This window comes from Maledivibacter sp. (genome assembly GCA_025210375.1).
Taxonomy (GTDB): domain Bacteria; phylum Bacillota; class Clostridia; order Peptostreptococcales; family Caminicellaceae; genus JAOASB01.
Genome location: JAOASB010000029.1, coordinates 288,357 through 346,027 on the forward strand (window position 1 = coordinate 288,357; position 57,671 = coordinate 346,027).

52 protein-coding genes and 1 riboswitch (2 of these 53 cut by a window edge) are annotated in these 57,671 nt (G+C 33.0%); of the genes, 14 read left to right on the forward strand and 38 right to left on the reverse strand.

Going from position 1 to position 57,671, the window contains the following annotated elements; genetic code table 11:
* The 5 genes from N4A68_10835 to N4A68_10855 all read right to left on the reverse strand — a co-directional run.
* Positions 1-110 carry the start of a MerR family transcriptional regulator gene (locus tag N4A68_10835; protein MCT4564789.1) on the reverse strand. 1,126 nt of this gene lie to the left of the window's left edge, so the window shows 110 of its 1,236 coding nt (coding positions 1-110); the start codon lies at positions 108-110; its stop codon lies off the left edge, out of view.
* 251 nt (positions 111-361) lie between these two features.
* Positions 362-1,564: an oligosaccharide flippase family protein gene (locus N4A68_10840; GenBank protein ID MCT4564790.1), complete on the reverse strand. Its 1,203-nt coding sequence runs from the start codon at positions 1,562-1,564 to the stop codon at positions 362-364.
* Between the two features lie 291 nt (positions 1,565-1,855).
* Positions 1,856-3,418 carry a hydantoinase/oxoprolinase family protein gene (locus N4A68_10845; protein MCT4564791.1) on the reverse strand — a complete coding sequence of 521 codons (1,563 nt, stop codon included), beginning with the start codon at positions 3,416-3,418 and terminating at the stop codon, positions 1,856-1,858.
* A gap of 1 nt (position 3,419) precedes the next feature.
* Positions 3,420-4,508, reverse strand: coding sequence for a DUF917 domain-containing protein (locus tag N4A68_10850; GenBank protein ID MCT4564792.1), 1,089 nt, complete (start codon positions 4,506-4,508; stop codon positions 3,420-3,422).
* Between the two features lie 27 nt (positions 4,509-4,535).
* Positions 4,536-5,801, reverse strand: coding sequence for a cytosine permease (locus N4A68_10855; GenBank protein MCT4564793.1), 1,266 nt, complete (start codon positions 5,799-5,801; stop codon positions 4,536-4,538).
* A 317-nt stretch (positions 5,802-6,118) separates the two neighbouring features.
* Between N4A68_10855 and N4A68_10860 the strand changes: the two genes are divergently transcribed.
* Genes N4A68_10860 through N4A68_10870 form a run of 3 tightly spaced genes read left to right on the forward strand, consistent with a single transcriptional unit; the run spans position 6,119 to position 10,210 of the window.
* Entirely contained in the window at positions 6,119-7,765 is a 1,647-nt protein-coding gene (locus tag N4A68_10860) for a sigma 54-interacting transcriptional regulator (protein MCT4564794.1), read from the forward strand.
* Between the two features lie 31 nt (positions 7,766-7,796).
* Complete coding sequence (locus tag N4A68_10865) at positions 7,797-8,897, forward strand: DUF917 domain-containing protein (GenBank protein MCT4564795.1); 1,101 nt, start codon at positions 7,797-7,799, stop codon at positions 8,895-8,897.
* Positions 8,898-8,911: 14 nt separating this feature from the next.
* Positions 8,912-10,210 carry a hypothetical protein gene (locus tag N4A68_10870; protein ID MCT4564796.1) on the forward strand — a complete coding sequence of 433 codons (1,299 nt, stop codon included), beginning with the start codon at positions 8,912-8,914 and terminating at the stop codon, positions 10,208-10,210.
* A 284-nt stretch (positions 10,211-10,494) separates the two neighbouring features.
* Here N4A68_10870 and ybaK read toward each other — a convergent pair whose 3' ends face one another.
* The 3 genes from ybaK to N4A68_10885 form a co-directional block, all read right to left on the reverse strand.
* Positions 10,495-10,974 carry a Cys-tRNA(Pro) deacylase gene (gene ybaK / locus N4A68_10875; protein MCT4564797.1) on the reverse strand — a complete coding sequence of 160 codons (480 nt, stop codon included), beginning with the start codon at positions 10,972-10,974 and terminating at the stop codon, positions 10,495-10,497.
* 78 nt (positions 10,975-11,052) lie between these two features.
* Positions 11,053-12,084 (reverse strand): ATP-grasp domain-containing protein, encoded by a 1,032-nt coding sequence (locus tag N4A68_10880; protein ID MCT4564798.1) that lies wholly within the window; start codon positions 12,082-12,084, stop codon positions 11,053-11,055.
* Positions 12,085-12,428: 344 nt separating this feature from the next.
* Positions 12,429-13,148 (reverse strand): RDD family protein, encoded by a 720-nt coding sequence (locus N4A68_10885; GenBank protein ID MCT4564799.1) that lies wholly within the window; start codon positions 13,146-13,148, stop codon positions 12,429-12,431.
* A gap of 90 nt (positions 13,149-13,238) precedes the next feature.
* Here N4A68_10885 and N4A68_10890 point away from each other — a divergent pair, with 90 nt between their 5' ends.
* Positions 13,239-14,183, forward strand: a complete 945-nt coding sequence (locus N4A68_10890; protein ID MCT4564800.1) for a stage II sporulation protein M — start codon at positions 13,239-13,241, stop codon at positions 14,181-14,183.
* 173 nt (positions 14,184-14,356) lie between these two features.
* On the opposite strand, the gene N4A68_10895 is transcribed toward N4A68_10890, so the two are convergent.
* The 9 genes from N4A68_10895 to N4A68_10935 form a co-directional block, all read right to left on the reverse strand.
* Positions 14,357-15,670 carry a DUF58 domain-containing protein gene (locus N4A68_10895; GenBank protein MCT4564801.1) on the reverse strand — a complete coding sequence of 438 codons (1,314 nt, stop codon included), beginning with the start codon at positions 15,668-15,670 and terminating at the stop codon, positions 14,357-14,359.
* Between the two features lie 17 nt (positions 15,671-15,687).
* On the reverse strand, positions 15,688-16,653 hold the full coding sequence (locus N4A68_10900; GenBank protein ID MCT4564802.1) for a MoxR family ATPase: 966 nt from the start codon (positions 16,651-16,653) through the stop codon (positions 15,688-15,690).
* Positions 16,617-17,687 (reverse strand): hypothetical protein, encoded by a 1,071-nt coding sequence (locus tag N4A68_10905; GenBank protein ID MCT4564803.1) that lies wholly within the window; start codon positions 17,685-17,687, stop codon positions 16,617-16,619. Before N4A68_10905 ends, N4A68_10900 begins: the two co-directional genes overlap by 37 nt.
* The gene (locus N4A68_10910) at positions 17,671-18,345 is read right to left on the reverse strand and encodes a hypothetical protein (GenBank protein MCT4564804.1); all 675 of its coding nucleotides are present in this window, start codon (positions 18,343-18,345) and stop codon (positions 17,671-17,673) included. Before N4A68_10910 ends, N4A68_10905 begins: the two co-directional genes overlap by 17 nt.
* Positions 18,299-19,336 (reverse strand): glycerophosphoryl diester phosphodiesterase membrane domain-containing protein, encoded by a 1,038-nt coding sequence (locus tag N4A68_10915; GenBank protein MCT4564805.1) that lies wholly within the window; start codon positions 19,334-19,336, stop codon positions 18,299-18,301. The genes N4A68_10910 and N4A68_10915 overlap by 47 nt, the downstream gene beginning before the upstream one ends.
* 258 nt (positions 19,337-19,594) lie before the next feature.
* Positions 19,595-20,998 carry an FAD-dependent oxidoreductase gene (locus N4A68_10920; GenBank protein MCT4564806.1) on the reverse strand — a complete coding sequence of 468 codons (1,404 nt, stop codon included), beginning with the start codon at positions 20,996-20,998 and terminating at the stop codon, positions 19,595-19,597.
* Between the two features lie 185 nt (positions 20,999-21,183).
* Positions 21,184-21,287: riboswitch (purine riboswitch) on the reverse strand.
* Positions 21,288-21,528: 241 nt separating this feature from the next.
* Positions 21,529-22,515, reverse strand: a complete 987-nt coding sequence (locus N4A68_10925; protein ID MCT4564807.1) for an LCP family protein — start codon at positions 22,513-22,515, stop codon at positions 21,529-21,531.
* A 275-nt stretch (positions 22,516-22,790) separates the two neighbouring features.
* Positions 22,791-23,354 (reverse strand): DUF3841 domain-containing protein, encoded by a 564-nt coding sequence (locus tag N4A68_10930; protein MCT4564808.1) that lies wholly within the window; start codon positions 23,352-23,354, stop codon positions 22,791-22,793.
* 78 nt (positions 23,355-23,432) lie between these two features.
* Positions 23,433-24,029, reverse strand: a complete 597-nt coding sequence (locus N4A68_10935) for a DUF3841 domain-containing protein (GenBank protein MCT4564809.1) — start codon at positions 24,027-24,029, stop codon at positions 23,433-23,435.
* A 454-nt stretch (positions 24,030-24,483) separates the two neighbouring features.
* On the opposite strand from N4A68_10935, the gene N4A68_10940 reads away from it, so the two are divergent.
* Positions 24,484-25,395 carry a YafY family transcriptional regulator gene (locus N4A68_10940; GenBank protein ID MCT4564810.1) on the forward strand — a complete coding sequence of 304 codons (912 nt, stop codon included), beginning with the start codon at positions 24,484-24,486 and terminating at the stop codon, positions 25,393-25,395.
* Between the two features lie 77 nt (positions 25,396-25,472).
* Entirely contained in the window at positions 25,473-25,727 is a 255-nt protein-coding gene (locus N4A68_10945) for a zinc ribbon domain-containing protein (protein MCT4564811.1), read from the forward strand.
* Positions 25,728-25,916: 189 nt separating this feature from the next.
* On the opposite strand, the gene rbsK is transcribed toward N4A68_10945, so the two are convergent.
* The 14 genes from rbsK to N4A68_11015 all read right to left on the reverse strand — a co-directional run bounded on the left by rbsK (position 25,917) and on the right by N4A68_11015 (position 41,279).
* The gene (gene rbsK, locus N4A68_10950; protein ID MCT4564812.1) at positions 25,917-26,825 is read right to left on the reverse strand and encodes a ribokinase; all 909 of its coding nucleotides are present in this window, start codon (positions 26,823-26,825) and stop codon (positions 25,917-25,919) included.
* 9 nt (positions 26,826-26,834) lie between these two features.
* Complete coding sequence (locus N4A68_10955) at positions 26,835-28,223, reverse strand: ADP-ribosylglycohydrolase family protein (GenBank protein ID MCT4564813.1); 1,389 nt, start codon at positions 28,221-28,223, stop codon at positions 26,835-26,837.
* Positions 28,224-28,274: 51 nt separating this feature from the next.
* Positions 28,275-29,210, reverse strand: a complete 936-nt coding sequence (locus N4A68_10960) for a nucleoside hydrolase (protein MCT4564814.1) — start codon at positions 29,208-29,210, stop codon at positions 28,275-28,277.
* A gap of 3 nt (positions 29,211-29,213) precedes the next feature.
* Entirely contained in the window at positions 29,214-30,137 is a 924-nt protein-coding gene (locus N4A68_10965; GenBank protein ID MCT4564815.1) for an ABC transporter permease, read from the reverse strand.
* The gene (locus tag N4A68_10970) at positions 30,130-31,179 is read right to left on the reverse strand and encodes an ABC transporter permease (GenBank protein ID MCT4564816.1); all 1,050 of its coding nucleotides are present in this window, start codon (positions 31,177-31,179) and stop codon (positions 30,130-30,132) included. Before N4A68_10970 ends, N4A68_10965 begins: the two co-directional genes overlap by 8 nt.
* Positions 31,172-32,725 (reverse strand): ABC transporter ATP-binding protein, encoded by a 1,554-nt coding sequence (locus tag N4A68_10975; GenBank protein ID MCT4564817.1) that lies wholly within the window; start codon positions 32,723-32,725, stop codon positions 31,172-31,174. The genes N4A68_10970 and N4A68_10975 overlap by 8 nt, the downstream gene beginning before the upstream one ends.
* Positions 32,726-32,795: 70 nt before the next feature.
* Positions 32,796-33,929 carry a BMP family ABC transporter substrate-binding protein gene (locus tag N4A68_10980; GenBank protein ID MCT4564818.1) on the reverse strand — a complete coding sequence of 378 codons (1,134 nt, stop codon included), beginning with the start codon at positions 33,927-33,929 and terminating at the stop codon, positions 32,796-32,798.
* 122 nt (positions 33,930-34,051) lie between these two features.
* On the reverse strand, positions 34,052-35,083 hold the full coding sequence (locus N4A68_10985; GenBank protein ID MCT4564819.1) for a LacI family transcriptional regulator: 1,032 nt from the start codon (positions 35,081-35,083) through the stop codon (positions 34,052-34,054).
* Positions 35,084-35,340: 257 nt separating this feature from the next.
* Positions 35,341-36,384, reverse strand: a complete 1,044-nt coding sequence (locus N4A68_10990; protein MCT4564820.1) for a M42 family metallopeptidase — start codon at positions 36,382-36,384, stop codon at positions 35,341-35,343.
* A 268-nt stretch (positions 36,385-36,652) separates the two neighbouring features.
* Complete coding sequence (locus tag N4A68_10995) at positions 36,653-37,747, reverse strand: hypothetical protein (protein MCT4564821.1); 1,095 nt, start codon at positions 37,745-37,747, stop codon at positions 36,653-36,655.
* A gap of 131 nt (positions 37,748-37,878) precedes the next feature.
* Positions 37,879-38,589: a purine-nucleoside phosphorylase gene (gene deoD, locus N4A68_11000; GenBank protein ID MCT4564822.1), complete on the reverse strand. Its 711-nt coding sequence runs from the start codon at positions 38,587-38,589 to the stop codon at positions 37,879-37,881.
* Positions 38,590-38,991: 402 nt separating this feature from the next.
* On the reverse strand, positions 38,992-39,123 hold the full coding sequence (locus N4A68_11005) for a hypothetical protein (GenBank protein ID MCT4564823.1): 132 nt from the start codon (positions 39,121-39,123) through the stop codon (positions 38,992-38,994).
* 96 nt (positions 39,124-39,219) lie between these two features.
* Positions 39,220-40,479, reverse strand: coding sequence for an acyl-CoA thioesterase/BAAT N-terminal domain-containing protein (locus N4A68_11010; GenBank protein ID MCT4564824.1), 1,260 nt, complete (start codon positions 40,477-40,479; stop codon positions 39,220-39,222).
* Positions 40,480-40,709: 230 nt separating this feature from the next.
* On the reverse strand, positions 40,710-41,279 hold the full coding sequence (locus N4A68_11015) for a PadR family transcriptional regulator (protein MCT4564825.1): 570 nt from the start codon (positions 41,277-41,279) through the stop codon (positions 40,710-40,712).
* Positions 41,280-41,544: 265 nt separating this feature from the next.
* On the opposite strand from N4A68_11015, the gene N4A68_11020 reads away from it, so the two are divergent.
* A complete protein-coding gene (locus N4A68_11020) occupies positions 41,545-43,101 on the forward strand; it encodes an ATP-binding cassette domain-containing protein (GenBank protein ID MCT4564826.1) in 1,557 nt (518 codons plus the stop codon).
* A gap of 149 nt (positions 43,102-43,250) precedes the next feature.
* Here the strand turns inward: N4A68_11020 and N4A68_11025 are convergent, their stop codons facing one another.
* Positions 43,251-45,383: an LTA synthase family protein gene (locus N4A68_11025; GenBank protein MCT4564827.1), complete on the reverse strand. Its 2,133-nt coding sequence runs from the start codon at positions 45,381-45,383 to the stop codon at positions 43,251-43,253.
* Between the two features lie 231 nt (positions 45,384-45,614).
* Here N4A68_11025 and N4A68_11030 point away from each other — a divergent pair, with 231 nt between their 5' ends.
* The 7 genes from N4A68_11030 (at position 45,615) to N4A68_11060 (ending at position 52,283) form a co-directional block, all read left to right on the forward strand.
* Complete coding sequence (locus N4A68_11030) at positions 45,615-46,556, forward strand: stalk domain-containing protein (GenBank protein MCT4564828.1); 942 nt, start codon at positions 45,615-45,617, stop codon at positions 46,554-46,556.
* 199 nt (positions 46,557-46,755) lie between these two features.
* Positions 46,756-48,756: a methyl-accepting chemotaxis protein gene (locus N4A68_11035; GenBank protein MCT4564829.1), complete on the forward strand. Its 2,001-nt coding sequence runs from the start codon at positions 46,756-46,758 to the stop codon at positions 48,754-48,756.
* Positions 48,757-48,995: 239 nt separating this feature from the next.
* On the forward strand, positions 48,996-49,517 hold the full coding sequence (locus N4A68_11040; protein ID MCT4564830.1) for a DUF4178 domain-containing protein: 522 nt from the start codon (positions 48,996-48,998) through the stop codon (positions 49,515-49,517).
* 41 nt (positions 49,518-49,558) lie between these two features.
* A complete protein-coding gene (locus N4A68_11045) occupies positions 49,559-50,239 on the forward strand; it encodes a hypothetical protein (GenBank protein ID MCT4564831.1) in 681 nt (226 codons plus the stop codon).
* Positions 50,240-50,269: 30 nt separating this feature from the next.
* Positions 50,270-50,476 (forward strand): DUF350 domain-containing protein, encoded by a 207-nt coding sequence (locus N4A68_11050; GenBank protein MCT4564832.1) that lies wholly within the window; start codon positions 50,270-50,272, stop codon positions 50,474-50,476.
* 25 nt (positions 50,477-50,501) lie between these two features.
* Positions 50,502-50,696: a DUF350 domain-containing protein gene (locus N4A68_11055; protein ID MCT4564833.1), complete on the forward strand. Its 195-nt coding sequence runs from the start codon at positions 50,502-50,504 to the stop codon at positions 50,694-50,696.
* A 36-nt stretch (positions 50,697-50,732) separates the two neighbouring features.
* Complete coding sequence (locus tag N4A68_11060; protein MCT4564834.1) at positions 50,733-52,283, forward strand: polyamine aminopropyltransferase; 1,551 nt, start codon at positions 50,733-50,735, stop codon at positions 52,281-52,283.
* Between the two features lie 139 nt (positions 52,284-52,422).
* On the opposite strand, the gene N4A68_11065 is transcribed toward N4A68_11060, so the two are convergent.
* The 6 genes from N4A68_11065 to N4A68_11090 form a co-directional block, all read right to left on the reverse strand.
* Positions 52,423-53,097 (reverse strand): PspA/IM30 family protein, encoded by a 675-nt coding sequence (locus N4A68_11065; GenBank protein MCT4564835.1) that lies wholly within the window; start codon positions 53,095-53,097, stop codon positions 52,423-52,425.
* Between the two features lie 97 nt (positions 53,098-53,194).
* Positions 53,195-53,578 (reverse strand): YbjN domain-containing protein, encoded by a 384-nt coding sequence (locus N4A68_11070; protein MCT4564836.1) that lies wholly within the window; start codon positions 53,576-53,578, stop codon positions 53,195-53,197.
* A gap of 171 nt (positions 53,579-53,749) precedes the next feature.
* Positions 53,750-55,372, reverse strand: a complete 1,623-nt coding sequence (locus N4A68_11075) for an amidohydrolase (protein MCT4564837.1) — start codon at positions 55,370-55,372, stop codon at positions 53,750-53,752.
* Positions 55,373-55,531: 159 nt separating this feature from the next.
* Complete coding sequence (locus N4A68_11080; protein MCT4564838.1) at positions 55,532-56,833, reverse strand: DUF4179 domain-containing protein; 1,302 nt, start codon at positions 56,831-56,833, stop codon at positions 55,532-55,534.
* Positions 56,820-57,347 (reverse strand): sigma-70 family RNA polymerase sigma factor, encoded by a 528-nt coding sequence (locus N4A68_11085; protein MCT4564839.1) that lies wholly within the window; start codon positions 57,345-57,347, stop codon positions 56,820-56,822. Before N4A68_11085 ends, N4A68_11080 begins: the two co-directional genes overlap by 14 nt.
* Before the next feature lie 190 nt (positions 57,348-57,537).
* Positions 57,538-57,671, reverse strand: the 3' portion of a protein-coding gene (locus N4A68_11090) for a threonine/serine exporter family protein (GenBank protein ID MCT4564840.1). It continues 298 nt past the right edge of the window; 134 of the gene's 432 nt are visible here — the last part of the coding sequence; its start codon lies beyond the right edge, outside the window — the gene reads right to left on this strand; the stop codon is at positions 57,538-57,540.

Below are 57,671 nucleotides of genomic sequence, written 5' to 3' on the forward strand. Positions count from 1 at the left end.
AAGTCATAATGCCCACCGGATTTTTCTGGCGTAATCAAACCTAAATGCATATAGTGTCGTATTGTATCTATGCTAATATCATTTTCATTTGAAAACCGTCCTATTTTCATTCTATCACCCGAATTCACAATAATATGTATCTATTGTATCAATTGAGGAAATTGCATAACTCCTACTTGTCACAATTGCATATGCGAATATCATCCTTAATTTGATTACTTAAGATATAAGCATATTTGATGGTATAGCTTTGAAGATTTTTAAACTACATGTAGTAGATGGTTTTTATAGAAAGTAATTATGCAATTTGCTCAATTTATTTCATAATAAATAGCTTTAATTCATCTATATTTGTTTTTAACTATACAATTCCAAAAACCTTTACATTTAAGATTCTTTTAACTATAGAATATCCCAATATGTTTACAAATCCTACTGCAATCATACTGGCGAGTGCGGCCCCCGAAATTCCCCAAATAGGTATAAGTATTAGATTCAATACCGTGTTGATTGACGCGGCTAAAATCTTACCCACCATATTTACTTTTGGACGGCCAGTCATACATACTATATACCATACACTACCGACGGATGCATTTATTAGCTGACCTATACCTCTAAATACTATAACATATTGGCCTCTAATGAAATCTGGCCCAAAATAAGCTAATATATTTTGTCTAAATATAATCATTAGTAAAATGATTGCACTTGATATAGCTGCAAGTGTTCTAGCCGATCCTTTGTACATGCTTCTAAGTTTATCCAATTCTCCATCGTGATAAAGCTTGGCAACAATAGGTGGAAATACTGTATTAAACACAGTTAGTAATATAGAAGGAAATGTGGCAAATTTAGCTGCTACATCATAAATGGCAACTTCCTGTTTATTTAATATATTTCCTATCATTATCATATCTATATTATTAATTATAACTGACATCATTGACCCAACCACCAGTGGAAGAGAATATCCTATTACTTCCTTAGTTATTAAAAATTCCCCAAACATTTTCTTTTGCTTGATAAAATAGAAAAGTAGGGATATACCAGTAGATATATATGTAGCTATAATTATATTTAATGAATTTACTCCATATAAATAAAAGAATATACAAGTAAAAATTATTTTCAGTCCCAGGCTTGATAAAATTTTTACCCAAAAGAACTCTTGAATATTCTGCTTTGCCCTATACAAAGCAAAAAACATTTGCTCTGCAGATAAAAACCAGATTAAGGGTAACATGGCTCTAACAGTATTGTCTCTATTAAAGATAAGTAAAACTAGAATAATGAACGAACTGGATATGAAATTCAATATGAATGATGCTGTAATATATTTATTTCCCTCTCTAGGTATAAAATAAAGCATCCCCATATCCAGTCCTAATGATGCCAAGAAAATCGTCATCATAACTACAGAATACCCATAGGTATATTTTCCTAGTATATCAGCACCATATAGTTTTGTAACCACAAATGGGAATAGCATATTTAATAGAAATGTAGCGACGTTCCCTAAAAAAGATTCCATAAGCTTTCGAGTAAAATTTTCAGTTTCCATATATATATATATCCCTCATTCATCAATTATATTTTACAGTATTGGATATCATAGAGAGAGTTCCAAGTAAATCTTAATTTATACATATCAAAATATCCGATGTTTCTAGGGAGTTTTGATATGTATAAATTAAAGTTTTGACTGGAATCTCTATATAGAGAGTTCCATACTAATTCCTTTTTTCCTCCTTTAAATCGAGAAATACACGTATATATACTTTAAATCTTTATTTTAAAAAATCTAGCACACAAAATGTATGCTAGATCTTTCTATAGAACTTGGTTATATTATTTAACCAGCATTAATATCTAGATTTCCTGCTGCTTTCACCTTCATTCTAGCCGCATTTCCAGGGTGATAGGCTAAAGGAACATCTTCTACCTCAACTATCTCAATAGTATCAGCATCGGCCCCTGCTTTTATTGCTATGCTAATAGCTTCATCCTTTGCTTTTTGTAAAGCTTCATCCCTAGTAATTGTATCAAGGGTAAACAGCTTTTCAAAGGTTCCACTCACCTGGGCTATAGCTGAACCTATTGCATTTGCAACGGGGAAGCTTTCTGGTCTTATTAGCTCTGACACTCCTTTGAGGGTATCTTTAACTATTATTCCCCCTCCCCCTACCAGTACAACGGGTACGGGCTCCGACGACAACTTCATCTTATCTATGCCAGCTTCAATCATTCCCATCATAATATCCATAGTTTCCTCTGCAAACTCTTTATCAATATGCTCTAGCTTTGATGCATCCCCTATATCCGCCATACCTAGCTTAACCGCAATATCCGTAGCCGTTAAGGTATCACCACCAAAAACTAGTGCCTTTTCAGTCAATTTATAACCAACGCTGTCAGGGCCTACCTTAATAGTTCCATCCTTCTTTCTTATGATTGTTCCGCCCCCAAGGCCAATGGCAATAATATCAGGCATCCTAAAATTAGTTCTGGCCCCACCTACATCGGTAGCCAGGGAAGATTCCCTTGGAAAAGAGTTAACTATAACTCCTATGTCGCTAGTAGTTCCACCAACATCTAGAACTATAGCATTCTTCATTTTGCTTAAAAATGAAGCCCCTCTAATACTGTTTGTTGGGCCACAGGCCACAGTCAGAATTGGAAATCTTTTAGTGTATTCTGCACTCATTAATGTACCATCATTTTGGCATAGGAAAATCTTCGCATCATTAATTCCTTCTTTTTTTAACCCTTCTCTAAATCCTTCAGTAACTATTTCTGCAACACTCATAAGGGCTGAATTAAGTATAGTGGCATTCTCTCTTTCTAAAAGCCCCATGCTTGCAACTTCGTGGGACATGGAAATAGATATATCCCCTAATTCTTCCCTAATAATTTTTGCTGTCATTATTTCATGATCGGCCTTGATGGGAGAAAAAACACAGGATATAGCTATTGCTTCTACCTTACCCTTCATTTTCCTAGCAATATCTCTTATCTCATTTTCATCTAAAGAAGTTAATTCTCTACCATCAAATTCATATCCGCCCTTAACTATATTAAAGTTTTCACTAACCGCTTTTCTCAAATCCTCGGGCCAGTCCGCCATAGGTTCTATGGAGCATGTTGCTGGAGAACCTAATCTGATGATACCAACTTTACTTAATTTCTTCCTCTCAACAATTGCATTTGTACATTGGGTGGTTCCAAGCATGGCATATTTTATCTTATCCTTTTCTATTCTCGATTTTTCTAAAACTCCGTGAATTGCTTCAAATATTCCTGTGCTTACATCCTCAGTAGTCGGCATCTTTACACTACAAATAAGCTTGAGATTTTCATCAATTATAACTGCATCGGTATTAGTTCCCCCTACATCTACGCCTAATCTATAAATCATTCTACCAAGCTCCTTTCATACGTTCCTCTATAGGGACATAATCAATATCATAACCAAAATATTTAGGCCCAACAGTTTCTATGCCTTTGTCGGTTCTCCATTGCTTATCACATTTTAATCCTATAACAAGAACACGTCTTCCATATCTCAATGCATCGGTAGTTATTGGAGTAATATTTTCTAAATCAACTAAACAAATTAAATCCGGCGTCGTAGCTAAAACTTCATCACCTTTCTTAGCCACAAGATTCTCATTCTGGAAATTCACCTCGCATTTTTCTCCCCTATATTCTTCTAAACCCTCTAGTTTCACAGTACCAAAATTAAAGCCACCCTTAGTTTCTCTCAGTACATCCGTGATTTTACCCTTAAAAAGCTCGAAGCCATCTATTTTATCCATAAGCTGCTTAATAGGAGGTATATCATGTTTATTTGACTCCCTTATGGATTTTCCTATATCTTCAGAATAGGTCATGATTTTTCTAATACCACATTGTTTTATATCCTTACCTGTCATAGGGTATATGCATATCATTACAGAACCCCCCTGAGCAACGGTCATGGCTCTGGCTATATTTTCAGACCAACTGTTGCTAATGGTATCAAGTACTGATACATTCCCCTTTTCATCTGTAATAACCATAGGTGATGAGGTTATCCCATGTAGATGATATGTCACCATTTGTAGCTCTGGAAATGCTCTACCCATCCCATCAACATCGATAATCGGTACTTTCATTTGTGCCGCCACAGCTAAAGGTACCATGGAATTAACTCCTCCTGCTTCAATGGGCATAGTAGCATATATCTTTTTTCCATAATATTTTTCCATTGCTTCAAAGGCTCTTTTGAATTCCGATCCATTGGCTATCTTCTCTATGAGTACAGTAGGTGCCCCCATCATTGCCGTTGGAACAATAAAAGCATCATCTGGGACTTCATCTACATCTATCATAGTAACAGGTCCATATTTTTTGATTGCTTGTAGGGCCATTAATTTCCCTATATAGGGGTCCCCTCCACCACCGGTTCCTAAAAGTGCAGCTCCTAAAGCTATATCCTCGATAGCTTGAGCATCTAATTTTCTCATATTATAACCTCCTCATATAGATGATCTTTAATCATTTTTTGATGCGAATTTATATATTAAATAGTAAATAACCATTGAGACAATGATCCCATTAATTGGTTGTATACCTTTTTTAATACCTATAGCTACTACACTCCCAATAAACCATGAAGCAACACCAATTACATTAATACCAGCCTTGGCTTTAAAGTCCTCCGACTTGCCCCCCTTAACCAGCCAATAATCGGCAATCATAACTCCAGCTACTGGAGGAATGGCGGAGGTTAGAATCATTAAAAAGTTTACAAAATAATTTATAATTCCTGCCACTGCAAGGACAGTTCCAAGGATTCCTGCTATTGCCGTTGCCATACTTCTTTTAGAATCATCTAGATTAAATAGGTTTGTTATAGCTAAGCCTCCAGAATAAGCGTTAACGGTATTGGTTGTCCATGTGGCCAAAATCAAAGCAATAAGCCCCAAAGAAGGAACTCCTAGCTCTGTGAGTACCATAGTTATGTCATAGGTTCCTGAAACTAAGCTCATTAACCCTCCCATTGTAATCATTGCTATACCCGCTGGCACTACTCCAAAAACAGAGGATTTAATAACATCACCTCTACCCTTTGCATACCTTGAATAATCACCAGCAATAACTCCTCCTAAGGCAAAGGACCCAACTGTTAAAGCTATACCTGCCAAAAAGCTCATTGGCTGAGCTGGCTGATGACTGGATAATATTTCAGTCCCATGCTTGGCAAAGGAAGCATACACTCCATATATGGATACTAAAACTAATGCAGGAACTGCTATATAATTTAAGTATTTCAAAGCATTAAAACCATAAATTGCAGTTATAAGCATTATAAATCCCCAAATCAACGATGACATCCAAATAGGAATATTTATACCCACCGAAGATGCCAAGATTCCACTAAAGGCAGATCCACATACATTGGCTTGAAAACCAAACCACCCTAGACATGCAATACCTAAAGCAAGTGAAATAATTAGTCTTGAACCATTTTCTCCAAAGGCACTGGATGCTGCCCCTACGGTGGGAAGTCCTGTATCTGAGGCTTGCATACCTTGGAAGCACATATAAAGTACAACTATACTATAGCCTATAGCACCTGCCCAAAAAGCTTGTGCCACGGTTAAGCCCGATACCAAAAGACCACCTATCATTAATGATGGGACACATATCATTGAACCAATCCATATGAGTGCAATACTACCCCATGATTGCCTTTGTTCCATAGGTACACTTTTTAATCTTTTTTGTTTTGATGATGTTTGGTTATTTTCTGTCAATTTTTTCATCTCCCTTCAAAATAACTAAATTAGAATTTTATAGAATGCAATTACTATGCCAAGAATAATTATTGATTTTGACCAAATTTTATATATTTTCTTTAATTTTCATAATTTTTTCTCATTATTTTTTATAAAAACATCTTCTAATATATATACTTTTCTCGTATTTTCTCATAAAAAATATATTTTTCTCTCTATTTCTTATCTTTTTAAAAAACATTTTACTTATGATAAAATGAGAACAAAACTGAGAAACATAGATTTTTTCACCCCTATAATTTATTTTTGAGAATTTTCATGAAAGGAATGTATTTATGAAAACAATATCACCTTCTATTTTTCTCACCAGCTTAGCCAAGGGATTGGATTGTACTATTTATTACTTTGATGAAGAAAAAACCTTAATGAAGGCAAGAAGTAGGCATTCAATGACCTTTAAATCCCTTTATACTCTGAGTAAAGGGCAAAGAAAAGAATTTATCGCTAGCACGCATCCTATTATCAAAACATGGGAGACTACTTTTGAAGGCAGCAATATCAATATCCAAGGGATTTACACTCCTATTCTCGATGAAAAAAAAGGTCTATTATGGTTATTTTTTAAGGAGTATAAAGATTTCAGCTTAACCAAGGACTCATATTTAGATTTTGATGATAATTTAGTAAATATGCTTAACACATTATGCGAAACAATTACTTTACTAATATCTTTAGATGATATAAAGGAAAAAAATTCCCTCTACAGTCAATCAGCCGCTTTTATTGGAAACCTAATATCCAATGGACTTATGCTTTATGATAAGGAAGATAAACTTTTATTTTATAACAAATCAGCGGAAAGAATGGGTATAACAAATATCGATTCCACTAAATTATCGAACAATAAAATCTTCAATATGAATACTAATGAGTTGTATTTAGGAAACAAATTAGTGGGGAAACTAAAATACACTTCAAATCAAGCTAATTTTAAAAACAACTTAGAATATGAAAAAAACTCAATTAAAAGCTTTAATAAAATCATTGGAAAAGATCCTAGAATCAACAGAGTATTATCCATTGTTAATCAAGTGGCACCAACCGATGGCACCGTACTTTTGAGGGGTGAAAGTGGTACAGGCAAAGAGGAATATGCAAAATTAATACACACCCTAAGTAATAGAAGGAATAGACCATTTATAGCTTTAAACTGTGCGGCAATACCCGAAAATCTTCTTGAAAGCGAACTCTTCGGATATGAGGGTGGTTCCTTCACAGGAGCAAAAAAAGAAGGAAAAATAGGTAAATTCCAAATGGCTGATACGGGAACTCTATTTTTAGATGAAATAGGAGATATGCCTACTTCTATACAAGTCAAATTATTGAGGGTATTGCAGGAAAGATATATCGAACCCGTGGGAAGCAATAAAGAAATCCCCATAGATGTAAGGATAATTTGTGCTACACATCAAAACTTAGAAGATAAAATAGCTATGAATGAATTTAGAGAGGATCTTTATTATCGCATAAATGTAATTCCAATAGATATTCCTTCATTAAACAATAGACATGATGATATAGAGCTTTTATTGACATACTACGTTAAAAAATACTGCATTTCCCAAAGGAAGGGCTTCATGGCATTCTCCTATGCTGCAATGAAGATTTTAAAAAACTATCACTGGCAAGGAAATATAAGAGAATTAATGAATGTTATTGAGTATTGTGTTACTATGTCAAATAAAAGCATTATAGATGTATCGGATTTACCTGCATATATTAAAAACGATAAGCCTACTGGTACTCAAAATCTCTCAACAAGTAGAAATCAAAGACCTAACAGACCCACAGCGGAAGAATTATATGAGCTTGTAAGGCAATTCGGGAAAGACACAGAGGGTAAAAAGAATTTAGCTAAGCACCTAGATATAAGCCTAGCAACATTATATAGATGGCTTTCTAAATATAATATAAAAAACTAATTTCATTTTCAATACTTTTAGGAGGATACTTATGAAGCATATAGATTTAAACTGGATAAAGCCCTTGTTTTTAGGCAGTATTTTTTTAGGTGTTGGTGGAGGGGGAAAAGCTAACAATATATTGTCTTTCTGTGAGGAGATTTTTTCAAAGGGATTAACTATTCCACTGCTAGACATTGAGGATTTAGAGGAAACCAATAATTATGCTGCGGTGGGTTTAATAGGATCTCCAGAGGTAATTGATGATTTTTATTGTACGGGTAAGGAAGGAATAAAAGCCTTGGAAACATTACAATCCATTACCAAGGCTGAGGTTAAGGGCATTTTCACCCTTGAATGTGCAGGTGTTAATGTACTATACCCCATTCTTGTTGCTAGCTTATTAGAACTTCCCTTTATTGATGGTGATAGTATGGGTAGAGCATTTCCAGAGCTTCAAATGACGACATTCCATTTAAACAAGCAGCCTTTGATGCCCTTTATACTTTGCAATACTGGGCTAAGAATATACGAATACTATGATGTTGATAATTTTTTACTTGATTTAAATATACGTCATGTTCTAAGTGAGTATAATAATATTGGTTTCTTTGCTTCCTGTGCTTCAAAGGGCAGCAGCTTAAGAAAAATGTTGATTCCAAGAACTCTATCTTTTACCTATGAAATAGGTAAAGTTTTCATGGATATTTCATCCTATGAGGATATTATAAATAATTTAATAAAGTCCACTAAAAATTCAATTTACGGAGCTAGTATTGAATTATTTCTAGGAGAAATTGATAATATAGAAAATGTTGACCATAAAAACTGGCAATCAATTTATATGAAGGGTATAAAGCATTATAAAGGAGAAGCGTTTCAAATTTTGACCCAGAACGAAAATCTAATAGCCTATAAAAACAATGCCCTAGCAGCAATGGCACCGGATTTGATTAGCTTAATAAGCTTGGATACATTAACACCTATTAGCAATAACGATTTATCCAAAGGGATGAAAGTAGCTGTTATAGGGACACCAGCTCCCCTTGTATGGAAAACCATAGATGGATTGAATATTGTTGGCCCTAAATGCTTTGGCTATAAATCCCCCTACAAGCCTTTAGAAAAGCTTTATTTTAACTATTACTATTAATTTAGGTGATGATTATGAAAGGAAATCTTGTAATTATTATAGATGATATGAATATTGATTTGGTATTTGGAGTCTCTAATATCCCTGTAGCATCTATTAATAAAAGCCACAATAAAATATCGGAATTAAAAAATCTTTTATCGACCTTTTTGAATTCTAATTCCATTGATTTTAACAACATTAGAAATGTTATATTCGTTATAGATTTCACAAAATTTATTAAGGATATTAAAAAATGCTCCTTCGGATATATCAGAATAGGGGATGTTACAAATAGTAAACTTGAGACAAAGGAATTCATGAAGAATATATCCTTAGATATATATAATCTTAGTATTTCGGATTCCCATTCAAATGGAAAAAATAAAGAGTTGAAAAATTTTCTTGAATATTTAAGGGAAAGAGGAATAAATAAGATCGCCCTAAGTAGTTCCTTTTCAGCCCTTAATCCCCATAAGGAGAAGAGCTTGATCCAAGATATAAATAGGATGTTTCCAAATACCTTTACCATATATCCATCCTATAGTTACAGTAGCTTTAATTATATGCTTAGGGAAAATGCAATGTTTTTAGATTTGCTTTTATTCGATACAGTTAATAATTTCCTCACCACAATTAACCAAATGTTTAATGATTTAGGCATTAATTCATCAATCTATTTTATGAAGGGTAGTGGGACATTAACCAGCTTAAGAATCGCATCAATATCTCCAATCTTTACATGGCAATCATTATTTTCTAGTCAATTAATAGGTGCCAGTATCGCCACTGGAGAAAAGGATGCCTTTGTATTAACCAATCATGGCCAAGAGATGAAGTTGGGTATAATCCAAAATAAATTACCAAAACTTTCCGATACCTTTAGTAATTTTCAAGGACTACATATACCAAATTTTTTTCCGAAATGTAGTTTTACAAATGTTTCACAGTATAATAGAACATGTTATAGCTTTCTGAAATCCAATAATCCTTTTACAGGGCCTGTTCCAATAATCAATTTTGTAGAGGATTTATATTTACATAAGCCCCTTCTTACATATCCAATAATAAATGTCAAAAAATATTCTTCAACCTTGGCTCAAGGGGCTTTAAACTCCTTTTTTCAGCTAGAGCTAACCAGTATAGTAGCTACATCTGATCCTAATATCATCAAGGCAGAGAAAATAGCATTAATTGAAAAATCTAAAAGGATATTGGAAAAGGATAAAATCAAACTTAAAGCTATTAATTATGTATACGAAATAAATCCTATCAAGTATGTATTAAAGAATGCTTTTTACATAAAATTGTATGTTAAAGGTGATATAGACTAAAACAAATGCGTTTTGGACGCATTTCAGGCTACCTAAAAACCCGAATTTCTTCGTTGTTACTGAAACCAAGAACCCTTACGTATGTCTATATACGCCGCGGCCTCTCGGTTTCAGCACGCCTCGAACTTCGAATTATTAGACAGCCTGACATCTTGTTGACTTTGTCAACAATCTGAAATGCGTCTTGGACGCATTTATAGTTGTAAGTTTTAAGTTCTAAGCTTTAGGGTCATCCCTTTAGAGGTTTTTAAAAAATATATAAAATTAGGCTATATTGGAATATATCATTTTATTATATCTTCTAGCTGTCCTTCAATTATATTAATTAGGTCCCTTACCCTTAGCTCCATTTGGGCTCCTATTTTTCCTGCACTTACGATAATCTCATGAATTTCGCCTGCACTAATATCTATAAAGGTTTTATAGCTTTTCTTCATTCCTATTGGAGAGCATCCTCCTCTAATATAGCCAGTCACCTTTAATATTTCCTTAACGGGAATCAATTCAACCTTTTTTTCTCCAGATACCCTTGCAGCTTTTTTTAAATCCAACTCCTCAGCCACGGGTATTACAAAAACATAAATATTTTTGCTATTTCCTTGAACTACAAGGGTCTTATATACGTGCTTCGGGTCTTTGCCTATTTTAGCTGCTACTGATATACCATCTATCTTCCCATCGTTTTTGTCATAATTAAAGATACTATAATCAATATCATTTTGATCTAGAATCCGCATGGCATTTGTTTTTTTAGCTTTAGCCATATATATCACTCCCCACTACATTATGATTATATATATTTTACCAAAAAAACAAAGTTAACAGCTATAGTTTAAAATAAACTACGATATGCCCTTTTTGGTTAAGACTGAATTTATAGTTACTTTATCTTGTTCCAACCTATTTATGGCAGTACCCACAATCTCAAATATTAGATCTTCGTAGGATAAACCTGCCTTTAACGCCATCTTGGGTAAATCACTATACTGGGGCTTTAACCCTGGCAAACTATTTATTTCAAGTATATAGGGCTTATTTCCCCTTAGTCTTATATCTATCCTCGCAAAATCTTTACAACCAAGGACATCAAATGCTCTCTTAGCATTATACTTTACCGATTGTTGGATTTGAGGATTTAATGGAGCCGGGCATAAATATTTTGTTTTTTTATCAAACTTAGATTTTACTTCAAATGTATAAAATTTACCAAATTCTTCAGGAATATCCTCAAAATCAATCTCCATTATAGGAAGAAACTCCTTTTGATTTCCATTCCCAATTAAAGCCACTGTCAATTCTCTACCTTCTATAAACTCTTCAACCAAAACAGGTGGTCGATATTCTTTAAGTAAGCTTTTCACTTTTTTAATTAGATCCCTTTCATTGTATACTACACTATCCTTGTGGATACCAAATCCCGAGCCTTCACAAGAAGGTTTTACGATCAGTGGAAATTTTAGGTTCGAGTCTAATTTCTCTTTTATAGTATTGAATATTTGAAATGCAGGTGTAGAAATGTTATTATAATCAAATATTTGTTTTGCAATGGATTTACTTAAAGCTAGGGAATGTCCCAAAATTCCCGATCCAACATATGGTATCCCTAGCATTTCTAGAATTGCCGGTACATGCGATTGTCTACATTCTCCTCGAATGCCAGTACATAATGGAAAAGCTAAATCAATTTTACTATCCCTTAAATTCTGGATAATATTTTTATCAGCTATAATTTCTACTACATCATATCTCTTTTTTAATACCCTACATACTTCCTCTTTTGTTTTTTGTTTCTGGTTATCAGCACACCTTGTCTCTATTGTATTCCCAACAATCCCATGTGACTGATCAAAAATCACCCCAATCTTTAATCCCATTCTGCTTCCCCCTTTAGGCAAATTCAAAAACAAACTAATCATATTACTCACCATTTTGATTATTTCGTAACCTGACTTGTTCATTTTTTCCCTATGCCTTATTCCTTATATTTGTAAATAATAATTAAGGAAATTAAATAATTAGCTTCTACAAAACCCGTCCACTATAGATATTACCCAAAGCCATACCCTATAATATCATGTAATTGTACTAAATAAGAGTCAAGTTGAATATGTTCCAACATAATTATACCATATAAGTCATTTTTGTTAAATTTTATACTCCCATCCTAATATTTCAAGAAATATATACATAGTAAGTTGTTCTATTTTCTATTTTCATATTAATCATTAACTACAGCCTGCTGAAATAGCTCATTTAAAAATATATTATATTCTCCTTCAGCTTTTGTGATTTCAAGTTTTTCTGTAAAATAATCTCCTAACTTCTTCTCTAGTTGAATAATGTTTTGACCTAGCTTATCTTTTCTATAAAGATAGTTTTTCAGTAAGGTATATTCCTTCCTTGTAATAGAATATTTATAGTTGCTTTTTTCACTAGCTTTTATTTCCAAAGGTCCGTAAATCCCATTTTTTTCTTCTACTATAACAATGGTAGACGCGATATTATCACCTACTCTTTTGTGTTGTTTTGAAAAAAACATTAACACAACACCTACTCCATATAGATCTATTATGATTCTAAATAGATTTCTAATTATGGAATGCTTTATGGTTATCGGTTGTCCATTATTTCGAATGGTTCTAAGTCCAAAAATCTTTTTACCAGGTGTCATTCCATTCATAGCCATTTCAAATATTATAAAATATCCATAAACAATTACCCATATGACAAGGATAGCTGCACCTATTACCCATCCTTGATAGTCCTCGTACAACTCTGCTGGATCTATTTTAAAAGCAACTAAGGTTATTATTATTACTGCTATCGCTAGGGTTTGAATAAGTATATCTATGACTGCAGCTGCAGCTCTAGCACCTAACCCCGCCAGCCTGTACTCAATCTCAATATTTTCAGGAGTTGTAATTCTTATCTTATTCATATTTTTCCCTCCATTTTCTAATAGATTATAAATTTACCCATTTATTTCTAATTACTAATTTGATACAATAGGTTGATAGAGGTGATAATTTTGAAAGAAAATCAATTTATTGAAAAACATACTTCTTCGTGGCTGGAATTAAAGGAACTAACAAATTTATTGGATAAAAAAGGGATTTCAAAACTTGAACCGAAAAGGCTAAGAAAATTTTTATATCTTTTTCGTAGGGCAAGTCACAATCTTGCGTACTCTAGGACTCATTTTCCTAATAGTGATATAATTCCTTATTTAAACTCTTTGGTAGGCAGAGCCCATAATCATATCTATGCCGTTAAAAAGGGTAGTTTTTCGAGTATACTTAAATATTTTAGTAGTGGCTTTCCAATCCAATTAAAAAGACTACGTATTTTCATACTAACAGCATTTTTAATATTTTTTATAGGCTTTGCTTTGAGCTTTACACTAGTTTCCATGGATTCGCAAAACGCATACTATTTTCTACCTGAACATATGATAGAAAATATTGATTGGGAAATGGATGGTAATGAAGCTTGGGACTATCCTTTGATGTCTAGCTTAATTACTGTTAACAACATATCTGTGGCCTTTAAAGCATTGGTATTCGGTATAACCCTTGGACTAGGTACTATTTATGTATTATTTCATAATGGTGCAATCCTAGGAGGACTAACAGGGCTAGTATATCATTTTGGTAATCCAACAACCTATTGGTCCCTAATATTACCCCATGGAGTAATAGAACTAACTGCCATTTTCATAGCTGGAGGAGCTGGACTAATTATAGCCCATTCCATCCTACTTCCCGGGGAACATTCTAGAAAGCATTCCATCATAAGAGGTTCAAAGGAAGCTGTTTCTTTAGTATTCGGTATTATGTTACTGCTTGTTATTGCTGGTATTATAGAGGGGTTTTTCACTCCACTTTCCATCCCACCAATTGCAAAACTAATGTTCTCCTTTGCAACAGCCCTTGGGCTTTTGATTTATTTTGTTATAACTGTACAGGATGTTTAAAAAAACATGGGGTACGGCTACCTAAAAACCCGAATTTCTTCGTTGCTGCTTCAATCAAGAACCCTTACGTATGTCTATATACGCTTCGGTCTCTCGCTTTCAGCACCCCTTGAACTTCAGATTTTTAGGTAGCCTTTCATCTAGTTGACTTTGTCAACAATCTGACCGGATGTTTAAAAAAACATCCGGTTTTTTGTATATAGATATTTGTTTATTGCATTCATTGCCAATTTTTCAGGCGGACATTCAATACACATGATTCCCTTTGCATTTAATTTATGGATTATTTTTTTACGCTCCCTTAGGAGTTCAAGGGCCACTCCCTTGTTAAAAACCTCATGCTCCTCTTTCCCAGGTATAGATGTCATTTTTTCAAGCTTCTCATCCTTAAGCAATACAGTAATTACAATATTGTTTTTCGATAACACCGATATCACCTTCATCATATCTTCTGCCTCTTCAATAGTATCAAAATCCGTAAACAAAAATATCAAACTCCTACGCCTTTCTTTTCTTTTCAAATGATAAAAGGCTTCTTCATAGTTTGATGTTTCCTTTGTATGGTGAATGTGATACAAAGCTTCCATAAGCCTATTTCTATGATTATGGCCTTTACCCGGCATTATTAGATTGTTTACTTCTGTATTAAAAACCATCATCCCTGACCTATCCCCATTTTGATTAACTATATCGGATAATACCAATGTAGTGTTGATGGCAACATCGAGCTTTTTATATCCCCTTACGGAATAACTCATAGGTCTACCACTATCAATCAACATATATACATGCTGATTCTTTTCTGGTTCATACTGATTAACGATGGGCCTATTCTCCCTAGCCGTCGCCTTCCAATTGATTTTTCTGTATTCATCTCCAAGCACATAATCCTTTAAGCTTTCGAATTCACTACCACTGCCCAACATTTTGAAGGATTTTTGTCCAGCTCGATTGAATTTACTATTATATACCGCTAGCTTATATTTTCTCAAATCCTTAAGATTAGGATATACCTTATATTCTCTATGGAGAGACACTTTAAAGGATTTCATACAAAGCTTCCAATTACCTTTGTACCTAATGTGAATATCTCCAAACTTAAAGGCTCCTCTTTTTTTGGGAATAAGCTCATATTCAAAATCCGCGTAGCCATGGGGCATTATATATTCTGTCATAATTTTTCCATGAACTTCAAAATGAAAGTCTGGATATTCATCCTTTATTTCCATATATATTTTTCTATCACATTTATTATATACTCTAAATCTTATTTTTTCCTTTTCATAAATAGACAGCTTATCCTGTCCAATTCGCTCTATCTCAAATACATCATTTGAAGGTGATAGAAAATAGTCTAGGGTTAATACTGCAAAGCAGGCTAAATTATATAAAATAAATGTAGTCATACTTAGTTCAGCAAAATAGGACAATCCAACAATTAGAATCCCTGCACCTAAAATAGAAATAAATCTCTTTGTAAAAATCAATATAATCACCCAACTCTCTATCTAGGCACTTTTACACCTGATAAAATGCTCTTCAAAACCTCATCCTCTGTAGTTCCTTCAATTTGAATTTCTGGCTTCAATACAATTCTATGTCTAAGGCAAGGAATAGCCACACTCTTAATATCCTCAGGAATAACAAAATCTCTACTATCAATAACGGCATAGGCCTTTGCCGCTTGTAGAAGTGCAATAGAACCCCTTGGGCTACTTCCAATTTCAATAAAGGGATGATTCCTTGTTTCTGCGATAATATTAATTATATAACCCATTAATCCTTCATCTATCTGGGTACTTTTTATTTCATTTCTACATTTTAATATATCCTCTCCGCTACATACAGAATTAACGCCAGCACTGTCTAAATCAACACTTGTAAAGCCTTGGTTATATTTTTTAAGCACTTCTTTTTCCGCTGCAGGTGATGGATAGTCTACCATAAGCTTCATCAAAAATCTATCGAGCAAAGCCTCGGGTAAAGGATATGTACCTTCATACTCAATTGGATTTTGAGTAGCAAAAACCATATATGGGTCTGGAAGCTTAATGATTTCACCATCAATCGTTACTGTTCTCTCCTCCATGGCCTCTAATAATCCAGCCTGTGTCTTAGGAGGAGTACGATTGATCTCATCCGCTAGAAGCATATTCGTAAAAACAGGTCCCTTCTTTAATTCAAATTCCTTTGATTGCATATCAAAAATCTTTGTTCCAGTAACATCGGCTGGCATTAAATCCGGTGTAAATTGAATTTTTTTAAAGTCAACATCAATGGCCCTTGAAAGCCCTCTAACCATAAGGGTTTTTGCAAGTCCTGGAACCCCTTCCAATAGCACATGTCCTCCGCATAAAAAAGCCGTCAAGCTAAATTTTAGCAATTCTTCCTGTTCCACTATAACCTTTTTAATTTCTTTATTAATCTTATCTACTATATTTTTTGTATATCCTTTTTCAACCTTTTCCAATGGTCTTCTCTCCTTTTCATGATTATTTTCTTAAGAGACTCAATAATAGATATCATTTCTAAGTACTTCTTGGATTTCTTTTTCTTGTTTTTTATATGGCTGATTTCAGACCTTTTGAAATCATACAATTCCTTAGCTTTATTAAACCTGGATAGTTTCTTTTTTTCCCAAAGCTCTAGCCATTCCTCATCTATACATTCATTTTTCCCAAACAATCCTTGAACCTCTAATAAAAAATCCCTATAATAGCTTTCAAAAACTACCTCCCAACAGCCTGCCTTTTGATATAATGAAGCCACTGACAAGATATACTCATTCTCGGTTCTTTCTACCTCCTCATAAAGGGGTATTGGTTTACCAAATCTTTTGCCTTTATAAAAAATAATACTAGCAATTAGAAAAGCTACTTGGTACAACATAAATTTTATCCCCTTGGGCATATCTTCCCATAGAGATTTTTTCTTCCCCCCTGAATAATGATAAAACTCATTAAACTCTATCCTAGAATATCCCCATTCATCAATCTGCTTTAAAATCCAATATGCACCATCGGTATCCCTGCTTAATGCTTTATTGTTTATGAGACCACTATCTCCTATTAACACCCTTCCATCTCCATAGGAAAACACTGACCCACTGTCTTTATAGTGCATAGTGAAGGAATCTATTTTTTTACCGTAGTCAAGTCGTATATCTCCTATATCTTCATATAAGCAAACTAATTTACCACCCATCTTTATCCATGCTTTAATACTATCATCATTAATATCAAACCGCGAATTATAGTTTGAAAGAATAACGAACTGTATATTATCATAATCCTTATCCTCTATATTGTTTAAATCTAGCTTAACAGGATAACCCAGTTCCTTCATAGCTTCGTATATAACGCTTACTCCCTTGGAGCCCTTATTTAAGACTGAATAGGGAATAGATTTATTGTTTTTATCACCGGAAAAATTTAAACTAAGCCATAAAAAAATGGGTATTAGAAAAATGAATATCCATATGTCCTTCTTATTTTTTATTTTCAATATTGCTCACCCCATCATTTAATACTGCTATCATTTTTTCCCATGATTCATAAATATCTTCATTTATTTTTTTGTGACCATACCAAACCTTATTGAATAGATTGACAGCATCTTGAAATAAGGCTGTATCCTTAAAGTCGTTTTTTTTCAAGGTGTAAATAATCTCAGTATTTGTCTGGGTTTCATCTAAATACAAAAGATTATTTTCATTCATTTGAAAGAGAAGTGCTATAAAGCTATATCTAAGGGCTTCCCTATAATCCTTTAACTCCTTATATCTCCTAGCTTTCTCATACAATCCCTGGGTAGTTGTTTTTTCATCAATTATTTCTCCAAGTATACTTGTAACCCTTTTATCCCTTTTAATAATCCTTTTTATATATATAATCAGTATAATTACTATTAGGATAATCAATACAGAACCTATTATGATTATTCCATTTGATATGGAAGGTGCAGCATCAGCAATCTGTTTATCACTGATATCTATTGAATTCAGCCATGCTTTTATCCATGAAAGAATTTTTTCTTTAATTCCTTCCATTATGTCTATATATTTTCTACTGAGATGCTTGTATTCAAGCCTATTTAGTATTTCTTCAATAGTTTTATCAAATTTTTCTTTCGTTGGAGTCGATAGATATCCTAGATATTTCACTTTTCTTCTCCTTTACTATTTTATCTTTTAAGCCTTCTAACTCTAATTCTATATCATAGCCCTCATTCTTAAATCTTTGATTATAATATAAAATAGTGGTAAATATTCCTCCTAAGGGAGATATAAATAGGGAAAATATTAACTGTATAGGAATCCTTAAGAAATTACCAGCCATCAGCAATGCAGTCAAAATAGACTCTCTTACATCTAATGTTTTTAAAATAAGCATAATCAATCCTACGATTACCCCTAAAAATGAATATATGGAATATGTAATCCCTGAGACAACGATGGAAAATAATATATTTATCCCAAACAATTTCCAAAAACTATTTTTCACTAAATTTCTACTTCTTTTTAATGCCTTAAAGAAATAGAACTTTTCTAAAACGACAGCATGAATTGAAAACATGTATAAAGTAGATAAAAGACTAAAAACCACAACAAATCCTATTATCATTACTATCATCCAAATTTCAATCTTATCAAAGGAATAGAAATCTAGTATAAAATTTAATTTAACTGTGAGTAAAATAAATCCAATGATTATAGGAAGAAATATTATTGCATAAGCCATTATCAATGTGAAAATAGCTGGAATCTTTTTAAAGGATAGTCCCAAAGCCTTTTCAAATCCAACGGATTTATCTAGAAAACCTTTAGATGCTATATCTATAATCCCCACTTTTTGTACAAATTTAAATAATAATACAAGGGAGAAAATGATTACAAAAATAGAAGAAATAGCAATCACAGCCCCAAAGTCAGCATTAGAAAATATATCATCCATAAAGAAGCCATCAAATAGCTCGGCCACCGTAAATGCAAAGGATAACATCCCAACAAAGAAAATTATAAAGTAAGCTATGATACTTATGATATAGTATAAAAACAAATAAAGTGCTGAGGACCCCATATTCTTTTTATGAATATCAAAGGTCTTGTCCATGGCATCGGCAAGGGACATAACAGAGTAGTTTTTCAAAATCATTAGTACCTCCTCCTTTAATAAATAGTAAATATTTACTGGTAATTTTATCACAATATGAATTATATATCATTTAGTATTGATTTACAATGATAATGGGGTAAATGCATATAACGCCACATTATAGTTGAAGATTGAAGAGGGTCAATATGACAAAGGTGACGATTCTCTTTGTCACATAAAATCTATTTGTGCCAAAAAGAACCGCCACCTTTGTGATATAATATTTATTATATAAGTCTATTATTTTAAAACATATCTTTACTCTTCAGATAACATCTGTCCCATCAAAACTCCCATAACCGATGCCATCATTAGACCCCTTGTCCATCCACTTGAATCTCCAAGACAATGAAGCCCCTTTATATTAGTTTCAAAGGCATTATCAACATCTATTTTATTACTATAAAATTTTATTTCTGGACCATATAATAGTGTTTCCCTACTTGCAAACCCGGGAACAACGGTATTCATTGCTTTGATGAAGTTAATAATGTTCATCATAGGTCTGTATGGAATAGCAGATGTCAAATCCCCGGCTACTGCATCGGGTAATGTATGCTTTACATTGGATTGATCCAATTCATCCTGCCAAGTTCTTTTCCCATCAAGTATATCCCCAAATCTTTGTACCAATATATTGCCATTACCAAGCATGTTGACTAGTTCAGCAACTTTCTTTCCATATTGTATAGGTTGATTAAAGGGCTCTGAAAAATTATGAGAACTTAATATGGCCAAATTAGTGTTATTCGACTTCTTATCCTTATATGAATGTCCATTAACAATTGCTAAATCATCATCATAATTTTCTTGACTAACAAATCCACCAGGATTTTGACAAAAAGTTCTTACTTTATTTCTAAATGGTTCCGGATAGCCTATAAGCTTTGACTCATAAAGCACATTATTAACCTTCTCCATAATCTCATTCCTAACTTCAACCCTTACTCCAATATCAACAGTTCCCGCAACATGATTAATCTCATGGTCTAGGCACATAGCTTTCAGCCAATCTGCACCCTTTCTTCCCGATGCAATAATTATTTTATCACCATAAATCTCTTCGTCATTGCTTTTGGTTTTTGAATCAGCAACTTTTACTGCCTTAACTACCCCTTCCTCCACAACTATATCCTTAACCACTGTATCGAACTTAATATGAACTCCTGAATCCATAAGATAATTTTGTATCTTCAGATATATTTCTTGTGCTTTTTCCGTGCCAAGATGTCTAATGGGGCAATCAACTAATTTGAGCCCTGCTTCAATAGCCTTTCTTCTTATAACTTTAATTTCTTCATTATTATCTATTCCTTCTATCTTCTCATCTGCTCCAAAATCAAGATATATCTTATCGGTATAATCTATAAATTCCTGGGCTTTGTCACTTCCTATTAGTTTAGGCAAGTCTCCCCCTACTTCATAGCTTAGGGAAAGTTTGCCATCTGAAAATGCCCCCGCCCCAGAAAATCCTGTTGTTATATGACAATAGGGCTTACATGAAACACATACCTTCGTCTGCTCCTTAGGGCAATGTCTTTGTTCAATATTTCTTCCTTTTTCAATAATCAATATTTTTTTCTCAGATTTCTGTCTAATCAACTCTAGGGCTGTAAAAATTCCCGATGGACCTGCTCCTACTATTATTACATCATAACTCAAAATGATCATCTCCCTTTATAATTTTGTCATAAATAGTCTTCATTCCCAAAAAACGAAATGTACCGATATTCGTTCTTTACGAATATTACTCCATAATTATTGAATTTAAATCAACACATCTACTTCTATGCATTATATTTATTAGGGAAATTCAAAAAGAAAGAAAAGCATAAAAGTTGTGCTGCCAATAAGCCTATAGCACTTATAGCCCACAACTATTTACGGTAGTTAGGTAGAAACATCCAGCCCATATTGCTAGATTTATATAAGTGAACTTTAAATATATTTTTTAAATAATAGTTCGTTTACCAAAAAAAGTATAACCCATTTCACGAACAATTACAATACTTTTAATATAATTATTCACTTTTTTATTTTTCTTTCACCTACTGATCACCATAAAAAAACAAGAACCCTGCTAAGCAAGACCCCTGTTCCCTTTATGGTCACCAGACCTTATCATTATAGTTTAAAGGGATAAAAAAAACTTTATTTATCAACAACCTTAAAATATTCGGCTAAGAATTTTGCTAATATATAAACTCTTTGATACACTTTATGCATTCATTTATATTAGGGTCAATTACCCACATAGAATTAATTATTCTTGGTTTCCCGGATTTATTTGTAGGAATTTGTATACTTTCCATATTCCAATCATTTATTTTATAGTAATCATACACTAATTTTAAGGATTCCTTATTACTTATATTAGTTTTTACATTGGGATAAATTCCTGCAATTAATTTAGGATATTCTGAAAAATTTAATTCCTTCACCTTATCAATTATTAATTTCATTATCCTTTGTTGTCTTTCAGTTCTTTCATAGTCACCTTTCCCAACCTTTCTAATCCTACAATAGGCAAGGGCTTGCTGACCATTTACATGTTTTAATCCACTTTGCTTTATAAAGCACTGTCTACTTCTACCTAATCCACTCAAACATCTATTCAATTCTCTAACCTCATATTTTTTTATATTAACATCTACTCCTCCTAAAACGTCAATAACTCTTTCAAATCCTTTAAAATTAATCACTATATGCTTATCAATATTTAAATTAAAATTCTTATTTATGGTTTCCTTCAATAATTCTACTCCCCCATAGGCATAGGCCGCATTTATACGATTGTTTTTATGCCTCGGTATTTTTACATAAGTATCTCTCATTATGGACGTTAATTTTACCTGCCTTTTAAATTTATTTATAGAAGCTATCATTATTGTATCCGCTCTAGAATGGCTAAAGGTATTACTTCTACTATCAATTCCAACCAATAGTATGTGTTCTATTTTTTCTTCATTAGTATCCTTATTTTCTTTCTTTCCAGCATATTTATTTGTTTCTTTTAATTTTCTATTATCACATCTAATCCTTTCGCTAATATTATCCGATGTGATCACACTGATATCTATAAATTGAGGATATATAGCAGAATCTACGATTTCAATATAATCTGAAGTAAGGGCATTAACATTAAGAGGAGAATAAAGTGTAAGTATAGATAATATCATTACAATTGTACATAAAATTACTTTTAAACTTTTTATATCATCACCTTCTCTCTAATTCTTATTTTTTGTAGTTTTTGTCTTGATATATGATGAATTTTTTCCCAAATTAATAATTGAGCAAATTGCATAATTACCTTCTACAGAAATTATCTACTATATATAGTTTTAAAAGCCACAAAGCTATGCCACCAAATATACTATATCTTAAATATTCAAATTAAGGATGATATTTCCATATAGAGCTTAGCCAAGTCAAAGTTATTCAATTTCCTCAATTATTTTTCAAATACTTCAACTACCCATTCCTTTCTTATCTCCCAAATAGCCCCTTGATTTACTCCCGAGATACTTATATCTTCATCGAATAATCTTTCCCAGCTTTTTCTTATTTTCGATTTTAGCAAAGGGTAAAAATTACTCATATATGCTTCAGAATCATCTGTTATATTATATCTTTTAAGCTCATTTCTAAATATCCCATAATCATTTTCATCCTTAGGTATGTAGGAAAGATTCAATATCTTATTCCACTTTCCACTATCAAATAGTATTACTTTATCCTTCTCTATTTCTAAAGCTAAAATAACTGAATCCTCAAAATGCTCTACATACCTAGAATCCCCCCAAGTCCAGATTGGAAATTCAGCACCCTTGGGAGGTTGTACTATATTCTTGCCATTAATTACAAACCAATCATATGCAGTGAGAAAAATCTTTGAAACCTCTTTATATTTGTTAGTTATATATTCTCTTTTCACATGATATACACCTTGCTTTGTTATTGTATCCAATACGATTTTATTCTGACAAGTCCAGAGTCTTATAGTATCCTTCTTCATAATCTCCTCCTACTCTAGGCACATTCAAAAATAGACTAGTCATCTTACTCGTCCCTTTGATTTTTTTCATATACCTTACTAATTTTCTTCATAATGTACTATATTCACTATCCAATCCTTCCTTATCTCCCATAGCGTAGCTTGAGTAAGATTACATAGTCTAATATTATTATCAAATAGTCTATCCCAGCTTTTTTTAATCTTATTTCTTAATAAAGGATAAAAGTTCCCTTTTCCCCCCATACATAGGGCAGATTCATCAAAAATGCCATATTTTTTTAACTCTTCATTGTGTTTCTTTTCATCTTCTCTATCTAATGGAACATACCAATAGTTTATTACATATCCCCATTTTTCCTGATCAGTAATAACAACATATTCCCTATCAACCTCTAACTCTAAAACCACAGAATCCTCGGTAGGCTGAAGCATCATATTTTCTGTAGTTGATAACCATATAGGATACTGTACTTCTTTAGGCTTTGATACTATTTGGGCTGCCCTCTCCGTATACCATTTATACGCTTTAAGATAAAAGGGAGCGATGGTATCAAGCTTCTCCTCTATGTATTCCCTTCTCACACGATATACTCCGTACTCTTCTAAATCCCTCAATATCCCTTTATTCTGCCTTGTCCAAAGTTTAATTTTACCCCTATCAGTTTCATGACTCATTTTTAATACTCCCTTCTAGAAGATATTATAGGTCCAGAAAATTGCATAACTCTTACTTGGCAGAACCTGATATGCGAATATCATCCTATATTTAATTGCTTAAGATATAAGCATATTTGATAGTATAGCTCTGAGGATTTTGAAACTGCATGTAGTATAGGGATTTTAGTATAGACTTTAACTTATACAAGTCCAAAATGCCCAGGAACATCGCATATTTGTCCATGTATAAGTTAAGTTATACTATAAAACCCTATATAGATGGTTTTTTATAGAAAGTAATTATGCAATTTGCTCGGTCAATTATATTATTTAATAATTTCATTATATTATTTATGACTTCATTTTACGAGTAATTTGAAATATTAATAAATGGAAAATTGGAAAGTATGATAATATGTAAATATATTATGGAATTTCATCAATTGAAAATTTCTAACTGGAGTGAGAATTTATGAAAGTGGCTAGATTACTTTCAATAGTTATAATGCTGTTGAATAAAAAAAGGATTACCGCAAAGGATCTTGCTGATTACTTTGAAGTCTCCATAAGAACAATACAAAGGGATATTGAATCTATTAACATGGCGGGGATTCCCATAATATCTTATAAAGGACAATTCGGTGGATATGAAATATTAGACAATTATAAGATAGACAAAAATTTTTTATCCGACTCCGAACACAGTCTTTTACTTACATCATTAAAGGGTATTAATAAAGCCTATGAAGATAAATGCCTTAGAAGTATTATTGAAAAACTCACCTCCATTAAATCCCAAAATAGTTCTAATGGAGAAAATAGGATAATAATGGACTTTAGCCCCTGGGGATTTTCTAAAAGCTTAAAAGACAAAGTTGATACCATAAAAAAAGCAGTTGATATAAAAAGGGTGATAAGCTTTAATTACATAGACTTAAATGGAAATTCTACCAAGAGACTTGTTGAACCTGCTTTATTAGCCTTGAAGATAAATAGCTGGTATTTATATGGATATTGTAGATTAAGACAGGACTTTAGACTATTTAAAATTACAAGGTTAAGAGAACTGATAATTACAAATGAGCCCTTTGACACTAGAGAAAATGACTTTGACTTCAATTTTATTTTCCCATCTGAAAACACTGTCAAGCTTAAACTAAAATTTACTCCAAAAGCATTAAACAGGCTAGATGATTATTTTGAGTTTGAAAATTTGGATTTTAATAAGGATGGATATATATATGCCTATATAAACTATCCCGAGGATGAATGGGTTTACAGTATGATTCTTAGCTTTGGCAATAATGTTGAAGTTATTGAACCCCATCATATTAGAGAGATCATAAAGTACAAAGCAAAAAATATTTTAGAAAAATATGAATAGGTTTAGGAATTACGACAATATGATGTCATATTACCTTTGCTATAATTACATTGAAAGGGAGTTCAGGAGGTGTCTTAATGAATAGTAATTTGTGTCAAAGCTGTGGTATGCCATTAAATGATGAAAAGTTAATGGGGAATAATGGAGATGGTACTAAGAATAAGGATTACTGTACCTATTGCTTTAAGGATGGTGATTTTACAGGTGATGCTACAATGGAGGAAATGATAGAAATTTGTGTTCCCCATATGATTAAACAAGGCTTTGAAGAAAAAAAGGCTAGAGAAATGATGAATAATCTTTTCCCAAATTTAAAGAGGTGGTCTAAATAATTTAGGCTATTGGTATTTAAATACCGGATCAGATCTTTTTGTCAAAGTTTCAAAAATGTGATATAGAAACAATCCACCAGATACACTTAAAACCCTGTGTATCAAATGGATTAGTTTCCATATCACATTCTCTCTTTAAACTGCAAATTTTTTTCAACAGTCTCGAAGCATCTACATTGTCAAATAATATCACATATCTATTTTTTCTTCTAAACCTTCTATAAACCCAATCATATCATTCAAATATGGTATTGAGCTTTGCGCCCCGAGCTTTGTTGTTGACAATCCTGCTGAAGCATTAGCGAACTCAATCATTTTATCAATAGCTTTATCAACACCTATTGCTAAAGCCGCATTAAAAGTATCTCCAGCTGCAGTAGTATCCACGACTTTTACTTTATAGCTGTTAAAATATTTGATATTATCCCTGTCCATATACAAACATCCTCTAGAGCCCAAAGTAACAACTACTTTTTCAACACCTTTATCTAAAAGCTTCTTGGCTCCCTCTTCAATATTTTTTGTCCCCGTTAGAAGCTCCAGTTCAGTTTCATTTGGGGTAATTATGTATATATTTTTATAGACATCTTGAGGAATTTCTTTAGCTGGAGCGGGATTTAATATAACCTTTTTATTATATTTTTTTGCTAATAAAATTGTTTTTTCTACAACCTGCATGGGAATTTCCAACTGTATTAGAATTATATCTCCTTTTTCAATAATATCTTCAAGGGCCTCAATATTTTTAGGAGTTAATCCTTCATTAGCACCTGGATATACAATAATACTATTTTCTCCATCTTCACTGACCGCGATAAAGGCCGTTCCAGTTACATCATCTAATTCAATAATCCCTGAAATATCTATTCCATTTTCCCGAAGATTTTCCTTCATTTTTTTGCCTATTGCATCATTACCAACGGCACCGATCATGGAGACATTCCCTCCCAATCGCTTAGCTGCAACAGCTTGATTGGCACCCTTCCCTCCTGGAATGATATTCAATGAAGATGCCAGTATAGTTTCGCCCTTCTTTGGAAGCCTCTTAGCCATTACGCTGTAATCAACGTTAATGCTTCCAACTACAACAATTTCCATAAAAACACCTCATCTGCTTAGTATTTTGGTGCATTCCACCGTCCATTCTGTCAACTGACTTATGCTTGTTTTTTCTAAACCACGTACATAGGTATTGATATCATCCCCAATGGGTAATGTCCATTTTTTATCTAATCCCTCTTCACTATTTATAATACCAACTATATTACCTACCTGTGCAGCATTACAATCCACATCTAGTCCAGCCATAGCAGTAATGAACATGGTTTCATCAAAATCACCATTACCAAACCATAAAGCTACTACTTCAATCGCAGCATTTGGGAAGCCATGAACTAGGTTATATTGCTCAAATTCCTTTTCACATGCGATCAATACTCTCTCAAAATCCTTGGACTCCTTGCATTTAGAAAGAGCAAAATCTACAACATAATAGTACTCACTATCCTTTGGAAGCATATTAATGGCTTTTTCTAAAATTATTTTTATATCATCTTCAACAAAGGATAGGGATGTCATTACTGCATTGAACACTTCCCCGACTATTCCGCTGTTGTGATGAGAAATTTCTCCGTCTATCCAAGCCAAATTAGCTGCAAGATAGGGATTACCTGGAGCAACCATTCCACAAATCCCTCCACGCATTTGAGCCCCTATCCATTCCCTATAGGGATTATTTAAGTATCCACTCTCAGGTGGATAAATACCCAGCATTAAATTTTTCAAGGCAATATCCTCAGCAGACCACCCAAAGGGAACCATAGCCACCCAATTTTCAGCAATATCCTTTGAAGTAATTTCTTTTCCCTTTTCTAGCAATGTTTTTAAGAAGGCTAGTTCGTAGGTGATGTCATCATTATATGTGCTTGGTTTCTTCAAATATTCTCTGACTTCCCCAAAGGTATCCTTAATAGTCTTTCTATCATATCCTTCCAGGGCTGTACCGAAGGAACCTGCACAAATTTGTCCCATCCATCCATTGAAAACCTTATTCATGAATTCATCACTTTGAATATCTACCCCTTTAATTACTTGAGAGAAATCAACTGAATCCTTGAATTCTATCCATGAATTATAAATTTTATAGTCCCAATACTTAGAACTGTTATCCTTTTTAGCATTATTCAGTTCATAGAATATCTTCGATGTGATCTTGGTAAGTTCTGAGATATTTTCCTCATCATATAGCTTATATCCTTTTTCTAACAGTCTTTCTGCTTCATCAACATTTCTACCCATATTTTCAATTGACTGCACCGCACCGGCAATAAGACTTGAAGGCGCTCCTGAGCCAGGAGCAACACTTCTCCATATTGTCCTTATCTTATTAAGTTCATGAACTTGAGAATCCTCCATAGTCCAATCATTATCATCCTCTATAACAATTCTTGCCTTTGCATCTGCAACAATATCCCTTGCAATTTTCCATGCTTTCATATGACGCCTCCTCATATTAAAGGAAATTTTTAAATTACAATTCTTAAATTTTTAATCTATTCTTGAATCTAGCTTTTTAAGAGCTTCAAAAAGCATATTCACAAAAGCTTCTCTATTAACATCAAATAAAACTTCTGTATTTGCTTTTCTTGAATCCTTCACTGTACAATCAACTACTGTCATTCCCCTTGTCAATTCTCCATGGGTCTCTATATCAACATGACATTTTTTGGCCGTAAATATTTCCGGTCGTAACAGCCATGCCACTGCACATGGATCATGTAAAGGACTGCCCTCAAAGCCAAACCCTTTACTTGCAATTGAATAAAAATCCAAGAGCTGTGCAACCATCTGAGAAACTGAACCTAGTCCTTTGAGCTTTGCAATTTCATCATCAAATATTTGAGCCCTATGGGTAACATCTAGACCACTCATGGCAATGGGAATGCCTGAATTAAATACAATTTTTGCTGCTTCAGGGTCTACATATATATTAAACTCAGCACAGGGAGTTACATTGCCACCATAACACGCTCCACCCATTAAAGATATATATTCTATGTTCTCCTTTAATTCAGGATAAGATTTCAATAGCAAAGCTATGTTTGTAAGGGGGCCTAAGGGAACTAAAGTAATCGGTTCACTGGACTCTTTGATAATTTTCGCCATGAATTCTATGGCATTTTCTTTCACTGCATCAAATCTAGCTTCTGGTAGAATAGGGCCATCCATCCCCGATTCACCATGGGCCTCAGCACCAGTTCTTAACTCTCTTAATAATGGGCCTTCAGCTCCCCTTGCCACCTTTATATCTTCATTTAGAAAACTAAGAATTTTCAATGCATTATCGGTTATTTTTTCTAATGTCTGATTCCCTCCAACCGTTGTTATACCCCTAATATTTAATTTATCCCTATGGGCTAAAGCCATTAGAATAGCAATAGCATCATCATGTCCAGGATCACAGTCTATGATAATATTTCTCATTAGTTATCCCTCCAATTTCTTTTTCTTCCTAGCTTCCTTGGAAGCATATACTACTAGACCTATCACAGTTGCCACATAAGGAATTATTTGAACAAACTCTGCAGGTATATTTAAAGAGCCCAATGAATTGGAAAGTGCATCAGCCATACCAAATAATAGGGATGTCAGTGCAGTACCAATGGTTGTACCCCTTCCCATGGCCTCAGCTGCTAATGCTATCCATCCACGGCCGGCAGTCATATTACGGGAAAACCAAGATACATATCCCATGGACATGTAAGCTCCACCTAATCCGCATAAAGCACCACTAAGAAGTAAGGCAATAGTCCTGGTTTTATTGACACTTATTCCTACTGAATCCGCTGCATTTGGGTTCTCTCCAACGGCCTTTATTCTCAATCCTAATGGAGTCCTTTTAAACATGAAGTAAATAAGTATAACCGATATTATTGAAAAATAAGTCAGTACATTATGTCCAGAGAAGATATCCCCTATAATTGGTATATTCTCTATAATAGGAATATCTATTGATGGCAATATTTTACTTGGCAATGATGCAGATGTTCCCTTATCATGGGTAAGCAAATATAGAATAAATATGGATCCACCATCAGCGAATAAGTTAATGGCAATTCCACCTAATATGATATGGGTTTTAAAATGAAGAGTAAAATATGCTAATACTCCAGCAACTAAAACCCCCATTAATACAGCACCTATTAAACCAATCCAAGCACTTTGAGTATATGCACTTACAATAACACCCATTAAAGCTGAAATAAGCATTGTACCTTCAAGTCCTATATTTACTATACCGGCTCTATCAGATACTACAGCTCCTAATGCCGCAAATAATATTGGAGTGGTTACACGAAGAACTGCATATCCAAAGTCCACGGAAAAAATTATATCAAACAAACTATGCATCTTTTCTTGCCTCCTTTAGCATCATGCGTTGTCTCCACATCTGGAGGAATCTTTCCGCTGATATCAAGAAAATAATAACTGCTTGCATAATAGCTATCATTTCCGCTGGCACATCACTCAATCTAGCCATCATATCAGCACCAACACGGATATATGCAAGAAATATGGCTGAACCAATAACTCCAAGGGGATTATTTCTAGCCAGCATAGCCACTAAAGCACCATCAAATCCATAACCCGGTAATGACTGCCATTGAAATCTCCTATACATACCTAGTATCTCAGTAGTCCCTCCTATACCTGCTATAATACCTGCTATAACATGGGCATAGATGATCACCTTAAATGCATTCAGCCCAGAGTATTCTGCAAATTCCCTATTTAGTCCTGTCATTCTAAGTGCATATCCCCATTTGGTTTTATAAAGAAAATAATATGTAAATATTACAGCTAAAGTCACAAGTATTAATCCATAATGAATCCTTGTGCCGGGAATTAAAACATCTAGTCTGGAGGTCTGCTTAAATTTATATGATACCGTAGCAAGAGCATTAGGGTCCCTTAGATAATAATTCACTATATAAAGGCCTATTCCCAAAAATATACTATTAAACATCAATGAGGTCACCAATTCATTGGCATTCCATTTAGCCTTCAAATATCCAGGAATCAGTCCGATCAACCCTCCTACTAAAGCACCTGCAAATATTGCAGCCAAGGGATGTATGAATTCCGGAAGGTCAAAAAATATTGCAACTACTGCACCAACAACTCCACTAAAATAAAATATACCTTCAGCACCTAGATTAAATAAATTGGCTTGAAATACAACTGAAGTGGCAAGTCCTGCAAAAATTAATGGAATGGCCATCTCTATAACATTACCGAAATGTCTTATAGATGTTATTGGCCCAAACATAAAATCAGATATGGTTTTTATTGGTTGATCACTTATAAACAATATGATGACAAAACCTATGATTAAAGATATAAAAACGGCAACTATCGTCCTAATTATTTCAAAAACTGTTTCTTTACCCATGAATTGCCCTCCTTATCTGTTCTTCTGAATGACGATTCAAACCAAGCATACAAAGTCCCAGTTCTTCCTCCGTAATTGATGAGGTATCATCAAAATATGCAACTATTTCTCCTTCATACATAACAATTAGACTATCACTCAATTCTATAACTTCATTTAAATCCGCTGAAACAAGTAGGATAGCAGTACCTATATCTCTAAGTTCAATAAGCTTTTCGTGAATGAAATGAGCCGCTCCTATATCAACCCCTCTTGTGGGTTGTTCTGCCACTAATACTTTAGGCTTTGTTGCACATTCCCTAGCCACAACTACTTTTTGAATATTTCCCCCGGATAGCATTCTTATCTTTTGTAGGGCATTTGAACATTTTATCATAAATTCTTCTATCAATTTATCCGATAGGGAATTGATTTTCTTTATATTTAAAAATACTCCACTATTAAACTCTTTTTTTTCCGATTGATTGGCAATTAGATTTTCTTTTATATTTCCATCTCCAGCAGTTCCTTGTGTCATACGATCCTCGGGTATATATCCAAAACCAAGATCACGAATTTCCTTTATATTTAGATTGGATACTTCCCTTCCAATAATCTGTATATTACTATTCTTTATCTTTTTATTTCCAGTAATTATTTCAATAAGCTCTCTTTGACCATTACCCTCAACCCCTGCAATTCCTACAATTTCCCCTTGACGAAGGGAAAAATTTATATTTTGCAGAACCTTTTTATTTATTTCATTAGTGTAGTTTAAGTTCTCAACATTTAATAAGGTCTTACCATAGGCATGCTTCTCCTTATCATATTTTAGAACCACATCACGTCCAACCATCTTTTTTGATATTTCCTGCTCCGTAACATCTTTAGTATAGAATACACCTTCATGCTTTCCCTTTCTCATAACCGTTATCCGATCACTAATTTCCTTTACCTCTTTTAGCTTATGGGAAATAAATACTATGGTGTGTCCTTTTTTCTTCAGATTAATCAGCTCTTCAAATAATGCCTTGGTTTCCTGGGGTGTTAAAACAGCTGTAGGTTCATCCAATATAAGTATTTTTGCACCCCTTAACAAAGCCTTTAATATCTCTATCTTTTGTTTCATACCAACAGAAAGATCTGCTACCTTTGCTCTTGGGTCAACAATCAGATTGTATTTTTTTCCAAATTCTTCTGTGATTTTGATAGCTTCTTCTTCATCAATAAACATTCCACTTCTAGGTTCCATCCCTAAGACCATATTTTCAGCCACTGTGAAGGAGGGAACAAGCATAAAATGTTGATGAACCATACCAATTCCATATTTTATAGCATCATTGGAGGATGACATTTCAATCTTTTTATCCTTTAAAAATATGTTTCCTTGACTTGGTTTTTCCATTCCAAAAAGAATCTTCATAAGAGTAGATTTACCGGCTCCGTTCTCACCAACAAGGGCATGGATTTCTCCTTCTACTAAAGAAAAATCAATATCTTGATTGGCAACCACTCCGTTGTCGTACACCTTTGTTATCTTGTCCATTCTTAACAAGCATTCTGACATAGATATCCTCCTTGTCACTTGAATTAAAAAAAGGATTACCTCATATTAGAAAGGTAATCCTTTTTAGATACTATTGAGGTTTCACTGAGTTACGGATTTCATTAATTTGATCTGTATCCAGACCAAATGCTGTTTTAACTTCAATTTCGCCATTAGTCAGTTTGGCTTCGATTTCTTCAACCTTCTTCTTCATTTCATCATTTAATAAATCATTATAGAATTCATTCTTAGCGATTCCTATTCCGCCTTCTTTAAATCCTAAAACTTCATACTTACCAAACTCTAATGTACCTTCTTGATATTTCTTAACAGCTCTTAAAATAGAAGCATCTATTTTCTTAAGTGCGGAAGTCACAATATGTTGTGATTTTTCGATATCTGTATCTTTAAATAATAAAGCTTGATCGGAGTCAACACCGATAGCATATTTATCTATTTCCTTTGCTGCATCCAATTGACCTAATCCTGTCATACCAGCAACATTAAACCCTATATCTACACCGGCATTATACTGAGAAATCGACATTTCTTTTCCCTTTGCAGGATTTGCAAAATCACCTACATAGGATACAGCGACTTTTATTTCCGGCTCTACATATTTTGCTCCTTCAATATATCCAACTAAGAAGTCATTGATTCCTGGGTTATCCATGCCACCTAGAAAACCTATTAATTTCTCTGGATTTACCAACGGCATATCAGAAGTAGTAACTAAAGCCGCTGTGGCACCAGCTAAGAAGGATACCTCATTAGTCTTATAGAACATGGCATATAAATTATCTGGAGTTTCGCCATCTGAAGTATCGAAGTTTATGTATTTTTTATCTGTGAATTGTTCTGCGGCTTCATTTAACATCTCTGTCATTTCCCATCCACCACTAATTACAATGTCCCAATCCTGTTCTGATACATCAAGTAAAGTCGGCTGCCATTTAGTCTTATCAATACCCATTTCGATAACCTTAGTTTCTGCTCCCAACTCTTCCTTAACCATATCTAAACCATGGTTTGCAGAGTCAAAGAATGATTTATCCCCAAGTAAACCAGGAATAAGCAATACAATTTTTAATTTTTCCTCGGTACTCTCTGTTCCATCCTTAGCAACATTTTCCTTTGAATCAGTGTTTGTACTATTTCCACATCCGGTTAAGGCTAGTGTGAAAAATAAAGTACAGCAAATAACTAAACTAATAAACTTTTTCATTTTTATCCTCCTATGTAATATAAATATTTTTACTTATTGAACTAATGTCATAGTAATATTTCAAAATACTTAATAATCCATAAGTATTTTGTATTCTAACTAGTACAATAAGCTGATTCACATTAATCTAGCTTTACATCACCCTGTATCCCTTTTTTAGTTGTACTCTCTCTAACTACAAGCTTAGTACTAAGCTTTTTAACCTTTCTTTTAAGCACCTTACCTTCTATTAAGGATATAAGCATTTTTGCTGCCTCATATCCCATTTCGTAGACAGGCTGACTCACTGTGGTTAGTGTAGGAGTAACAATTTGAGATAAGCTAATGTCATCAAATCCAATAACTGATATATCCTCTGGTACATTTAATTTTAACTTCCTAGCAGTCTTATAAACACCGTAAGCCATTAAGTCATTACAAGCAAAAATTGCGGTTATTTCCTTATTCTTAAGCAGCTCTTCCGATGCTTTAATCCCCCCATCAATCTTAAAATTGGATTGGACTATAAATCTATCATTGTATTTGATCCCATTATCCTTTAAAGCTTTTTTGTAACCCTCAAATCTTTCTTTGGAAATCGAAGTATCCAATGGGCCTGTAATGCAGCCAATACTTTTATGTCCATTTTGTATTAGGTACCTCACGGCTTCATATGCTCCAGAAAAATTATCTGTATAAACTCCATGCAAATCCTTTGATTTAAATCTTCTATCAAGAATTACTATTGGTATCTTATTCTCCATAAGTTCTAGGATATGTTTTTCTTCAAGATTATGTGTACTTGTGATAACTAATCCATCCACATGCTTCTCCATTAAAGCGTTGATATATATCTTTTCCTTTTCCCCATTATTATCAGAATTACATAAAAAAGCATTGTAGCCCTTATTTACTGAATAATCCTCCACTCCCCTAGCTAAATCTGGAAAAAAGGGATTTGTAATGTCTGGTAAAACCAATCCAATTGATTTAGTTTTTTTAGTAACTAATCCCCTGGCTAAGGAACTGGGTTTATAATTAAGGTCCTTAATTATTTGTTGAATCCTTTTTCGAGTTTCTGATCCTACACCTTCATCCTTGTTATTAATAACTCTAGATACTGTTGTAGTAGAAACATTTGCAAGCCTTGCTATATCCTTAATTGTAACTCTCAAAACATCACCACCAAGAGTATAGAGATTTTAAGTAAACGGTTTAGTTAAACGTTTACGTTAACCGTTTAACCAAATTATAAAAAAAAACTCGAAATTTGTCAACGTAATTTTGAATATTTTCCTTAAAATAATCTGAGGGTAAATATTATAATATAAAGGCATAAAAAAAAGGTGTCTCAGAATAGTTCTGAAACACCCAAGGGCAAAGCTCAAGGCATCATACTTTGAGACAGCCCCTTTGCTTCTAAATATTTATTTTATTTCTTTTCCATCACATAGAAAGTTAATAGCTTGGTAGTATTTATCAAAGCATCTATATGGGTACGCTCCATAGAATGGGAAGCATGAACTCCGGGGCCTATAAGGGCTCCTTTTATATTGTTCCCACCCCTAAGTGCAGCAGAAGCATCCGACCCATAGTAAGGGTATATATCTATGGCATGATCTATATCTTTATCCCTAGCTATTGAAATCAGCTTTGAAACGATATCATAATCGTATGGTCCTGAGGAATCCTTGGCACATATAGAAACTTGCATTTCGGTGCAATTTAAGTCATCTCCCATGGCTCCCATATCTATAGCTATAAACTCATCAATATCCTCGGGTATAAAGGCAGATCCATGGCCCACTTCCTCATAGTTGGAAATAAAAATCTTTATATTATTTTGTGGAGTTATATTATGTGATTTTAAAAGCTCCATTAAACCAAAAAGTATAGCTACCCCAGCCTTATCATCTAAATGCCTTGACTTAATAAATCCATTTTCCATGATTACAGTTCTAGAATCAAAGGATATAAAATCTCCAGTATATATACCCAAAGCTTCTACATCTTCTTTAGACTCTACCTGCTCATCAATACGTATTTCCATATTAGCTTCTTCACGCTTTTGAGTTCTGGCTTCTGAATATACATGCACCGATGGCTGAGTGGTGAGAACCGTACCATCATAGACCTTACCATTTCTAGTATGTACTTTGCAATATTCTCCTTCTACAGTTGACATCATGTAGCCACCAATAGATGTAAATCTAAGGGTACCAGAATCTTTGATGGAACGTACCATAGCCCCTAGGGTATCTACATGGGCTGAAAGTCCAACCGTATATTCTGGATTTTTGCCGGGTATTGTGATGACACCACAGCCTTTTTTTGTTCTTTCAAAGTTATAGCCTAAGCCCTTGACTTTTTCTTCAATTTTCCCCATTATTTCATTACAAAAGCCACTGGGGCTTGGGGTTGTTAAAAGCATTTTTATTACCTCTTGCAAATAGTCTTTATTGATTGTATATTCCATAAATACCTCCTAAAAAGTTTAATTATTCTCAACATTTCTATTATATCAATATATTGAGCAAATTGCATAATTACCTTCTGCAAAAACTATCTACTATATATAGTTAAAAAACCTTAAGAACTATACCATCAAATATGCTTATATCTTAAGCAATTAAATATAGGATGATATTCCCATATCAGGCTTAGCCAAGTAAGAGTTATGCAATTTCCTCTATTATTGATTTGTTTATTGCTGAATATAAAATATTTTCCATATATTCTTTCATTTAATTCTGTTGTTCTATCAATTTCATAATATTTGATTTGTTTTTACCATCTTTACATCGCTTTAATAAGTGATTTAAATATTGTTTGTCCATTTCATCACCGTTTTGAGCTATCGTCTTTAATTTTTCATAGTTCTCCTGTAGTATCTTTTCAAATACATCGGCATTTAGATTATGAACTTCGTACAGCCAGTCTTCAACTTCTTTAAACCTAGATGGATCAAATCTTTTGTTTTCAAAATCCCATGAGTATTCAACTGTTGTCTTAGCATTAGCATAATCTACTGTTACTTTATTATCCTTGGATTTTAAATAATTATTATATATTACAAATGATACTTCATAATTGACTTTAACAACAAAGCTATCATCATCACTTATAATTTTTTTATTTTCTTCATAAACTTGTATTGGAAAATCGTAACTTGGCGGTAGATCAATCCAAGCATCAGATAAATATTCCAGATCCTTTACAATTTTATTGTTTTCTATACGATACCATATTTCATTTACTATATGTTCACCGGTACCACGTCCCACTAGCTTTTTAACAACTATCCAATTATCTATAACCTCAAAGCTTGCATGCTTCTCGGAAAAAAAATCTCCATAATCGATACTTCCTATATAACAGTATTCTCCATTATATTTATTAAATATAAGCATTTTACCGGTATTTTTATATTGATTAACCAAATCGATAGCTATAATAGGATTATCTATATTATTTAAATTGATTTCATTTCTAGTAAAATATCTTGTTCTTTCTGGCCAAGTCTCTCCAGAACTTAGTTTTTCAAATAAGCTATCCCCCGTAGCTCCTAATTTTTTCCCTGCAATTACAAGGGCACCATCAAAGTCACCATTCGTTTCTCGTTTTTCTATTTCTTCACAATGCATTTCAATATCTTGTAAGTATTTTTCAACGTCCTTTAAAGTTACGACATCACTGCTTATGACCTGTTCATATTGTTTATCATCAATATGTGACTGTTTTTCATTATTTAGCTTTAATAATTTATTATTATATATGAATGTTAATAAAATAATTAATACAATAACAAAACCTATTGTTAAGAATGATTTCTTATTCAATAATTCTCGCCTCCAAACTAATTTGTTTCCTAAAATAATATTAAGCAAATAATTAAAAGCCTGCTAAAGTAATCTTTAATAATAAGTTACTTCGGCAGACTCTTTAATTATATTTATTAACTACACGTTATTTATTCCGCTAGTTCTAAAGCTATCTCCATCATTTTTGTAAATGCAGTTTGTCTTTCTTCTGGAGTAGTTTCTTCATGGGTTAAAATATGATCACTTACTGTTAGTATACATAAAGCATTGACCCCAGCACGTGCAGCATTCATATACAACGCAGCGGCTTCCATTTCCACTCCTAATATGCCCATTTTCTTCCACTTCATTATTGCATCAGGATTATCTCCATAGAAAATATCACTAGATAGTATATTTCCAACATGAACATCTATATTTTTTTCATCAGCAATCTTCTTAGCTTTATCTAATAGCTTCCAAGATGCAATTGGTGCTAAGGTTCCAGGCAATTCATATTGGGCAGCATAATTAGAATTTGTTGACGCCCCTATTCCAAAAATAACATCATATAACTTTAAATTTTCCTGTAGGGCTCCACATGAACCAATACGGATTAAGTTCTTTACACCAAAAACATTAATCAATTCCCAAGAATAAATCCCTATACTAGGCATTCCCATACCGCTACCCATTACAGAAATTTCTTTCCCTTTATATGTACCAGTATAGCCAAACATATTACGTACAGCATTAAACTGCACAACATTCTCTAAAAAGTTATCTGCTATGTATTTAGCACGTAATGGGTCTCCTGGTAGCAGAACCGTTTCAGCTATTTTGATATTGTCTGATTTTATATGTGGTGTGCTTTTTGACATTTTAATTTTCCTCCCTTATTTTCCTTTAAAATGTTTTTAGCGGGGGTGTCTCAGAATGACAAATTTCTTCGCTATTTGAAATACCATGGACTTAGCACCTACATAAATACTAATCAAATCAGTGCAATCCCAAAACCTACAGCTCTATTCATACTGAAATACCCCGGGGCTGAATAAAAGGGATTGTCTTTTTAGACAGCCCCTATTCATATTATATGATAAAGTACTGTACTTGTCACCATATAGATATTCTTTATTATATTCCCCATTAATTTGAAACCTATTGTATAGATTTCCCAAAGTTAAACTTAATTTATATATATCAAAATATCCGATGATTCTAGGGATTTTTGATGTTTATAAATTAACTGTTTAACTGAAATATCTATAAATAATGTTGGTTTATATGGTTTTATTAAGATGCTCCATTACTAAGTTTTTATCTGAATCTTTTTGATCATGTAATATTGATTCGAGTTCCGATATTTTCTCAATCAATAGTTGCTTTGGCTTTAATTCCTTAGCTTTTCCCAACAGCCTATATGCATCCCCATACTTCTCACCTATACATGCAATTATACCTAGTTTGAAGTATACAATAGCTGTATAATTATTTGTTCTAAGTCCAGATTATTCATTCATGTATTGATCTAAGAATTGTAATACAGAATTCCATGCTTCTCTATTGGCTTTTGCTGCGTCCTGAGCCGTAACTAATGGACTATCTATAATTGGAGGTAGATTAGGAATAAAGAAAGCATGACCCATGGCTGGAAAGTTTATATGCTCTACCTTATTAGAATGTTTATTGTCCTTTAAAGATTTTGTTATAGCTTTACACATCTTGTATGAAGGCCAAGTGGCATCCTTTTCTCCAGAAATAAGTAGCAACGGGCAATTTATGTTTTCTACTTTTATCTCGGCAGCTTTCATCTGCTCACTATCGACTTCCTGCAAAGCTCTTTCATGGATATTACATAATGTGGAAGCATTCATATCCATTGTAAATACTACACCCTTTGGATAATTAATATAACTTAAAGGTTCTTCTTTATAAGTCCATGACGATTTTGCCTTATTATCTCCCATAGAAATTCCTTGAAACACATGGGATGAAGGTACATATCCTATTACCGCTGCCAACTGTTGAGAAGTAAGAGAACTAAAAAGTAGTGACAGTTCGGCTCCTTTAGATATACCTATCATTCCAATTTTATTTGAGTTAATAGCTTGGTGATTACTTAAATATTCTAATGCATTCTCAATATACTCCAATGGAATTTCAATAAGTTCATTAGGTAAACCATAGTTGCCCTGATAGTCAAAATAGCTTAAAGCAAGTGCTGCGTAACCTCTTGAACTAAGTAAAGCAGCTATCTGCTCTGACCACATAAATCCACCACTAGAACCTCCTAGAACTATCAATGCTGGCAAATTATTCTTTTCCTTTGGTGTAAAGAGTTTTCCTATAAAATTTTTATCAAGGGTTATCATTTCTGTATCAATATCAGTAAAATTCACATCTATAACTTCTTCGTCTTGAATTATACCTTCATATAATAGACGGAATGTGACTTCATGGGAAGAAGTACTCATTTTTAAAAACATTGGAGGATAGGATGGAGCTTTTTCTTGTAATGTCATTGACCATAAAAGTCCAGATGGGTCACAATCCCTATAGCTTCCATTTGTTGGTCTATCCTTACTTAGGTCTATATTTCCCTCTTCATCTGCTACAAAGATTCCAAAAGCCATCCAATTACGTCCCATATCATCCTTTGCTTCAGCTTCAAGCTTTATCTCTTGAAAGGGCTGCAACCCATTTATGCTGATTTGTAGCTTATCATCAATCATATTGTATTTACTTGAAATATTAATTTTACCTTTCATTGTAATCTCTCCTTTTATAATAGTTAAATTTAACTATCCATTTTAAAAATAAAGGTGAATTATAATTCACCTCAGATTGTTGACAAAGTCAACAAGATGCTAGGCTGCCTAACAATCTGAAGTTCGAGGCGTGCTGAAACCCAGAGGCCGTAGCGTATACAGACATACGTAAGGGTTCTGGGTTGAAGCAACAACGAAGAAATTCGGGTTTTTAGGCAGCCTAAGGTGAATTATAATTCACCTTTACTAGAATATTCCTCTGCAATATATCTGAGTTCTTTAATATGGTCTTTGATATAATATAAAAGCCTTAAATCAGACTCCATATGCTCTATTCCATTGCTAAATATAGCTTTTAGAATATTGGGAGCTTCAGAGTATTCTATTTTCTTTTCCTCCCCATGTCTCCAAGCTATAATATCCTTTTCTAAATCATCAATATGATTTTGAATAGCAGCACTTACTTCGTCTTCAGTTATTTCATTTAGGAAGGAAAGTGAAGTGTATAATGATGAAGGAAACTTACGGGAAGGAGTTTTTAGGGCTTCCTTTAAAAGGATTTTAAATTCCTTCTTACCAGCTTCTGTAATCTCATATATAACACGAACCCTATGCCCTCTTTCTTCCTTGCTGTGAACCTTTATTAGTCCCTCTTTATCCATCTGCCTTAGTGCATGATAAATTGAATTGGGCAAAAGATTAGTCCATAAATCTACACGTTCTTTTTGTAGAATCTGTTGTATCTCATATCCATGCATAGGATGCTTTGACAGCAATCCTAAAACTATTATTCTTGACATTTTTCTCCTCCAAGTATAGTTAATATTTAATACTTAAATTTAACTATATTATAAACTACCATGGCATAACTTTCAAGCTCATTTCCTTTGTGCTAATATTTCCTTTCTATATTTTTGTAAAGCTTCATCAATTCCTAAATTGACTATAAATAATCTAGGTATAATCTTTTACTTTAAAATATTAACTAACTTATTATATAATAGACTGTGTATGTCCATATTTTTTTAATACATTTATAAAAGCTATTAAGTAAAGGAGCATAAAATGAGTATATTAACAGTAAAAAAGCTAAGTCATGGATTTGGGGATCGTGCAATTTTTCATGATGTTTCCTTCAGACTTTTAAAAGGTGAACATATTGGGCTAATTGGAGCTAATGGTGAAGGAAAATCTACTTTTATGAACATCATAACGGGAAAGCTGGAGCCCGATGATGGAAACATAGAATGGTCAAAGCGTGTGAGGGTTGGATATCTCGACCAACATACAGCACTTGAAAAGGGTATTACAATTCGTGATGTGCTAAAAACAGCCTTTAAGTATCTTTTCGACCTAGAAGCTGAAATGAATGATATATGTAATAAGATGGCTGAAGCCACTCCCGAGGAGCTTGAACAGATGCTTGAGGATATGGGTACAATTCAAGATGTCTTAACCAATAATGACTTCTATATAATAGACTCAAAGGTTGAAGAAATCGGGAGAGGGTTAGGATTAAAGGACATAGGCCTTGATAAAGATGTTAATGATCTAAGTGGAGGACAAAGAACAAAGGTACTTCTTGCAAAGCTATTACTTGAAAAACCAGATATTCTTCTCTTGGATGAGCCTACAAACTATCTAGATGAACAACATATAGAATGGTTAAAGCGTTATCTCCAAGAATATGAAAATGCCTTTATACTTATATCCCATGATATTCCATTCCTCAACAGCGTAATAAACTTAATTTATCATATGGAAAACCAGCAGCTTAATCGTTATGTTGGTGACTATGACAATTTTACTAATATTTACGAAGCCAAAAAACGACAGCTTGAAGCTGCATATAAAAAACAACAACAGGAAATTTCTGAGCTTAAGGACTTCGTTGCTAGGAATAAAGCTAGGGTAGCTACTAGAAACATGGCAATGTCTAGACAGAAAAAGCTTGATAAGATGGACAAAATTGAATTAGCAAGGGAAAAACCTAAGCCAGAGTTCAACTTTAAAAAAGCTAGAACCTCGGGCAAATTGGTTTTTGAAACAAAGGACCTTATTATAGGTTATAATGAGCCCCTTTCAAATCCTTTAAATCTACGTATGGAGCGTGGGCAAAAAATTGCATTAATTGGAGCCAATGGCCTTGGTAAAACAACACTCCTTAAAAGCATTCTCGGAGAAATCAAAACTATTTCTGGCTCTACTAAGCTAGGGGACTATCTCCACATAGGTTACTTTGAGCAGGAAATTAAGGAATCTAACTACAATACTTGCATTGAAGAGGTTTGGCATGAATTCCCTGGATATACTCAATACGAGGTTCGTGCTGCCCTTGCAAAATGTGGATTAACAACAAAGCACATAGAAAGTAAAATCCTTGTGTTAAGCGGTGGAGAACAAGCTAAAGTTCGTTTATGTAAGCTTATCAACAGGGAAACTAATTTTCTTGTTCTAGATGAGCCAACCAACCATCTTGATGTTGATGCTAAAGAAGAGCTTAAACGTGCCCTTAAAGAATATACTGGCAGCCTACTTTTAATATGCCATGAACCGGAATTTTATAGGGATGTTGTAACGGATATTTGGAACTGCGAAGCATGGACAACTAAGATAGTATAAAAGAAGGAGCTAAGCTCAAGGAATTATCCTTTGAGCCAGCTCCATTTTTTATTTTATCATATTAGGCATATTCAAAAATAAACAGGTCATTTCAATTATTATAGAGATTTCAGTCAAAACTTTAATTTTGGGAAATCTATATATTTGAATTATTTATCTTTATTGTCAGTAAAGATATCTTCATTTTTCACATAGTTAAACATCTTAGTCATGGCAAGAGTATTTTCATTTGTATCAATCAGCTTATATTGTACTTTGATATCACTGTTATCAACCTTTGATTTATACTCCCTTACAATCAATTTATTAATATTGATGAATTCAAATTCTATATCTTTATTATTAATATACAAAGTTCCCGTTGGATACAAATTATTACCTTGTATAATCAAATCATCATCTTTTTTAAATACAGTATCAATCCTAATGTTGTTTGAATCCTTCCTATAGGAACTATTATCTTCAATTACCCATCTGCTATAATCTTCTTCTATCATTTTTTCACCATACATAATATCGAATTGCAAAGCCTTTATTTGTTTATTATATTTTTCATACTCTTTTGTTTCTCCAGTCCTGTTAAAGTAATGCCCCTTCTTATCCGTCACAAAATGCTTATTTATAGCTGAAATTTCTTTACTAGTATGAAATAAATATTTATAATAATTAGGCATATCTACCCCAGCCTTATCAAGTAAATAAGGCCCTAAAAACAAGGAATCAAACAATCCAAGATTCTGTGATTCTTCTGTAGTATTAGACCATAATATGAATGGTGTTGACATCGTCTTTATATAGTTTTCCGTATATGGTTTATCTTCAGTGTAATATCCGCTATCCCTATATACCTTTAAGTCTTCACCTAATAGGGGAAGATGATCTCCAAAAAAAAGTACCATAGTTGGCTGATCATCATTCCTTAAATAGTCAATCAACTTTTTTAATGCTTTATTAGCATCATATATCCCCTGTGAGTATGTTTTCAGTATTTGCTTGCCTTCGTTATCTAAATTTCCTTTTATCTCAATATTCATATTATCTTCATTATATCTATAATCATCATAGGGCCCATGATTCTGCATCGTCACTGAAAAAATGAACTGTGGCTCCTTGGATTTTTTAATCTGGTCAATCATTAAGTCAGTTACCGCCTCATCGGAAATATAGTAACCCTTTTTCTCGGGGGCAACAAGATATTCAACACTCAGAAAATCATCAAACCCAAGATGCTTATATACTTCATTTCTATTGTAATACCACCCCATATGGGGATGAATAGCTGTAGTCTCATATCCTTGATTTTTCAAAACACTAGCCAGGGACATGAGAGGTGCCTTCACCTCATTGGGATACAACATATATCCGTTCTCAAAATAATGGGTGGATAAACCAGTTAATACCTCAAATTCAGTATTAGCAGTCCCACCAGCATAAACTGGAGACTCCATCATGCCATAAATGCTTTCCTTCCTCAATTCTTCAAAATCCTTCATGGGATTTGGAGTAATTTCTGCATTCTTCAATAGATTAACATCCCAATAGGCTTCATTCATAATTACAATAATATTTGGCTTAACATTTTCTGTATCCTTCTTATTTGAAGAAAACCTATTAAAATACCTCTTATTTTCCTTTATTATCCCCTCTATAAATATACGGTCATGTATTGGGCCTTCACTAATTCTTTTATTATTAAATTGAGAAGAAAAATTCAATATAAATCCCTTTGAAGAATAATCCCCAGCTTCAGCAACGCTGGAATTTGTAACTAAAATAACAATCATCAAACTTACAGCTAGATTTAAAACCATTAATTTTTTTGTGAAATCCTTATACATGATTTCTTTTAATTTATAGATAGTAATTATCATCGCCAAGGCTATAAGTATAAAATACACTATGTATTTTGACATATTAACAGCATTTGTTATATTTTGGGCTTCATTAAATAAAAAAACATCACTGGGAATAAGCGGAATACCTCTTAGATCATACTTGATGACATTTAAAATACTAATTGGTAAAATAATCATCATTGTCAATATATTTCCTAGTCTGCAATTAAAAAATATCGTTCCTAAAGTAATATTTAAAGCAAAAATAAAGATTATTGACATTATAAAGTAAAGTGGATGAAATATTGAAGCCTTTAGTGTTGAAAATATACTCTTTCTAGAAATAATCTCACTACCCATATAAAGTAAAATAGAAAATATTAAGGTAATAATATATTCATATTTATATTTCTTTATTTCATCAACTATTTTAAGTCTTGTAAACATAGTATCCTCCTATATAACCGAAAAGTAAATTAACTATATAAGTTTACTCTTATTTATTATTCAAATCAATAGCTGTCAATACATATTTTTAACATAAAAATAACATTTTATGAAAGAGTCCCCGTCACTTATATATCATGAATTGCTACTTATAGCCAGTAAATCCAAGTATTTAGCATTGATAATATATATCCCAAATGATACAGTAAAATTGTTAAGGAGTGAATTACTATGAAGAAAATAATATGTTCAGTGCTTATTGCCTCGTCATTTCTGGCCAGTACTACTTCCTATGCAAATTCTTTTTTAATGCATACAGCTAAATCAGGCGATTCCTATTCTTATATATCACAGAAATATGACGTCAGTACTAATGAACTCAAAGATTTAAACAAAGATAGAGATGACATGATTTATGAAGGTAGCTTGGTTAAAATAAAACCCATTGAGCCAAATATAACTATCAAAATTGATAATACGGTTCTTCAAACTGCTCAATATCCCTACATAGAAAATAACCGTACCTTTGTCCCAATCCGTTTTATAGCTGAGGCCCTAAGTGTTGATAAGATCATATGGGATGAACCCAGCAAAACTGCCATATTAATAGATGGCAATAAAACTATAACCCTGACTTTGGGCCGGGACATAGCAAATATAAATGGAAGGGATATTAAACTGGACGCCCCTATAAGTATATATGAAGGACGAACCTATGTACCTGTGCGTTTGATTTCTGAAGCTTTTAATTGTACAGTAAACTGGGATAGCAATACTTCTACGGTTTTAATTGATGCCAATAGTTCCTATGATGAAGACCTATATTGGTTATCTAGGATTATTAATGCCGAGTCCCAGGGTGAACCCTTTGAAGGTAAGCTAGCCGTTGGTAATGTGGTAATAAATAGAAAAAACAGCCTTGATTTCCCAAACACAGTGAAGGAAGTAATTTTTGATACCAATTATGGATATCAGTATACCCCAGTACTAAATGGAACTATTCACAACGCCCCTTCAGCTGAGAGTATAAAAGCAGCTAAAATGGTATTGGAAGGTACTAATAACATTGGCGATTGTGAATATTTTCTTAATCCAGCAAAATCAACCAATACTTGGATTATTAAAAACAGAACCTTTTATAAAAGAATAGGCTTACATGATTTCTACAGATAGTTAGTCTTATATATAGAACGCACTTATAGATCAAAATATACAAAATTTATCGGATTTTATATATTTTCTACAATTTTACGTTCTTAAAAAATCAGTTGAAAGCAATTCACAAGAGTTGAATTTCGATAATTTTTGATATATTATTACAATAACAACTTGCATTTTTTATTGAAAATAATATGAAAATTGGGGGCCAAATATGAAATTAGGAAAAAAACTGCTATTATTTCAGTTTACATCGATTATCATTCTTGTAGTATTGATTTTGGGAACAGTATATTTTTACAACATTAATCTGTTTAAAAGAACACTAGAAAGAGAAGTGGTTCTATTAGTAAGCAATTCTGCTGAATCTATTAATTCTAATATTGAACAGAACATACAAAAAATAAAGATGATGTCGCAAGCAGATGTATTTGAAAGCCTTAATCCAAATGATATAAAAAACTATCTTGAAGAACTCATAAAAGAAGACAATTCTTTTAAAGAACTACATTTCTATAGGAATAGTGAATCTTTACTTACATCTACTTCAAAAGGAATTATTAATAGAGATACAGAATCATTATTCTTAAATGAAGCAAAGAACGCTGAACAAGGGAATATATTTGTTGGTGAGCCATACATAAAAGAAGACAGTACAATTATGAACATATACACTCCTATTACAGATAATAGCAATATAAAAGTTATTGGTATTCTTGTAGGAGAAGTTGATTTAGAACCAATGATTAAGAAAATAAATGAAGTAAATGATTATCTAATAGGTGACAAATCAGCATATTTAGTGAATGCTAGCAACAATATCATTCATACACAAGAAAAGGGTGTAAAACAATTTGATATCTTACCTGATGCAGAAATTAATGATGAAATCAATAAAGCACTTGCTGGTGATTCCACAGGATTTGTTAACTATACGGATTACAAGGGTGAAAAGGTTATTGCTGGATATGCAGATATTTCTGAATTTGGAGTGAATGAAGGTGTTGATTGGTCAATCATAGCAGTTGCTGAAGTGTCTGCTGCATATGGTTCTATTAATAAAATGATTGCAACAATTGTTACTATATCAGTAATTGTATTACTGGTCATATTGTCACTCACATTTGTTTTTTCTAAGGGTATTGTAAATCCCATCAAAATCGTTGTGGATTTTGCAAATGAAATTGCCAATGGAAATTTAAAAGTTCAACCGATGCAAGTGAAATCAAAGGATGAAATCGGTGTACTAACAAATACATTAAATATAATGCATCAAAGTCTAACACAGATAGTGGAAAACATATCTGAAATATCTAATAATGTCAATGTAGCAGCAAATATTTTAGATGAAAACTTAAACGATGTTGCCACAACCACAGAAGATGTTTCAAACATTATCAATCAGATTTCTGAAGGGGCAATAACTCAAGCCGGGGATACGCAAAATGTAAATAATAATATGATAGACCTGGGCGAAGTTATTGACAGTAATACTAAGAATATAAGCGAATTGTCTGATACATCTATTAAAATTGGCCAATTAACTTCTGAAGGTCTTGATGTTATTCAGGTGTTAACTGAAAATACAGATGAAAACAGTAAAATAATTAGCAAAATTATAGATGTTATTCATAACACTAGTGATAGTGTTCAAAAGATTGGAGAAGCAAGTAAATTGATTGCTAGCATTTCAGAACAAACTAATTTACTTGCATTAAATGCAGCAATTGAAGCAGCTAGAGCTGGCGAATTCGGAAAAGGCTTTGCAGTAGTAGCACAAGAAATAAGAACATTGGCTGAACAATCTGCACAATCAACAAATGAAATTGATATAATTCTAGAAGAACTAATAAATAATGTAGAAATTGCAAAACAAACAGGAAAAGAGGTTAATATAACAACAAACAATCAACTGAACAGCGTTACAGAAACAAAAAATAAATATGATGATATTTCTAATGAAATTAGATTTACTATCAAAAAAATTGATAATGTATCTAAATTAAGTGATAAAATAGAAATTAGTAGAAATAAAGTACTAGATCTAATTCAAAATCTTGCAGCTATCTCCCAAGAAAACACTGCAAGTACTGAGGAAACTGCCGCTTCAACAGAAGAAATATTTGCTTCAGTAGAAGAGATGACACAAAAAAGTAAGCTGTTATCAAATTTATCGGATGAACTTAAAGAATCAGTGGCTAAATTCAATATATAAAAATTATAGCAATTTAAGTGTAAAAGAACCACATCATGAAGCTAAAGCTTATTTGGGTTTCATGGTGTGGTTTTATAAATACAGATAAGATGTCATTTATCTACATTTAATCATTTAATTATATGATGCCATTCTTTTTTGAGTCCTAAAAACTTTTATATCTATTCTCAATATGATAAAATATACAAAGTAGTCATATTTCTATATTTTTTATAAGTCCCACTAAGGAGTTGATGTTTATGGGTATATTTGATAGGCTAAAGAAAGTCTTTGAAGCAAATAAAAATGCTGATGTAGTCCCTGTAGAAGAAAGAAATGTTATGAATATGCGTGTTGGGGATATTATTAATATTGAGGACGTTGATTACGAGGTTCAAGGAATCCTAAAGTTTAATGACCACGGTTGGAAATGGATTGAATACAAGATAAAGGACTCTAGAAAGACCTACTGGTTAAGTGTTGAAGAGGATGACGATATTGAAATAAGTATGTATCAAGAAGTTGTAGCAATTACTACTGAGCCTACTAAAGTATATGAATATAAGGGTATTAAATATTATATGCAAGAAGGCAGTGATGCAATTGTGGAAGATATTGAAGGGAAAATTAACGCAGTAAAAGGAGAACAAGTGGATTATTATGAATACACCGATGAGGACGATGAAAATCTCCTATCCATTGAAATATGGGATGGCGAGGTAGAAATGAGCATCGGCAGATGGATAGAAGCCTATAATATTGAAATATATCCTGGTTCATAAATTTTTTTATTTTAACTTAATGTAGAAAGGGGGTAAAATCAATGGAAAAGAAAAAAGTTATAATTATTTCCATTATCGTTATTCTGGCTATATTAGTAATATTACCATCGCCCTCAATAGCAAAGAAAATAGATCACGACTCAAAATTCACCTATTCCACTAGTATAACAGGTAAATACAGCCGCTCTGAAAGGGCAAATATCTACAAAACCGATATGGATGTGCCTAATACTGCAAGATATATCATCAAAGAAAAAAGGCCAGAGTCCTATACGGATTTAACCAATGAAGAATCTATACAGATTACATATGATGACTATTATATCTTAGTATACAAGGGAGAGGATTTACAAACATACGTGCAAACTTCTTCTCGAAAGTTTATCCATAGGAATGGTTACTATGGTCTATACAGGCCCTACAGAAGAAATATTATAGTATTCTATGATAGATCCTATAGGTCAAGAAGATACTCTAATACTGACAGTAACCGTTATGGCGGAGGATATTATAAACAAACACCAGTATCAAAGTCTTCAAACAGCAGTAAAATTACAACGGATAAAAATTCTTCATCCAAAATAAAAACCAACAGTAATGATTCATCTAAAATAAGAACCACTAGTACTAAACCAAAGATAAGTACTACTTCAGGCTCAATTCGTAAAGGAAGTTCTGGATCAAGGAGCAGCCTAGGTGGTGGCACAAGCTTTGGAAAATAAATTTTTACAATATGGAAAGGAGATTATCACATGGATATACTTTCAAATCCAATTATCGAAACAATTGTTTATGCAATACTAGCGTTAATACTAATGTTTGTAGGCTATAAATTCTTCGACATAATAACACCCTATAATTTTGCGGAAGAAATTAAAGAAAAAAATCCTGCTATAGGTGCGGTTATTGCAGGTATATTTATCGCTACATCAATTATTATTAAAGCGGCCATTTCTTAAAAAATACTGAAGGAGGTTATATCTTATGAATCCTATTGTTTCAACAATAATATATTTTGTAATTGGTATGGTTTTTTGTGCCATAGGTTATAAAGTCTTTGATATTATAACTCCCTTTGATCTCAATAAAGAAATAGATGATCATAATGTTGCAGCTGGTTTATCTGTGGCAGGGATATTTATAGGGGTAGCTATAGTTGTTAGTGCTGCAATTCTATAAGTTTAAAATCTTTACATTATAGTACGGAGGTCACATATGACAAAAAATGAAAATTACAATAATCATTCTAATGGTGAACAGATTAATGCAGGACCTTTACTATTTGCTATATTTGTAATTGCTATTTGTGGTATTATATATGAACTGATCATCGGAGCGATCAGTTCATATTTATTAGGTGATAGTGTTAAACAATATTCTATTACAATAGGTCTTTTTATGAGTGCCATGGGTATTGGTTCCTATCTGACAAAATACTTCAAACGAAATCTTTTTGATGTATTTGTTACCATTGAATTAATCATTGGACTAGTAGGGGGTTTGTCTGCCATAATGCTTTTTGGTGCATATGGGTTTACAGACTTTTATTATTTTGTTATGTACTTTACCATTATTACTATAGGTATACTAGTTGGTTTAGAAATCCCTATTATTACTAGAATTATTGAAGAAAAGGAAAACAACCTAAGACTTACTATTGCCAATGTTTTGAGTTTTGATTATATCGGAGCATTACTAGGGTCATTAGCCTTTCCCCTAATACTTTTGCCACAGCTTGGAGAAATTAGGACTTCCTTCTTTATCGGATTTATTAATATTGGTGTTGCAAACCTAATCATCTATAAATATAAACACTTAATTAAGAATCTAAAACCTATGAAGTTCTGTGCCTTAGTATTTGCCCTAATAATAATTTTTGGATTTATTTTAGGGGATCATGCTGCTAAAACCATTGAAGATAGCTTTTATCGAGATAAAATAATATATAGAGAACAAACTAAATATCAAAAAATAGTTGTTACAAAGCATCGTGATGATCTTCGTTTGTTCCTTAATGGCAATATTCAATTTAGCTCCCTCGATGAATATAGATATCATGAAGCCTTAGTACATCCTGCAATGTCACTTGCTTCAAAACATGAAGATATACTTGTTCTAGGTGGCGGAGACGGTCTTGCCATAAGGGAAATCCTTAAATACAATGGGGTTGATAATATTACACTTGTGGATTTAGATCCTGCAATGACTTCTTTTTGTAGTACTCAACCCCTAATAAAGGCTTTAAATAAAAATTCCCTTAAAAACAAAAAAGTTAGTATAATCAATCAAGATGCCTATAAGTATCTTGAAAATACTAAAAAAAAATTTGATGTCATTATCGTAGATCTTCCGGATCCCAATAATGAATCCTTAAATAAATTGTATTCAAATTTATTTTATAGACTAATATACAATCACATGACTGAAGGTGGCATGGTATCAATTCAATCTACTAGCCCTTATTTTGCTAATGAAGCCTATTGGTGTATTAGAAAAACCGTTGAATCAGAAGGATTTTTCACATCGGGATATCATTTAAATATTCCTTCCTTCGGTGACTGGGGCTTCACCCTTGCATCAAATAAAAGTTTTTCAAAGGAAGATATAAATATCACTATACCTACCCAATATCTTAATAGGGAAATAGCTAAGGGAATATTCTATTTTGCTAAGGATGAAAATACATCAAAGGATAAAGTGAAAATTAACAGTTTAACCAATCCCGTTCTAATCCAATACTACCAAAAAGCTTGGACTACATATTAAATACTTACTAATGCCAGTTTCTATCATAGGAAATGTAGGAGATAGATTGAAGGGGACTATATTATAATTTAGGTATCAAAGGATAAAAAATAAGACTATAGGTATATTCCTAAGCCCACAGTCTTATTTTTTAACTACATTATTTACCAAGCTTAGCCTTTAATGCGGCTAACTCATCCATTACACCGGCATCTTGCTGCTCTAATTCCTTGAACTGATCATCTAGATCATCTCCATCCATGAAGTCGTTTAGCTCTGCCTCAGCTACAGCTTGACTTTCAATAGCATCAACCTTCTCACTCATACGACTAAAGGTATCAAATACGCTATTATCATTTAATCCAGACATTGTTTTTTGAATAGATTTTTGTGCCTCTGCTCTTTTTGTCCTCGCCACTAAAAGGCCCTTTTTACGTTTTGCTTCTTCAATCTTATTACTTAGATCCCTTAAGCTGGCTTTAAGCTTATCGGTTGCACTTTTTTGACCTTCCCATTGAACTCGATATTGGGCAACTAATTCATCGATCTCTTTTTTCCGATTAAGGGCTGCAATTGCAAGCTTGTCGTCTCCCTTTGAAACAGCTAATTCCGCTTTTTTTGTCCAATCCGCGGCCTTGGCTTCTTGTTCATCTAGGGCTCTTTTCAACCTCTTTTCATCGGCTATAGCAGATGCGACCTCAACCTTTGCTTTTTTATATTGTTCATTCATATCAATAATTAATTGATTTAACATTTTCTCAGGATCTTCAGCCTTCGATATTAGATCATTGACATTTGATTTTATTACAGTTCCTAAACGATCAAAAATACCCATAATATATACCTCCTCATAAAATTATATAGTCTGAAAATTTGGGATAATAATGAATTTAATAACAGCCGAGATGATTAGCTTGTATCTTCATGTCACCCTAACTTGCATATTGAACCAATATATCATAGTGCTGCATTAGGGCCAATCCTAGACTCTCAACAGTCGATTGGAATTCATTCATATCAAGATTTTGTGATTGCAATGTATCAACAAGTACTATACTATCCCCTTCAATAGCATAGGCTCCATGAACCAAATCATTTGCATTTAATTCCAATAGCTTCTTATAGAACTCTTGTTTTTTCTCTTTGGGTAGATCCATTACCTTTACTCTAAATATAACAATAGGATCTAAAAGTTTTACTATTATATTATCAATATGTGCTATATCATCCTCAATCATCCATGTATTTTCATCGATTTCTTCAAACCTTAAGTTCATATCTAACATATAGTTTTCTATTTTTTGTTTAGATTCCATTCATATCCCCCTTCTCAAATTCAACTTTATATCTTTACTACTTCACAGATTTCATTGTATATATACTGATAAATATATTATATATGTTAATATAGTGAAATTACAATAATAATTTACTTCACCACTTATAGAGAGTTTTTGATATATCAATTGTTATTTCGTCGTCCATCATTATCTTGAAAATACTATTTCCCCATCAAATATTGTCATTTTTACCTGTACATCCTTTATTTCACCTAAAGGAATATCAAAGATATCTTTATCGAGTATTATCATATCAGCAACCATACCTTTTTGTATCTGCCCCTTTATTTCTTCTTCAAAGGTAATATAGCTTCCTTCCTTTGTAAACATCTCTACGGCCTCATGTACTGAAACCCTTTGAGCAGGTAAAAATCCATTTTCCGGTAATCCATCAAGTCCCTTTCTTGTAACTGCACAATATATATTGGGAAGAACATCACAGGGCTCTACAGGACAATCACTCCCCCCGGATACATGAACCCCCATATCCATAAGTGTCTTAAAATTGTAACTTGTTTCCGTTTTTGACCTTCCAACTCTTTTTTCAACTATTTTATGGTCATAATCAATGAATATAGGCTGAACATAGGCTCCCATATTGAGCTTCTTAAATCTTTCAAGTAGATGTTTATCCATGATTTGACAATGAACTATTCCATGTCTTAGATTCTTTATCCCCCACTTCTTATATGCCTTTTCCATTGAATTGAATACCATTTCCAATGCACCGTCACCAATACAATGAGTCGCAATTTGCATATTATTTTTATGGGCAGTATCAATTAAAGCATCCAATTCCTCCTGAGCAAAGTAGGGGATTCCAAAGTTCCCAGGACAATCCACATATTCATCCTTCATAAATGCTGTTCTCGCACCTAAAGATCCATCTGTTAAAAGCTTTAATGGGCCAATCTTAAAGTGTCCATTTGTCCAACCCGTATTATACCCTTTTTTTATGAATTCCTTTAAATAATTGACGTCATGAATTAAACACTGTTCATTAATTCTAAGATTAAGATTACCTTCTTTATTAAGCTCCGTAAATGCCTTAATAACCAGCTCGGGATCATTTTGGGGAAGAGCAGAAAAATCATCTGTTCCAACGGAGGTGATTCCCATACTTGAAGCATATTCTGAAGCTTTCAGTATCATATCCTTTATTTCCTTTAATGTTGGATTAGGTATCTTTCTAGATATGAATTCCAAAGCTTTTTCCCTTAAAATTCCGGAGGCTTTACCACAATAATCCCTATCTATTTTTCCACCTTCAATGGAAGGAATATGATCATATATATCGGCTTCCATCAAAGCCCTTGTATTTGCCACCCCTATATGCCCACATGCCCTTGTGAATAAAATAGGATGCTCAGTTGATATTTTATCTAAATCATGCCTTGTAGGAAGTTGTCCATCATCAAAACAATCCTGATTCCAGCCCCTTCCTAAAATCCATTTTCCAGATGATATTTTCTTATCATCAAGATATTTTTTACCTATTTCAATCATATTCTTAATAGATTTAGCCTCTATAAGATCGGCTTTTGTTAGGGTATAACCAAAGTTTAATAAATGCATGTGACTATCATTAAATCCTGGCAGCACAAGCTTACCCTTTAAATCTATCAACTTGGTTTCCGAATTTTTCATACCAAGTATAGCTTCGTCTGTTCCAACAGCTTCAATTTTATTATCCTTTATCCCTACTGCCGAAACCTGAGGAATATCTTTATTCATCGTGACTACTTTGCCATTAAATAGAATATAGTTCATTTCAATTCACCTACTCCTATAAATAAAATAAAATCAGATAAAACTTTATCTGATTTTATTTTATACCTATTCCCTTGTATAAGCAATTAAACTATAAATAATATCTCTTATCCCTTATTATTTATAAAAAATTTAAAACTCTACTGAATGCTTTTACTTCTAATCTATATCAATATCAATAACTTTATTATATACTTTCTTATATGTTATTCTCTGAATATCCAATTCCATTTTTTCACCCTTACCAGTAAAATGCATGGTTCTAGTATGTTTAATTGCTGCATTATTTATTTTGATATGATCATCATTTATAGTTTCCTTTAGCTCTACAGCTTTCCCATCCATTATTAAATATACCCTAGTGAGAATGGTGCTTTCATCTGTAGTAATGGTTATATATGTGTCCCCATTTGATTCATATATATTGTTAAACTCTACCCTTTGTCCTAAGACATTTATAGACTTATCATGAAAATCCTTATTTAGATAAACCTTCTGATCAGCATCATGATCTGACGAAGAACTCACAAGCTTAATTTGAAGCTTTTCTAAATCCCTTGGTAAGGCATCATAGTCAAATTGAAATTTAGTCCCCTTCATGTCGGTACTCATACTACTACCTTGACTAGCCACTTCTTTTCCATTGGCAATGAGCTGTATCTCTAAATTATCATGTCTAAACCCTTCACCTTTTATTTGTTCCTTAGCAAGCTCTATTATATTTTGAATATATCCTTTTATAGAAGTCCCCGTTGGAGAAGCGGAAATAGATTTAAATCGAATTTTTGATTCATCCACCTTAACACTTTTATTAATACTTTTTTTCAAGGTATGTCCCATGGCCTTACTTCTATCCAAAGTAAACTTAATACTTCCCTCTTTTCTTTCATTTTTCTTCCATATACCAAATCTAAATTCCAATTGTTTTTCAAAAAACTTTGGAGTTGCAAAATCTGAAATATAATGAACCTCCGTTTCATCATCACTTATCAGTCCCTGAGAACCATGCATTCTGTATTCTTTCATACCTTTAAAATACCCATTTGAAAAATCCATACTATCAATTTTACCATGGGTATCTTTAACTGTATAGAAGGCTATCAGCCTATTATCATCCAACATTATACCATCTAATGTAACTTTCACACCATTTCCAAAGGTATAGCTTTTCTCTATAACTTGACCTTTTCCTAATTCATTAAGCTGCTTTAAAGTTCCATTCATAACCCCATCATAGCCAATAAGTCTCTTAGTATAAAAAGCTAGGGTATCAAAATTATATCCAATAAGTAAAATAGCCATGATTACAGCTACAGCCCTCAATCTCCAAGTCCTTTTTTTAGGATTTTTCATCCCTTTATTTTCAAGTGCGGCTTTGAGTCTAAGCTCTAATTCTTCTGGAGCCTTAATTTTATCTATTTCTAATTTTTCTTCATATAACATCTTTTCAACTTCCTTCATACCCCTCACCTCCAAAGCTTTCTTTTAATTTTTTAAGTCCTATGGAAATTCGAGATTTTACCGTGCCTACAGGTATCTTGAGCATATCACTAATGCTTCGATAGTCCAGGTCTAAAAAATATCTTAGTTTTAAAACCTCTTGATGTTTTTTGTTGAGTCTAGATAAATGTTTATCCAGCATAAGTCTTTCTTCCTTCTGCTTAAAGCCTCCTTCCTCACCTTTGTCTTCAACAACCTCTAAGCTAATTATTTTCTTATTCTTGACCAAAAGATTTCTACATCGATTTACTAAGATAGTTCTACTCCAGCTATAAAATGCTTCTTCTTTTTTTAGTTTGTGTATATTTTCATATATAATCACAATCATATCTTCTAAGGCGTCTAAAGCATCCTCCTTATTTCTCATATACGTATAGGCCAATTTATAATAATCGTGTTTTTTTTCCATAATAAGCTGTACCAATGCATCTTTATCACCTTTTTTGGCTTTTTTTATTAGCTTCTCGATATCCATATCCCCACCCCACTTTCATATATAAGAGTGATCTAATGTGAAAAAGGTTCATTTTATTTTCAAAAATAATTTTAAGACCGATTATTGATATTTATATCAAAAATCGGTCATTACTATATTTATATACTAGGGAGCTTCAAAAATAAACTAGTCATCTTACTCGTCCCTTTTATTATTTTTTTCATATATCTTATGTTCTTTTTTTCTTCATTATTTTGGCAAAGGAAGTTACAATTATTATACCCACGGATATGGCGCCACTGGTAAATACAGCCTCTGTGCCGAACTTAGCAGCGATATTAAAATCTTGATTTGCAAGACTTG

Bases quoted from the DNA above. Each gene is read 5' to 3' on its own strand.
- N4A68_10840 (MCT4564790.1), bottom strand. From the start codon at position 1,564: ATGGAAACTGAAAATTTTACTCGAAAGCTTATGGAATCTTTTTTAGGG.
- N4A68_10845 (MCT4564791.1), bottom strand. From the start codon at position 3,418: ATGATTTATAGATTAGGCGTAGATGTAGGGGGAACTAATACCGATGCA.
- N4A68_10850 (MCT4564792.1), bottom strand. From the start codon at position 4,508: ATGAGAAAATTAGATGCTCAAGCTATCGAGGATATAGCTTTAGGAGCT.
- N4A68_10860 (MCT4564794.1), top strand. From the start codon at position 6,119: ATGAAAACAATATCACCTTCTATTTTTCTCACCAGCTTAGCCAAGGGA.
- N4A68_10865 (MCT4564795.1), top strand. From the start codon at position 7,797: ATGAAGCATATAGATTTAAACTGGATAAAGCCCTTGTTTTTAGGCAGT.
- N4A68_10870 (MCT4564796.1), top strand. From the start codon at position 8,912: ATGAAAGGAAATCTTGTAATTATTATAGATGATATGAATATTGATTTG.
- ybaK (MCT4564797.1), bottom strand. From the start codon at position 10,974: ATGGCTAAAGCTAAAAAAACAAATGCCATGCGGATTCTAGATCAAAAT.
- N4A68_10880 (MCT4564798.1), bottom strand. From the start codon at position 12,084: ATGGGATTAAAGATTGGGGTGATTTTTGATCAGTCACATGGGATTGTT.
- N4A68_10885 (MCT4564799.1), bottom strand. From the start codon at position 13,148: ATGAATAAGATAAGAATTACAACTCCTGAAAATATTGAGATTGAGTAC.
- N4A68_10915 (MCT4564805.1), bottom strand. From the start codon at position 19,336: ATGATTTTGAAAAACTACTCTGTTATGTCCCTTGCCGATGCCATGGAC.
- N4A68_10925 (MCT4564807.1), bottom strand. From the start codon at position 22,515: ATGATATTATCTATACTTACACTTTATTCTCCTCTTAATGTTAATGCC.
- N4A68_10930 (MCT4564808.1), bottom strand. From the start codon at position 23,354: ATGAAGAAGGATACTATAAGACTCTGGACTTGTCAGAATAAAATCGTA.
- N4A68_10935 (MCT4564809.1), bottom strand. From the start codon at position 24,029: ATGAGTCATGAAACTGATAGGGGTAAAATTAAACTTTGGACAAGGCAG.
- N4A68_10940 (MCT4564810.1), top strand. From the start codon at position 24,484: ATGAAAGTGGCTAGATTACTTTCAATAGTTATAATGCTGTTGAATAAA.
- N4A68_10945 (MCT4564811.1), top strand. From the start codon at position 25,473: ATGAATAGTAATTTGTGTCAAAGCTGTGGTATGCCATTAAATGATGAA.
- rbsK (MCT4564812.1), bottom strand. From the start codon at position 26,825: ATGGAAATTGTTGTAGTTGGAAGCATTAACGTTGATTACAGCGTAATG.
- N4A68_10955 (MCT4564813.1), bottom strand. From the start codon at position 28,223: ATGAAAGCATGGAAAATTGCAAGGGATATTGTTGCAGATGCAAAGGCA.
- N4A68_10960 (MCT4564814.1), bottom strand. From the start codon at position 29,210: ATGAGAAATATTATCATAGACTGTGATCCTGGACATGATGATGCTATT.
- N4A68_10965 (MCT4564815.1), bottom strand. From the start codon at position 30,137: ATGCATAGTTTGTTTGATATAATTTTTTCCGTGGACTTTGGATATGCA.
- N4A68_10970 (MCT4564816.1), bottom strand. From the start codon at position 31,179: ATGGGTAAAGAAACAGTTTTTGAAATAATTAGGACGATAGTTGCCGTT.
- N4A68_10975 (MCT4564817.1), bottom strand. From the start codon at position 32,725: ATGTCAGAATGCTTGTTAAGAATGGACAAGATAACAAAGGTGTACGAC.
- N4A68_10980 (MCT4564818.1), bottom strand. From the start codon at position 33,929: ATGAAAAAGTTTATTAGTTTAGTTATTTGCTGTACTTTATTTTTCACA.
- N4A68_10990 (MCT4564820.1), bottom strand. From the start codon at position 36,384: ATGGAATATACAATCAATAAAGACTATTTGCAAGAGGTAATAAAAATG.
- deoD (MCT4564822.1), bottom strand. From the start codon at position 38,589: ATGTCAAAAAGCACACCACATATAAAATCAGACAATATCAAAATAGCT.
- N4A68_11010 (MCT4564824.1), bottom strand. From the start codon at position 40,479: ATGAAAGGTAAAATTAATATTTCAAGTAAATACAATATGATTGATGAT.
- N4A68_11015 (MCT4564825.1), bottom strand. From the start codon at position 41,279: ATGTCAAGAATAATAGTTTTAGGATTGCTGTCAAAGCATCCTATGCAT.
- N4A68_11020 (MCT4564826.1), top strand. From the start codon at position 41,545: ATGAGTATATTAACAGTAAAAAAGCTAAGTCATGGATTTGGGGATCGT.
- N4A68_11025 (MCT4564827.1), bottom strand. From the start codon at position 45,383: ATGTTTACAAGACTTAAAATAGTTGATGAAATAAAGAAATATAAATAT.
- N4A68_11030 (MCT4564828.1), top strand. From the start codon at position 45,615: ATGAAGAAAATAATATGTTCAGTGCTTATTGCCTCGTCATTTCTGGCC.
- N4A68_11035 (MCT4564829.1), top strand. From the start codon at position 46,756: ATGAAATTAGGAAAAAAACTGCTATTATTTCAGTTTACATCGATTATC.
- N4A68_11040 (MCT4564830.1), top strand. From the start codon at position 48,996: ATGGGTATATTTGATAGGCTAAAGAAAGTCTTTGAAGCAAATAAAAAT.
- N4A68_11045 (MCT4564831.1), top strand. From the start codon at position 49,559: ATGGAAAAGAAAAAAGTTATAATTATTTCCATTATCGTTATTCTGGCT.
- N4A68_11050 (MCT4564832.1), top strand. From the start codon at position 50,270: ATGGATATACTTTCAAATCCAATTATCGAAACAATTGTTTATGCAATA.
- N4A68_11055 (MCT4564833.1), top strand. From the start codon at position 50,502: ATGAATCCTATTGTTTCAACAATAATATATTTTGTAATTGGTATGGTT.
- N4A68_11060 (MCT4564834.1), top strand. From the start codon at position 50,733: ATGACAAAAAATGAAAATTACAATAATCATTCTAATGGTGAACAGATT.
- N4A68_11065 (MCT4564835.1), bottom strand. From the start codon at position 53,097: ATGGGTATTTTTGATCGTTTAGGAACTGTAATAAAATCAAATGTCAAT.
- N4A68_11070 (MCT4564836.1), bottom strand. From the start codon at position 53,578: ATGGAATCTAAACAAAAAATAGAAAACTATATGTTAGATATGAACTTA.
- N4A68_11075 (MCT4564837.1), bottom strand. From the start codon at position 55,372: ATGAACTATATTCTATTTAATGGCAAAGTAGTCACGATGAATAAAGAT.
- N4A68_11080 (MCT4564838.1), bottom strand. From the start codon at position 56,833: ATGAAGGAAGTTGAAAAGATGTTATATGAAGAAAAATTAGAAATAGAT.
- N4A68_11085 (MCT4564839.1), bottom strand. From the start codon at position 57,347: ATGGATATCGAGAAGCTAATAAAAAAAGCCAAAAAAGGTGATAAAGAT.